Source organism: Rudaeicoccus suwonensis (genome assembly GCF_007829035.1).
GTDB lineage: Bacteria > Actinomycetota > Actinomycetes > Actinomycetales > Dermatophilaceae > Rudaeicoccus > Rudaeicoccus suwonensis.
On record NZ_VIVQ01000001.1, the window covers coordinates 395,961 to 453,631 of the forward strand.

The 57,671-nt window shown below is 66.6% G+C and carries 52 protein-coding genes, 1 tRNA gene and 1 riboswitch (2 of these 54 cut by a window edge); of the genes, 31 read left to right on the plus strand and 22 right to left on the minus strand.

The window, feature by feature from the left end; genetic code table 11:
* The 3 genes from rplA to BKA23_RS01940 form a co-directional block, all read left to right on the plus strand.
* Positions 1 to 561 carry the 3' portion of a 50S ribosomal protein L1 gene (gene rplA / locus BKA23_RS01930; protein ID WP_145224985.1) on the plus strand. 162 nt of this gene lie to the left of the window's left edge, so only the last 561 of its 723 coding nucleotides appear in the window; the start codon falls outside the window, past its left edge; the stop codon is at positions 559 to 561.
* Between the two features lie 255 nt (positions 562 to 816).
* A complete protein-coding gene (locus BKA23_RS01935; protein WP_211841567.1) occupies positions 817 to 1,629 on the plus strand; it encodes a hypothetical protein in 813 nt (270 codons plus the stop codon).
* Positions 1,630 to 2,225: 596 nt separating this feature from the next.
* Positions 2,226 to 3,077: a hypothetical protein gene (locus tag BKA23_RS01940; protein ID WP_145224989.1), complete on the plus strand. Its 852-nt coding sequence runs from the start codon at positions 2,226 to 2,228 to the stop codon at positions 3,075 to 3,077.
* On the opposite strand, the gene meaB is transcribed toward BKA23_RS01940, so the two are convergent.
* The 5 genes from meaB to BKA23_RS01965 form a co-directional block, all read right to left on the minus strand.
* Entirely contained in the window at positions 3,078 to 4,088 is a 1,011-nt protein-coding gene (gene meaB / locus BKA23_RS01945; protein ID WP_145224991.1) for a methylmalonyl Co-A mutase-associated GTPase MeaB, read from the minus strand.
* Entirely contained in the window at positions 4,088 to 6,250 is a 2,163-nt protein-coding gene (scpA, locus tag BKA23_RS01950; RefSeq protein ID WP_145224993.1) for a methylmalonyl-CoA mutase, read from the minus strand. Before scpA ends, meaB begins: the two co-directional genes overlap by 1 nt.
* On the minus strand, positions 6,247 to 7,977 hold the full coding sequence (locus BKA23_RS01955) for a methylmalonyl-CoA mutase family protein (RefSeq protein ID WP_145224995.1): 1,731 nt from the start codon (positions 7,975 to 7,977) through the stop codon (positions 6,247 to 6,249). Before BKA23_RS01955 ends, scpA begins: the two co-directional genes overlap by 4 nt.
* A gap of 142 nt (positions 7,978 to 8,119) precedes the next feature.
* Positions 8,120 to 9,547 (minus strand): aldehyde dehydrogenase family protein, encoded by a 1,428-nt coding sequence (locus BKA23_RS01960; protein ID WP_145224997.1) that lies wholly within the window; start codon positions 9,545 to 9,547, stop codon positions 8,120 to 8,122.
* A 131-nt stretch (positions 9,548 to 9,678) separates the two neighbouring features.
* Positions 9,679 to 10,467, minus strand: coding sequence for a class I SAM-dependent methyltransferase (locus tag BKA23_RS01965; RefSeq protein ID WP_425473728.1), 789 nt, complete (start codon positions 10,465 to 10,467; stop codon positions 9,679 to 9,681).
* Between the two features lie 355 nt (positions 10,468 to 10,822).
* Here BKA23_RS01965 and BKA23_RS01970 point away from each other — a divergent pair, with 355 nt between their 5' ends.
* Together BKA23_RS01970 and BKA23_RS01975 are read left to right on the plus strand one after the other, a co-directional pair.
* Entirely contained in the window at positions 10,823 to 11,506 is a 684-nt protein-coding gene (locus BKA23_RS01970; protein WP_145225001.1) for a hypothetical protein, read from the plus strand.
* A 29-nt stretch (positions 11,507 to 11,535) separates the two neighbouring features.
* Complete coding sequence (locus tag BKA23_RS01975; RefSeq protein ID WP_211841568.1) at positions 11,536 to 12,033, plus strand: SMI1/KNR4 family protein; 498 nt, start codon at positions 11,536 to 11,538, stop codon at positions 12,031 to 12,033.
* 81 nt (positions 12,034 to 12,114) lie between these two features.
* Here the strand turns inward: BKA23_RS01975 and BKA23_RS17570 are convergent, their stop codons facing one another.
* The gene (locus BKA23_RS17570) at positions 12,115 to 12,291 is read right to left on the minus strand and encodes a hypothetical protein (protein ID WP_170226329.1); all 177 of its coding nucleotides are present in this window, start codon (positions 12,289 to 12,291) and stop codon (positions 12,115 to 12,117) included.
* Positions 12,292 to 12,746: 455 nt separating this feature from the next.
* Between BKA23_RS17570 and mshA the strand changes: the two genes are divergently transcribed.
* From mshA to BKA23_RS01990, 3 genes are all read left to right on the plus strand, one after another.
* Positions 12,747 to 14,021, plus strand: a complete 1,275-nt coding sequence (mshA, locus tag BKA23_RS01980) for a D-inositol-3-phosphate glycosyltransferase (protein WP_145228098.1) — start codon at positions 12,747 to 12,749, stop codon at positions 14,019 to 14,021.
* A 66-nt stretch (positions 14,022 to 14,087) separates the two neighbouring features.
* Positions 14,088 to 14,606, plus strand: a complete 519-nt coding sequence (locus tag BKA23_RS01985) for a YbjN domain-containing protein (protein WP_145225005.1) — start codon at positions 14,088 to 14,090, stop codon at positions 14,604 to 14,606.
* 10 nt (positions 14,607 to 14,616) lie between these two features.
* Positions 14,617 to 15,360, plus strand: a complete 744-nt coding sequence (locus BKA23_RS01990; protein ID WP_145225006.1) for a phosphoglyceromutase — start codon at positions 14,617 to 14,619, stop codon at positions 15,358 to 15,360.
* A gap of 107 nt (positions 15,361 to 15,467) precedes the next feature.
* Here the strand turns inward: BKA23_RS01990 and phoU are convergent, their stop codons facing one another.
* Positions 15,468 to 16,133, minus strand: a complete 666-nt coding sequence (gene phoU, locus BKA23_RS01995) for a phosphate signaling complex protein PhoU (protein ID WP_145225008.1) — start codon at positions 16,131 to 16,133, stop codon at positions 15,468 to 15,470.
* Between the two features lie 196 nt (positions 16,134 to 16,329).
* On the opposite strand from phoU, the gene BKA23_RS02000 reads away from it, so the two are divergent.
* Both BKA23_RS02000 and BKA23_RS02005 read left to right on the plus strand, forming a co-directional pair.
* Positions 16,330 to 17,535: a sensor histidine kinase gene (locus BKA23_RS02000; protein ID WP_246104405.1), complete on the plus strand. Its 1,206-nt coding sequence runs from the start codon at positions 16,330 to 16,332 to the stop codon at positions 17,533 to 17,535.
* Positions 17,532 to 18,215 carry a response regulator transcription factor gene (locus BKA23_RS02005; protein ID WP_145225012.1) on the plus strand — a complete coding sequence of 228 codons (684 nt, stop codon included), beginning with the start codon at positions 17,532 to 17,534 and terminating at the stop codon, positions 18,213 to 18,215. Before BKA23_RS02000 ends, BKA23_RS02005 begins: the two co-directional genes overlap by 4 nt.
* Positions 18,216 to 18,893: 678 nt before the next feature.
* Here the strand turns inward: BKA23_RS02005 and BKA23_RS02010 are convergent.
* Positions 18,894 to 19,457, minus strand: a complete 564-nt coding sequence (locus BKA23_RS02010) for a hypothetical protein (RefSeq protein WP_145225014.1) — start codon at positions 19,455 to 19,457, stop codon at positions 18,894 to 18,896.
* Between the two features lie 209 nt (positions 19,458 to 19,666).
* Between BKA23_RS02010 and BKA23_RS02015 the strand changes: the two genes are divergently transcribed.
* The 7 genes from BKA23_RS02015 to rlmB all read left to right on the plus strand — a co-directional run bounded on the left by BKA23_RS02015 (position 19,667) and on the right by rlmB (position 26,228).
* Entirely contained in the window at positions 19,667 to 20,149 is a 483-nt protein-coding gene (locus BKA23_RS02015; protein ID WP_145225015.1) for a CarD family transcriptional regulator, read from the plus strand.
* Between the two features lie 38 nt (positions 20,150 to 20,187).
* Entirely contained in the window at positions 20,188 to 21,333 is a 1,146-nt protein-coding gene (gene ispD / locus BKA23_RS17760; protein ID WP_211841569.1) for a 2-C-methyl-D-erythritol 4-phosphate cytidylyltransferase, read from the plus strand.
* A complete protein-coding gene (ispF, locus tag BKA23_RS02025; protein WP_145225017.1) occupies positions 21,330 to 21,830 on the plus strand; it encodes a 2-C-methyl-D-erythritol 2,4-cyclodiphosphate synthase in 501 nt (166 codons plus the stop codon). The genes ispD and ispF overlap by 4 nt, the downstream gene beginning before the upstream one ends.
* 155 nt (positions 21,831 to 21,985) lie before the next feature.
* Positions 21,986 to 23,071: an S-(hydroxymethyl)mycothiol dehydrogenase gene (locus tag BKA23_RS02030; RefSeq protein ID WP_145225019.1), complete on the plus strand. Its 1,086-nt coding sequence runs from the start codon at positions 21,986 to 21,988 to the stop codon at positions 23,069 to 23,071.
* Positions 23,068 to 23,700, plus strand: coding sequence for an MBL fold metallo-hydrolase (locus BKA23_RS02035; protein WP_145225021.1), 633 nt, complete (start codon positions 23,068 to 23,070; stop codon positions 23,698 to 23,700). Before BKA23_RS02030 ends, BKA23_RS02035 begins: the two co-directional genes overlap by 4 nt.
* Positions 23,701 to 23,815: 115 nt before the next feature.
* A complete protein-coding gene (gene cysS / locus BKA23_RS02040) occupies positions 23,816 to 25,255 on the plus strand; it encodes a cysteine--tRNA ligase (protein ID WP_145225023.1) in 1,440 nt (479 codons plus the stop codon).
* Between the two features lies 1 nt (position 25,256).
* Positions 25,257 to 26,228 carry a 23S rRNA (guanosine(2251)-2'-O)-methyltransferase RlmB gene (rlmB, locus tag BKA23_RS02045; protein ID WP_145225025.1) on the plus strand — a complete coding sequence of 324 codons (972 nt, stop codon included), beginning with the start codon at positions 25,257 to 25,259 and terminating at the stop codon, positions 26,226 to 26,228.
* A gap of 98 nt (positions 26,229 to 26,326) precedes the next feature.
* Here rlmB and BKA23_RS02050 read toward each other — a convergent pair whose 3' ends face one another.
* From BKA23_RS02050 to BKA23_RS02070, 5 genes are all read right to left on the minus strand, one after another.
* On the minus strand, positions 26,327 to 27,097 hold the full coding sequence (locus BKA23_RS02050) for an RDD family protein (RefSeq protein ID WP_145225027.1): 771 nt from the start codon (positions 27,095 to 27,097) through the stop codon (positions 26,327 to 26,329).
* 221 nt (positions 27,098 to 27,318) lie between these two features.
* A complete protein-coding gene (locus tag BKA23_RS02055; protein ID WP_145225029.1) occupies positions 27,319 to 28,560 on the minus strand; it encodes a DUF4032 domain-containing protein in 1,242 nt (413 codons plus the stop codon).
* Positions 28,561 to 28,581: 21 nt separating this feature from the next.
* Complete coding sequence (locus BKA23_RS02060; protein ID WP_145225031.1) at positions 28,582 to 29,667, minus strand: ABC transporter ATP-binding protein; 1,086 nt, start codon at positions 29,665 to 29,667, stop codon at positions 28,582 to 28,584.
* A gap of 116 nt (positions 29,668 to 29,783) precedes the next feature.
* On the minus strand, positions 29,784 to 30,545 hold the full coding sequence (gene otsB, locus BKA23_RS02065) for a trehalose-phosphatase (RefSeq protein ID WP_145225033.1): 762 nt from the start codon (positions 30,543 to 30,545) through the stop codon (positions 29,784 to 29,786).
* Entirely contained in the window at positions 30,542 to 31,954 is a 1,413-nt protein-coding gene (locus tag BKA23_RS02070) for an alpha,alpha-trehalose-phosphate synthase (UDP-forming) (RefSeq protein ID WP_145225035.1), read from the minus strand. The genes otsB and BKA23_RS02070 overlap by 4 nt, the downstream gene beginning before the upstream one ends.
* Positions 31,955 to 32,239: 285 nt before the next feature.
* Between BKA23_RS02070 and BKA23_RS02075 the strand changes: the two genes are divergently transcribed.
* The 7 genes from BKA23_RS02075 to mgrA all read left to right on the plus strand — a co-directional run bounded on the left by BKA23_RS02075 (position 32,240) and on the right by mgrA (position 41,763).
* Entirely contained in the window at positions 32,240 to 34,006 is a 1,767-nt protein-coding gene (locus BKA23_RS02075; RefSeq protein ID WP_170226330.1) for a serine/threonine-protein kinase, read from the plus strand.
* A gap of 263 nt (positions 34,007 to 34,269) precedes the next feature.
* Positions 34,270 to 35,760: a threonine/serine exporter family protein gene (locus BKA23_RS02080; protein ID WP_145225039.1), complete on the plus strand. Its 1,491-nt coding sequence runs from the start codon at positions 34,270 to 34,272 to the stop codon at positions 35,758 to 35,760.
* A 1,478-nt stretch (positions 35,761 to 37,238) separates the two neighbouring features.
* Positions 37,239 to 37,378: riboswitch (cyclic di-AMP (ydaO/yuaA leader) on the plus strand.
* 8 nt (positions 37,379 to 37,386) lie between these two features.
* Positions 37,387 to 38,157 carry a transglycosylase family protein gene (locus BKA23_RS18075; protein ID WP_281287519.1) on the plus strand — a complete coding sequence of 257 codons (771 nt, stop codon included), beginning with the start codon at positions 37,387 to 37,389 and terminating at the stop codon, positions 38,155 to 38,157.
* A gap of 233 nt (positions 38,158 to 38,390) precedes the next feature.
* Positions 38,391 to 38,466: transfer RNA gene (locus BKA23_RS02090), tRNA-Thr, on the plus strand.
* A gap of 66 nt (positions 38,467 to 38,532) precedes the next feature.
* Positions 38,533 to 38,658 carry a hypothetical protein gene (locus BKA23_RS18080; RefSeq protein ID WP_281287520.1) on the plus strand — a complete coding sequence of 42 codons (126 nt, stop codon included), beginning with the start codon at positions 38,533 to 38,535 and terminating at the stop codon, positions 38,656 to 38,658.
* A gap of 69 nt (positions 38,659 to 38,727) precedes the next feature.
* Entirely contained in the window at positions 38,728 to 40,644 is a 1,917-nt protein-coding gene (locus BKA23_RS02095) for a S9 family peptidase (RefSeq protein WP_145225041.1), read from the plus strand.
* Positions 40,645 to 40,725: 81 nt separating this feature from the next.
* Positions 40,726 to 41,763, plus strand: coding sequence for an L-glyceraldehyde 3-phosphate reductase (gene mgrA / locus BKA23_RS02100; RefSeq protein ID WP_145228102.1), 1,038 nt, complete (start codon positions 40,726 to 40,728; stop codon positions 41,761 to 41,763).
* A 142-nt stretch (positions 41,764 to 41,905) separates the two neighbouring features.
* Here the strand turns inward: mgrA and BKA23_RS02105 are convergent, their stop codons facing one another.
* The gene (locus BKA23_RS02105) at positions 41,906 to 42,670 is read right to left on the minus strand and encodes an SDR family NAD(P)-dependent oxidoreductase (RefSeq protein WP_145225043.1); all 765 of its coding nucleotides are present in this window, start codon (positions 42,668 to 42,670) and stop codon (positions 41,906 to 41,908) included.
* Positions 42,667 to 43,845, minus strand: a complete 1,179-nt coding sequence (locus BKA23_RS02110; protein WP_145225045.1) for an acyl-CoA dehydrogenase family protein — start codon at positions 43,843 to 43,845, stop codon at positions 42,667 to 42,669. The genes BKA23_RS02105 and BKA23_RS02110 overlap by 4 nt, the downstream gene beginning before the upstream one ends.
* A gap of 131 nt (positions 43,846 to 43,976) precedes the next feature.
* On the opposite strand from BKA23_RS02110, the gene BKA23_RS02115 reads away from it, so the two are divergent.
* From BKA23_RS02115 to BKA23_RS02130, 4 genes are all read left to right on the plus strand, one after another.
* On the plus strand, positions 43,977 to 46,094 hold the full coding sequence (locus tag BKA23_RS02115) for a DUF6421 family protein (RefSeq protein WP_145225047.1): 2,118 nt from the start codon (positions 43,977 to 43,979) through the stop codon (positions 46,092 to 46,094).
* Positions 46,091 to 46,792, plus strand: coding sequence for an SDR family NAD(P)-dependent oxidoreductase (locus BKA23_RS02120; RefSeq protein ID WP_145225049.1), 702 nt, complete (start codon positions 46,091 to 46,093; stop codon positions 46,790 to 46,792). Before BKA23_RS02115 ends, BKA23_RS02120 begins: the two co-directional genes overlap by 4 nt.
* Positions 46,789 to 47,862, plus strand: coding sequence for a threonine aldolase family protein (locus BKA23_RS02125; protein ID WP_145225051.1), 1,074 nt, complete (start codon positions 46,789 to 46,791; stop codon positions 47,860 to 47,862). The genes BKA23_RS02120 and BKA23_RS02125 overlap by 4 nt, the downstream gene beginning before the upstream one ends.
* A 95-nt stretch (positions 47,863 to 47,957) precedes the next feature.
* Positions 47,958 to 48,146 carry a hypothetical protein gene (locus BKA23_RS02130; protein ID WP_145225053.1) on the plus strand — a complete coding sequence of 63 codons (189 nt, stop codon included), beginning with the start codon at positions 47,958 to 47,960 and terminating at the stop codon, positions 48,144 to 48,146.
* Between the two features lie 42 nt (positions 48,147 to 48,188).
* Here the strand turns inward: BKA23_RS02130 and BKA23_RS02135 are convergent, their stop codons facing one another.
* Both BKA23_RS02135 and BKA23_RS02140 read right to left on the minus strand, forming a co-directional pair.
* The gene (locus BKA23_RS02135; RefSeq protein ID WP_246104406.1) at positions 48,189 to 49,085 is read right to left on the minus strand and encodes an SGNH/GDSL hydrolase family protein; all 897 of its coding nucleotides are present in this window, start codon (positions 49,083 to 49,085) and stop codon (positions 48,189 to 48,191) included.
* Complete coding sequence (locus tag BKA23_RS02140; RefSeq protein WP_145225055.1) at positions 49,082 to 49,759, minus strand: uracil-DNA glycosylase; 678 nt, start codon at positions 49,757 to 49,759, stop codon at positions 49,082 to 49,084. Before BKA23_RS02140 ends, BKA23_RS02135 begins: the two co-directional genes overlap by 4 nt.
* A gap of 68 nt (positions 49,760 to 49,827) precedes the next feature.
* Between BKA23_RS02140 and BKA23_RS02145 the strand changes: the two genes are divergently transcribed.
* A complete protein-coding gene (locus tag BKA23_RS02145; protein WP_145225057.1) occupies positions 49,828 to 51,171 on the plus strand; it encodes a pyridoxal phosphate-dependent decarboxylase family protein in 1,344 nt (447 codons plus the stop codon).
* Between the two features lie 57 nt (positions 51,172 to 51,228).
* On the opposite strand, the gene nicT is transcribed toward BKA23_RS02145, so the two are convergent.
* Positions 51,229 to 52,383 carry a Nickel transporter NicT gene (nicT, locus tag BKA23_RS02150; protein WP_145225059.1) on the minus strand — a complete coding sequence of 385 codons (1,155 nt, stop codon included), beginning with the start codon at positions 52,381 to 52,383 and terminating at the stop codon, positions 51,229 to 51,231.
* A gap of 275 nt (positions 52,384 to 52,658) precedes the next feature.
* On the opposite strand from nicT, the gene BKA23_RS02155 reads away from it, so the two are divergent.
* Positions 52,659 to 52,964, plus strand: coding sequence for a DUF3263 domain-containing protein (locus BKA23_RS02155; RefSeq protein ID WP_246104407.1), 306 nt, complete (start codon positions 52,659 to 52,661; stop codon positions 52,962 to 52,964).
* A 328-nt stretch (positions 52,965 to 53,292) separates the two neighbouring features.
* On the opposite strand, the gene BKA23_RS02160 is transcribed toward BKA23_RS02155, so the two are convergent.
* From BKA23_RS02160 to BKA23_RS02175, 4 genes are read right to left on the minus strand one after another with little or no spacing between them, the layout of a single operon-like run.
* Positions 53,293 to 54,516, minus strand: coding sequence for an acyl-CoA dehydrogenase family protein (locus tag BKA23_RS02160; protein ID WP_145225063.1), 1,224 nt, complete (start codon positions 54,514 to 54,516; stop codon positions 53,293 to 53,295).
* Between the two features lie 16 nt (positions 54,517 to 54,532).
* The gene (locus BKA23_RS02165; protein WP_145225065.1) at positions 54,533 to 55,558 is read right to left on the minus strand and encodes a phosphotransferase family protein; all 1,026 of its coding nucleotides are present in this window, start codon (positions 55,556 to 55,558) and stop codon (positions 54,533 to 54,535) included.
* Positions 55,558 to 56,301 carry an SDR family oxidoreductase gene (locus BKA23_RS02170; RefSeq protein WP_145225067.1) on the minus strand — a complete coding sequence of 248 codons (744 nt, stop codon included), beginning with the start codon at positions 56,299 to 56,301 and terminating at the stop codon, positions 55,558 to 55,560. Before BKA23_RS02170 ends, BKA23_RS02165 begins: the two co-directional genes overlap by 1 nt.
* Positions 56,298 to 56,942 (minus strand): TetR/AcrR family transcriptional regulator, encoded by a 645-nt coding sequence (locus BKA23_RS02175; RefSeq protein ID WP_145225069.1) that lies wholly within the window; start codon positions 56,940 to 56,942, stop codon positions 56,298 to 56,300. The genes BKA23_RS02170 and BKA23_RS02175 overlap by 4 nt, the downstream gene beginning before the upstream one ends.
* Before the next feature lie 94 nt (positions 56,943 to 57,036).
* On the opposite strand from BKA23_RS02175, the gene BKA23_RS02180 reads away from it, so the two are divergent.
* On the plus strand, positions 57,037 to 57,671 hold the 5' portion of the coding sequence (locus BKA23_RS02180; protein ID WP_145225071.1) for an AMP-binding protein. 961 nt of this gene lie beyond the right edge of the window; the window shows 635 of its 1,596 coding nt (coding positions 1-635); its start codon is at positions 57,037 to 57,039; the stop codon falls past the right edge of the window.

Here is a 57,671-nt window from a genome sequence, read left to right on the forward strand (position 1 = left end):
GACCAGATGGTGCGCGGCACCGTCAACCTGCCGCACGGCACCGGTAAGACCGCCCGCGTGCTGGTCTTCGCCAACGGTGACAAGGCTGCCGCAGCAGAGGCTGCTGGCGCCGACTTCGTCGGTTCGGACGAACTGCTGGAGAAGGTCGCCGGCGGTTGGACCGACTTCGACGCTGTCGTCGCGACGCCGGACCTGATGGGCAAGGTCGGTCGGCTCGGAAAGGTGCTGGGCCCCCGTGGTCTGATGCCGAACCCGAAGACCGGCACCGTCACGATGGATGTCGCCAAGGCTGTCACCGACATCAAGGGCGGCAAGATCGAGTTCCGTGTCGACAAGCACGCGAACCTGCATTTCATCATCGGCAAGGCGTCCTTCGACGAGAAGGCGCTGGTCGAGAACTACAGCGCCGCACTGGACGAGATCCTGCGTCTGAAGCCGGCCGCTTCCAAGGGTCGTTACATCGCCAAGGCGACGATGTCGACCACGATGGGCCCGGGCATCCCGCTCGACGGCACCGTCACGCGCAACCTGCTCGAGGAAGACGCTTCGGCCGACGCCTGAGCGATCCGCCTTCTGGCCGACGGCCGTCCGCCCCTTCACGGGGTGGGCGGCCGTCGGTGTATTCGCTTCTGACGCGGGCGTTTTCGGCTGCGTCGGGTGCACGGCAGGTATGCCGCAGGACGGGCCCGCACTGAGCGAACGCGGAGCACTGGAGGTCTTCAGGGAACGGCCAGCCTGTGCACTTACTGTCAGCGCAATCTACGGGGGAAGGCGCCATCCATGGTTTCCAAATCAGTTCTCATCACCGCTGCCGCAATGACGGCGGGCGTCGCGCTGGCTGGCTGTGGCGGATCGTCCACGCCGGCCGCGGAGGGTAGCCAGAGTGGGCCTGCGTCGCACGTGTCATCCAGTACATCGGCGTCCAGCGCATCGGCGTCGCCCAGTGCCTCGGCCTCGTCGACGCCCAAGGTCCACGTCGGGCAAAAGGTTTCGGGTGCGCAACTGACCGCGTGGATTCACGCTGCCGACGTGACTGCAGGCAACGCTGACATAGCCGAGCGGAGCCGCAGTGGCAGTCGTGTCGTCAGTGCTTCGGGGGTGATCGGCTACGTAGATGGAACGGTGAGGACGTCGCTGACAGAGTCACTCGGTGGTATGCAGCTGCACATGGTCATGATCGACAACGTGATCTATGTCCAGGTCCCCGGCCAGACGCCACCTTGGGTGGAGGTCAAAGCCGGCGGTACGGACGCACTGTCGCAGATGCTGGCTCCACTGATCCAACAGATGTCGCAAGCGGAGGCCGGCATCTCGTCGGATCCTCGACAGATGTGGTCTGTCGATTCGGCCACGGCCCAGCGCACGACATATGTGACGCAGCGGTCGGCTGCCCAGGTGCACGCTGATTTGGTCAAGCTCTTCGGGGCAGCGCTCGCTGCGGAGATGCCGCCCGCTGCCCCCGTCCAGGTCACCGAGACTCTTGACGCGCGTAACCGCGTAGAGAAGATTGTGACGACGCGATCAGGGCAAGCCGTCTCTACGATCGCGTATTCGAACTGGGGCACCAAAGCGGCCGTCACCGCGCCACCCGCCAATGAGATCGGCACGTTCGGCAACTCCTCCGTCTAAAGTCGCCGGCTCGGTCGACCTTTCCGCCTCACCGGCACCACGAAACGCACTAGCGCCACTGATCACACATAAGTCGCCGATCCGGCGACGACGAGGACCCCTCGCGTGGTGCGGTGACTCCCACCCGCCACATACGCCACGGCAGTAACGCTGGTGTGGCCAGAATGACGATTACTTCCGGTCGCGGTCGCGATACTGGGCAGTAATCGTCATCTCGACCATGCACTCGCTGTGCCGGGGCAGCCCGGGCACCCGTACGTCGCCGATTCGGCGACGTACGGAGGGCGATGGCGGGCACGGTGGGCGCCACGCCGAGCACCTACCCGCGCAATCTCTAAGTCAGACACGGGTCGACGGAGCACAGTGGTCGTGCTCACGCGCAGGAGTCCCGAACGTTCGGGACTGGCTCAGATGCGCATGCGGCGGCGATCGTGTCGGCTATGAGTGGCGGATACTGCGCAGCGTGCGGAGCAGAGCGATCCGCGCTGGACGTGCTGTGCGGCGGGTGTGGAATTGGTGCACCGCCGCCGAAAAGGCTTGATCCTGAGGCGTTTTCGACAGGAACGCCATCGGCGACCGGCGGGCTGGTGTCGCTGGTGAAACCAGACGTGCCGTATGTCGGGCCGTCAAGGGACCGCGAAGGTCCTGCTGCCACGTCGGGTTCGACGACGCCACTGCGGTTGGGCGGCGTGGTTGCCGCACTCACCGCCCTGCTGCTGTTGCAGGCAAGTGTGGCGATCGTCGCCGGAGCCAGCTCGTTTTCAGTTATGTCGGCGCCGACCTTGCATCACTGGTTGCTGCTGCAGCCAGCGGCCTACGGAACGGCGTACGGGACAGCGCTGCTCGTGGAGGCGATCCTGATGCTCGCGACCGGCGTGCTGTGCGCCGCAGGAGTCCGCTGGGCAGCACTCGCACCGGCTGTCTTCTGCGGTGTGCTCGGCACGAGCTATCTGTTCACCGAGGCATCCGGTGGCATCTGGATCACCGGCATCTGGCATCACGTCCTGGGTGGTGTGGAGGTCGGTGCGGCTGTGCTGATCCTGCTGCCCACTGGCTGGGGTCCAATTCGCGCACGACAGCGAACTGCATTGGCGTCACTGCTGATCGGGCTCGTCGTGTGGTTTGTGATCCGGGTGCCGTTCTGTTGGGCGATGCATCAGACGGGAGCGGGGATCCGGCGAAATGTCATCCTGCTCGTACTCGCCGGGCTGCTCGCTGCGACTGCCGGCGTGCCATTGTTCGCGGGGCCGGGGACCCGATTCGTGACACAGATCGGTGCACTCGGCTACGCGGCTGCTTTCGTGTTCCTCAGTCTGACCGACCACGCGTGGAGCTGGTGGTCGGGTATCGCTCCGCTGGTGGTCGTGACCGCTGCGTTGTGGGTGCTTGCGGCCGGGGCTGGGTCATCGGACGAGACGACCGCACGTTCAGCGCGAGCGGACGCCTGATCAATCGGACGGTCGTGAATCCGTCGCAGCGTCGTATGCCGCGAGCAACCGGTCGGCGGCGGCTGTCGCCGGCAGATCACCCGCCAGCACCTCGCTGCGGACGGAGGCCCGAATCGCTGCGACGCCGGGGGAGTGGCGCAGCCGCTGCTCCAGTTCGTCGCGCACCAGCGCCCAGGCGAAGTCGAGCTGCTGTTGTGCACGCTTCTCGGCCACACCGGCATCGCCCAGTGAATCCTGATGCCGCAGAACACGATTCCAGACATCGTCGATGCCGTCACCGGTGAGCGCGGAGCAGCTGAGCACCGGAGGGATCCACGCCTCACCGTGTCGCACCAGGCGCAGCGCCGCCGACAGATCCTTCGCCGCGGCCGATGCCTCGACCACCCGATCGCCATCTGCCTTGTTGACTGCGACCACATCGGCGATCTCCAGGATGCCTTTCTTGATGCCTTGCAGCTGATCGCCGGTGCGCGCGAGCGTCAGGAAGCAGAAGGTGTCGACCATCCCTGCCACCGTGATCTCGGACTGACCGACGCCGACCGTCTCGACCAGCACCACGTCATACCCCGCGGCCTCGAGCACGGTGATCGCCTGCACGGTGGCACGCGCGACGCCGCCGAGAGTTCCAGCAGTCGGCGACGGGCGGATGTATGCCGCGGGGTCCGCCGCCAGCGTCGCCATACGTGTCTTGTCACCCAGCACGGAGCCGCCGGTGCGCACGCTCGACGGATCGACGGCAAGCACTCCCACTCGATGGCCGGACGCAGTCAGTTGGCGGCCGAGCGCTTCGATGAAGGTCGACTTGCCGACACCGGGAACCCCCGAAATTCCAACGCGCACAGTGGCTTTCGAGGAGGCGGCGGCGGTGAGGGCCAGCAGCAGATCACGCGCCTGGGCACGATGCCGCGGGTGGGAGGACTCGACGAGCGTGATCGCCCGCGAGACCGCTGACCGCTCGCCCCGGCACACACCGGCCGCGAGGTCGTCGACGTCGAGCTGGGCCGGGGCCATCACTCGTGGTGCAGCGACGCGGCCAGGCCGTCCAGCAGGCCCAGCGCGGCATCGGCGATCACAGTGCCCGGCAGGAAGACCGCGGCCGCGCCGAGTTCCTTCAGCACAGGCACGTCGTCGGGCGGGATGACGCCGCCGACGACGATCATGATGTCCGAACGCCCCTGTGCCGCAAGGGCATCCCGCAGCGCCGGCACGAGCGTCAGGTGGCCCGCCGCCAGCGAGTTGACGCCGACAAGGTGCACGTCGGCATCGATCGCCTGCTGCGCGACCTCCTCCGGCGTGGCGAACAACGGGCCCACGTCGACGTCGAATCCCATGTCGGCGAAGGCGGTCACGATGACCTTCTGCCCACGGTCATGGCCGTCCTGGCCCATCTTGGCGACCAGGATGCGCGGTCGGCGGCCCTCCTGCTCCTCGAACCGCGCCGTCGCGTCGATCACCCGCTGCACGTTGCCGGCTCCGGCGGATGCATCCCGATACACACCCGAGATGGTACGTATGACGGCGCGGTGGCGCCCCCACACCTTCTCCAGCGCGTCGGAGATCTCGCCGACGGTGGCCTTGGCGCGCGCGGCGTCGACAGCCAGAGCCAGCAGGTTGCCCTGCAGATCCTGACCGCTGGGTCGTTCGGCAGCGTGCGTCAGCGCGGCCAGCGCCGCGTCGACCTGCGCCTGGTCACGCTCGGCGCGCAGCCGCTCCAGCTTCGCCAGCTGCGCACGAAGGACAGCGGCGTTGTCTACGCGCAGCACGTCGAGCGGTTCCTCGTCGGAGACACGAAAAGTGTTGACACCGATGACGTTCTGCACGCCGGAGTCGATCCGCGCCTGGGTGCGCGCAGCGGCTTCCTCGATGCGCAGCTTCGGTATGCCGGCCTCGATGGCCTTCGCCATACCGCCCGCCTCCTCGGCCTCCTGGATATGCGCCCAGGCGCGCTCCGCGAGGTCGTAGGTGAGGCGCTCGACGTAGTACGAGCCGCCCCACGGATCGATGATGTCGGTCGTGCCGGACTCCTGCTGCAGCAGCAACTGGGTGTTGCGGGCGATGCGGGCCGAGAAGTCGGTCGGCAGGGCGATCGCCTCGTCGAGGGCGTTCGTGTGCAGCGACTGGGTGTGGCCCTGGGTGGCGGCCATCGCCTCGATGCAGGTGCGGGTGACGTTGTTGAAGACGTCCTGCGCGGTCAGCGACCAGCCCGAGGTCTGGCAGTGGGTGCGCAGCGACAGCGACTTGGGGTTCTGTGGCTCGAACTGGCGCACCAGGCGCGACCACAGCATCCGGCCCGCGCGCAGCTTGGCGACCTCCATGAAGAAGTTCATGCCGATGGCCCAGAAGAAGCTCAATCGCGGTGCGAAGGCATCGATCTCGAGGCCCGCAGCCTGGCCGGCGCGCAGGTATTCGACGCCGTCGGCGAGGGTGTAGGCAAGCTCCAGATCGGCGGTCGCCCCGGCCTCCTGGATGTGATATCCGGAGATCGAGATCGAGTTGAACCGCGGCATCCGCGCCGCCGTGAACGCGAAGATGTCGCTGATGATCCGCATCGACGGTTCGGGCGGGTAGATGTAGGTGTTGCGGACCATGAACTCCTTGAGGATGTCGTTCTGGATCGTCCCCGCGAGTTGCTCCGGCTTCACCCCCTGCTCTTCGGCCGCGACGATGTAGAGAGCGAGAACCGGCAGCACGGCACCGTTCATCGTCATCGACACGGACATCTGGTCAAGCGGGATGCCGTCGAAAAGCGTTCTGGCATCGAGGATCGAGTCGATCGCGACGCCCGCCATACCGACGTCGCCACGCACCCGTGGATGGTCGGAGTCGTAGCCGCGGTGGGTCGCCAGGTCGAACGCGACGGACAGGCCCTTCTGCCCGGCGGCGAGATTGCGGCGATAGAACGCGTTCGACTCCTCCGCCGTCGAGAAGCCTGCGTACTGGCGGATCGTCCATGGCTGGTTGGTGTACATCGTGGGATACGGTCCACGGATGTATGGCGGCAAACCTGGCATCGTGTCGACGGGCAGTCCGTCGATGTCCGAGGCGCCGTAACGCGTCTTGATCTCGATGCCCTCCGGCGCCAGCCAGGGGTCTGTCGCAGTGGTCAGCGAGACCTGACTGCGGAAGGCGGCATCGCGGAACGGCACGCCACCAAAAGACCTCGGAACGCTCATGATTCGAGCCTTTCACGCACGCGGTGAAGGAAGGCAACGGCATCGCCGCCGACCGCGCAACTGTCGTCGACGGCCAGCTCGCCGGGCTTCCCGGCGATGATCACGTATGCCGCGCCGGCCTCGCGCAGTCCGGCGATCGTCGCCGCTGCGCTCTGCTCGTATGCCGCGTCGGTGCCGGCGAGACACACGACCTGCTGCCCGTCGTATGCCGCGATCACGTCGTCCACGCCGCCAGTGGCTCCAGCCGTCTCGACGGCGATGCCTCCGGCGGCGAACAGGTTGGTGGCGAAGGTGGCGCGTGCGGTGTGCGCTGCGACCGGCCCCAGTGTGGCGATGAACACCGTTGCGGCGGGCGGTTTTTCGCGCAGCTGCTCGAAGGCTTCGTCATACGGCTCGACCTGCCACTCGCCGTCAGGGTGCGGTGAGCGTTGCGGCAGTGTTTCGCCGAGGTTGGGGAACTCGCTCACGCCGGTGATCGGCATCCGGCGGTGGGCAACTCGCTCGGTGCGTGCGGCACGCACCTGCTCGATGCGGGCATCCAGCGATCCGTCGGCGAGGGCCGCGACGATGCCGGTCTCGTCGAGTCTGGTGAATTCCACCCAGCCGGCCTCTGCGAGGTCCTCGGTGAGCTGCTCGATCGCGAACGCCCCGGCTGACGGGTCGGCGACGCGTGCGAGGTGTGACTCGCTGATGAGCAGCGACGACACATTGCGTGCGATGCGGAGGCTGAACGCGTCGGGCAGACCGAGGGCCGCATCGAACGGGAGCACGGTGATCGCGTCCGCACCCGCGACGCCTGCGGCGAAGGCAGCCACGGTCGTGCGCAGCATATTCACCCAGGGGTCACGCCGGGTCATCATCGGGCGCGAGGTCACCGCGTGCACACGGGATCGCGGAATCGCGCCCGGGATCGCAGCTTTGACACCGGACAGCTGCAGCACCCGCGACCACAGCTGCTCCGTGGCGCGCAGCTTGGCGATCGTGGGGAACTGCTGATCTGTTGCCGCGTAACGGAACTCGATCAGGTCGGCGGCCTCGTCGACAGAGATCCCGAGATCGACGAGCCGCCGCAGGTATGACGTCGCCACCGCCGTCGCATAACCAAGCTCCTGCGCATCCGAAGCGCCGCGATCGTGCACCCTGGTGCCATCGGCGGTGAAGCCGACGACATCCAGGCGCGACGCCAATTCGGCGATCTGCGGGACGACGCGATCGCAGTCGGCGCCGGCGCCGATCGGGTCGGCGCCCAGGCTGGTGCCTTCCGCCGGATCGACATCGGCAGCCGTCAGCAGTCGGGCGAAGGCCATCGCCGCCCCGACTGGATCGTCCGGAGCGTCGAGCAGCACCGGCGCGACATCCAGCAGCACGCCGTCGAGCACCGCGCCGAGGCGCTCAACCGGTATGCCTGTCCGCCCCAGGCGCAACCACAACGACGTCGCGCCACCCTCGAGTTCGCCGAGTGCGTTCGACGCTGATGTCTGCGGATCGGTGAGCAGCGAACGGATGTCCCAGTCACGGGCGCCACGACCCTCGACACGCGGCACGAACCGTGACGGTGTGCTGAGTCCCAGCGGCGGGACCGTCACCGGATCGAGCGTCGTCCGCGCGAGTGTGCGCCATACGTCGGTGTCGGGGTCGTCCGGGCCGAGTCGGCCACCCTTGCGCAGCACCCGGGCAGCGGCGTTCTCCCAGTCACGCTGGGTGTGTGTCAGACGCTCGATGCTCACGTCGCCACCCTAGTGCGGGAGGTGGCGGCGACTGCTCGACCGGCAGAGGGCGTCGCCGGTTGTACGGATCGAGCCGAGATGCGAACGGGGCACCGCGGATGAGAAGTCCGCGGCGCCCCGCGCCGGTCATGCGTGCAGACGGTCAGCTGCCGGCGTACCCGATGACAGCCTTGGTCTCCAAGAAGTCGGCGAACGCCTTGTCGCCCCACTCGCGGCCGTTGCCCGACTGCTTGTAGCCGCCGAAGGGAGCGCTGAAGTCGAGGGCGGCGCTGTTGATGTTGACCTGGCCGGCGCGCAGCCGGGAGGCCACCTTGCGCACCTCGTCGAGGTCCGCGCCGCTGACGTATGCCGCGAGGCCGTAGTCGGTGTCATTGCCGATCTCGACGGCCTGGTCGACATCGTCATACCCGATGATGACCAGGACCGGCCCGAAGATCTCCTGACGGGCGATGTCCATGTCGTTGGTGACATTGCCGAAAATCGTCGGCTTCACATAGAACCCGGTGTCCAGGCCTTCAGGGCGGCCGGTGCCGCCGGCGACCAGAGTGGCGCCTTCGTCGATGCCGGTCTGGATCAGCGACTGGATCTTGGAGAACTGCGCTTCGGAGACGACAGGCCCGATCTTGACGTCGGAGGACGGGTCGCCGACGGTGGTCTTCTCCGCGGCGCCCTTGGCGATCTCGAGCGCCTCGTCCATCCGCGATTTCGGCACGAGCATGCGCGTCGGGGCATTGCAGGACTGTCCGGAGTTCTGCATCACCGAGGCGACGCCGATCTTGACCGCCTTGGGCAGGGTGTCGTCGTCAAGCAGGATGTTCGGGCTCTTGCCGCCGAGCTCCTGGTGCACGCGCTTGACCGTGGGCGCGGCAGCGCGGGCGACCTCGATGCCGGCCCGGGTCGAGCCGGTGAAGCTGACCATGTCGACGCCGGGGTGGGCGGACAGGGCTGCACCGACACCGGCTCCGTCGCCGTTGACCAGGTTGAAGACACCGGCCGGAACGCCAGCCTTGTCGAGGATCTCGGCGAAGATGTATGCCGAAAACGGTGCAACCTCAGAGGGTTTGAGCACCATCGTGCATCCAGTGGCCAGTGCCGGCGCGACCTTGCAGGTGATCTGGTTCAAGGGCCAGTTCCACGGGGTGATGAACGCGCACACGCCGATCGGCTCGTGCGCGATGAGCGTCGTGCCGCGCTGCTCGGAGAACGCATACGTCTTCATCGCCTCACGGGCGGTCGCCAGGTGAGCGTGCCCGAGGGCGACCTGGGCGGTCTGCGCGAGCTTGGTCGGAGCGCCCATCTCCTCGGTCACCGCGGTCGCGAGTTCGTCCGAACGGCGGGCGTATTCGGCGATGATCGCGTCCATCACCTCGCCGCGTTCCTCGACCGTCGTCTGCGACCACGAGTCGAAGGCGCGGCGTGCGGCTGCGACCGCACGGTCGACGTCCTCGCTCGAGCCCAGCGAGATGGTGCCGGCGACCTGCTCGTTGGCCGGGTTGATGACATCGCAGGTGTCGGCCTTGGCCGGTGCGACCCAGCTGCCGTCGATGTAGAACTTGTCGTAATCGCGCATCGGTCTTCCTTCGCCGCGGGGTCGGCAGAGGTGAAGTCTGCCGGGCATCTCGTCAGTGAAATGCCTCACAATCGACCATAACGACCGGGGCTGCGTTCTCGTCGCGCAGGTCGCCGCCGCCGGCTGATGGGTCAGCGGGTCTGGCTCAGGTCCGCGGGAGCGACCGCGCCCCAGGCAACCGTGAGTTCGCCGAGGCGCCATCGTTTCGGGCCGTCCAGCAACGGCCACCCGGCCTCGCGCAACTGAGCGGCCACCTGGATGAATCTCTGCCGCGAGCCGTATGACGCATGCGGGCTCGCCTGCGCCCACGCCTGATCCAGTGCCGCCAGAAACTCGTGCACCCGCTCGCCGGGCACATTGCGATGGATCAGCGCCTTCGGCAGGCGCTCGGCGATGGTCGACGGCGTCTGCAGTCCCGCCAGCCGGAACGAGACCGTCAGTGACAGGGGACCCGAGCGGTCCAGCGCCACCCAGGTCGCGAGTCGCCCGAGTTCGTCGCACGTGCCGTCGACGAAGAGTCCGTCCGCAGACAGGCGCTCGCACACACGCGACCAAGCGACGGGAACGTCGGCCTCGTCATACTGACGCAGGACGTTGAACGCGCGGACGATGTCCACCTGACCAGGCACCGGGACTTCGAAACCGCCTCGGACGAAAGACAATCCGGGCGCCGCGAGCGGCAGGGCAGCCGCTACGCGTTCCGGTGAGATCTCGATGCCGACCACCTGCACGTCCGATCGCACCCGCCGAAGTCGCGCCAGCAGTTCGACAGCGGTGACCGGGGATGCGCCATACCCGAGGTCGACGACGACAGGTGGGTGAGCCGCGGCGCGCAGCCGCCACGCCTGTGGTCCGGCCAGCCACCGGTCACATCGGCGCAGCCGATTCGGGTTGGTCGTGCCCCGGGTGACGGTCCCCACTGGTCGCTCCGGTCGCACCACGACAGCTTAGAAGTGCCAGATTCCGCCTGATGCCATGGACAGAACCGGAACGGTCGGGAGCTTGGTCATGCTTCTGCCCTCGTCGCTGTACGCGTGCACGCAACCCCTTGAGGCACGATCGCGATGCATACGGGTCCCCGAAGTGGTTATGACTGATTGTGAGGGCATGAGCCCCGGTCGGTCTGCGGTCTGCTGGGCTGACACGACAGAGGTGGGTTCTGGCGTAGCGCGACTTATCGTCGTACGCCGATCAGCCGAGGTCGGTAAGAAAATCGGTACACTCATCTTGAATGGGGAGGTTGTGTCGACGATACCGGATGTGAGGTTTCAAATCATGGACCCATATTTTCAACTGGTTCTCCGGCCGACGGTCCATGCCGAAGAATTGGATCCATGGATTAATGTGCTTGGCGTCTTGGGCGGCACGCAAATATCAGATGATCCATTGTGGACGGAATTCGATATGGGGCGCGGTCGAATCGCTCTGTCTCGACCGATTCGCGGGGCTGTCAGTGGTGAGATAATGCCTGGTTTTGAAGTCGCTGATTTGGCAAAGTTTGAGCGGTTCGCTCGTGCTGCCGGTGTCGATCTGGATTGGTATCGGACTGATTCCTACACGTCCCTGAAGGTTCGTTTTGGTGATCGGTCCTTGTTGGTAGACCAACTGATGGAAAGCTCACGAGTTGATAACCTCGCAGATGTATCTGTGTGGTGCGACGTGCGCATTGGTGAGACCGCCGCGCGAACGTTGGAGGCGATGGGAATGAGAAATTCCACTCGCGTTTTTTATGGTGGTTCCGCAGCTTATCTCGCGGGTGTAGGTGGCGTCGTGGTGCTGCCTGTGGGTGAACCTCTGTCTCGTCACATCGTTCTGGACGTCGACGATGTGAAAGCTGAGACGGACCGCTTGATTGCGGCCGGCTTTGGCATCGAACGGTCGGTCGTCGGCGCCTTGCCTGTGGTTCGCGGGTCCAGGCATGAGCCTCTGCCGCTGGCGTTGGTCCAGAGTCGTGAGTGATGTCTGCGGTTAATTGGAAGCAGTTGATCGTGCAACTCGTCTTGGTTAAGCAGGCGTTGTCTGAAGTCGATACCAAGAAGTTGTGGTACTTTCGATTGCCTAGGATCGCTGCAAGTGAAGAGACGCTCCGGCGGGTTGAAGCTCATCTGGGTGAGTCGCTGGATCCTCAGTACCGAGAGTTCCTGCTTCACGCCGACGGCTGGCCGACTTTCTATCAGGTCGTCGATCTGTTCGGTTCGGGAGATTTGCTCGGTGGAGGTGCGGCGCTTCGCGGGGCTGAAATGCTCAGCTACGTCGAAGATGTTGCCTTGGCTGCGAGCGGCCTGCGCCGCGAGGACTTACTGCCAATCGCGGTCTCAGCAAGCGACCTCGACTTGTTCGTGATGCTCACGAAGTCATCAACGATCCCAGGAACGGTCATTTGGTTTGCGGGATCGGAGGTCGATCGTTTTCCCAACTTCAGTGAGTACTTCTTGGCGATGACGGATTACAACCGCGAAGAGGTCAACTACTTTCTCCAAAGCTGAGATCGGCTGACTTGAGCGAAGCGCCAGCAGTACGTTCCGCTATGAGTAGGGGACAGCTGCAGACCGACGGCAGAGCCGCTGTCAGACGGCTTCGTCGAGCGAGGACGGTTTCTCGCCGGGTATGTGGAGTCTGGCGAGGTGTCGCACGGCGGGATCGACGTGTTCGTTGCGACGCTCCAGATCGCGTACCAGGGCGCGAGCCATCCGTACTTCGCTGGCGTGCACGACGAAGGGCGTGTGGTCTGCTGTTGCGGTCATTGCCGAACCTCCGAATCACTGCAGTTGTCAGTATCGCCGCTGGTTTCGTTAGCGTCTACCGCAATGGGTTCGTCAGCGGGAAAAGCGGCAGCGACACCTCTGACGCGGTGAGCCACGATACGTCGTGCGAGGGCTCGATCGTCTTGGCTGCCGAGGTCGGATTCCATGAGATCAGCAAGGAGGTCTTCGCCGATCCTGCGTTGAACGGTGATCGGCACTTTGGAGAAGGCCAATGGCAACGGTGAGTCGTTCGCGCCATTCGCTGCGTGTTATAGCGCGCCGAGCGAGCCGCGTTCAGGAAAAGTGCCCGCGCCTGTGGATCATGGCTGCACGCGCTGGCGCCGTGGGCGGCGGCGCCCGCGGGTCGCTCCGGTCGCACCACGACAGCTGAGAAGTGCCAGACTGGCTGGGTGACTTCCCCGATCGAGACGCAGCCCCACGTGCGGCGCGTCGCGATGATCAGCGTGCACACCTCACCCCTCGAACAACCCGGCACCGGTGACGCCGGCGGTCTCAATGTGTACGTCGTCGAAACCGCAAAACGCCTTGCCGGCAAGGGAATCGACGTCGAGATCTTCACCCGTCGCACCTCGGCCGCCCTCGCCGAAACGGTGCAACTTGCCCCTGGTGTGCTGGTGCGGCACATCGACGCCGGTCCCTACGAGGGCCTCTTCAAAGATGACCTCCCCGGTCAGCTCTGCGCCTTTGCCGCCGGCGTCATGCGCCACGTAGCGATCAGCCCCGAGGGCCACTACGACCTGGTCCATTCGCATTACTGGCTCTCCGGGCAGGTCGGCTGGCTCGCCGCCGACCGCTGGCAGGTTCCGCTGGTCCACACGATGCACACCATGGCCAAGGTCAAGAACGCTGCGCTCGCCAGCGGCGACCGCCCCGAGCCGAACGGTCGCGAGATCGGCGAGGAGCAGGTGGTCCGTGCCGCGAGCCTGCTGGTCGCCAACACCGAGCGCGAGGCTCGCGAGCTGATCGACCTGTATGGCGCAAGCTGTGCCCGCGTCGAGGTCGTGTCTCCGGGCGTGGATCTCGACACCTTCGTTCCTGGCGACAAGACCCTCGCACGTGAGGCCGTCGGACTGCCTCGCGATGCGGAGGTGGTGCTCTTCGTCGGTCGCATCCAGCCACTCAAGGCTCCTGATGTGCTCGTGCGGGCGATCGCCCAGCTGATCGAGGCGGACCCCGCGAGGCGTTCCCGGCTGGTGCTGGCGATCCTCGGCGGACCCAGCGGATCAGGACTCGACCGGCCCCGGTCGTTGCAACAACTCGCGCGGGATCTCGGCATCGCCGATGTGGTCCAGTTCGCGCCTCCGGTCACTCGCGCCGAGCTGGCCCGGTGGTATCAAGCAGCGGATCTGCTTGCGGTTCCTTCGCGTTCGGAGTCCTTCGGGCTGGTCGCACTTGAGGCGCAGGCCTGCGGTACCCCGGTCGTCGCTGCAGCTGTGGGTGGTCTGCCGATGGCGGTGGCTGACGCCGGTGTGCTTGTCGACGGCCACGACCCGCAGGCCTGGGCCGCTGCGATCGGCGACCTGCTCGACGACGACGTGACCCGAAAGCAGTTGAGTGACAACGCCGTTCGGCATGCCGCTACCTTCGGCTGGGATGCCACCACCGACCGACTCTTGGAGATCTACGCGCACGCGTGCGACCACGCCCTGCAGACCGAGCGTGCCGCGAATCAGCCGATCCTCGGCGTGCACGCCGCCCCCATCCCATGACCGCCCGACGTCAATGACAGCCGAACGTCAACGACCCCACTTCTGTGACCGCCGAGAGGATGCCTGATGAGCACCGCCGAGCACGTCCAGCAGGAGGTCGAGCGCTATCTCGCGGAAGCCGAAGTCGAGTGGGAGCCCGGGGCCCGCGACGGCGAGTATGTCGTGACCCTTCCGGGCGAGCGCAAGCTCAAGACCGTCTGCTCGTTGCTCATCGGCGAAAAGGCAATAGTTACAACGGCTTTCGTCATACGTCACGCGGACGAGAACGAAGCCGAATTCTTCCGGTTCCTGCTGCGCCGCAATCTGCGTAGGCCCGGTGTCGGGTACGCCGTCGACGAGCACGGGGACGTGTATGTCGTGACTCGCGCAGCCCTGCGTGCCGTTGACGGCGAGTATCTCGACACGCTGTTCGGCACGATTCTCGAAGCCGCCGACGGTGCCTTCAACGAGCTGCTGGTGATCGGCTTCCGCAGCTCGATGCAGAAAGAATGGAACTGGCGGATCAGCCGCGGCGAGTCGACCCGCAATCTCGAGGCATTCCGCCACCTGTTGGATGCCGACTCCGCGTCGGCCGATGCGAAATAGGATTACTGACATGACCAGAACCCTCGTGCTGTTGCGCCACGGCGAGTCCGAATGGAACGCCAAGAACCTCTTCACCGGCTGGGTCGACGTGCCGCTCAGCGCCAAGGGCCAGGCAGAGGCGGTGCACGGCGGCGAACTCATCAAGCAGGCCGGGGTGCTGCCGAACGTCGTGCACACCAGCTTGCTGCGTCGTGCGATCACGACCGCGGGCCTGGCTCTCGACGCGGCCGACCGACACTGGATTCCCGTTCGCCGCAGCTGGCGGCTGAACGAGCGCCACTACGGAGCGCTGCAGGGCAAGGACAAGAAGGCCACCCTCGAGCAGTTCGGCGAAGAGCAGTTCATGACCTGGCGTCGCTCGTACGACGTTCCGCCGCCGCCGATCGAGACGGGCAGCGAGTTCAGCCAGGACGGCGACCCGCGCTATGCAGACCTCGGTCCTGAGATGCCGGCGACCGAGTGCCTCAAGGACGTCATCGCCCGCTTCCTGCCTTACTGGGAGGACTCGATCAAGCCCGATCTTGCGGCAGGCAAGACCGTGCTGGTCGCCGCACACGGCAACTCGCTGCGTGCGCTGGTCAAGCACCTCGACGGCATCGGCGACGACGAGATCGTCGGCCTCAACATCCCGACCGGCCAGCCGCTGGTCTACCAGCTCGACGACGACTTCGCACCCACCGTCAAGGGCGGGGAGTACCTCGACCGGGAGGCCGCCCTCGCTGCCGCCGAGGCGGTCGCCAACCAGGGGCGCTGACAGCCCGGGGCCGCGCCGGCGGCATACCCGGACCTCACGCACAGGAAACGCCGGGCCTGCTCAGTCGAGCAGGCCCGGCGTTCATGCGTATGTGAATGGTGGCGCGATCAGCGCTCCAGGCCCTCGTCCTCGGTGCCGTACCGCCCGGTGACCAGGTAGACGATCCGGTTGGCGACGGCCACGGCGTGGTCGCCGAAGCGCTCGTAGTAGCGGCCGATGAGGGTCGTGTCGACGGCGGCCTCCATGCCGTGCGACCAGTCCTGGCCCAGCAGGGCGGCGAAGACCTTGCGGTGCAGCTCGTCCATCTCGTCGTCGACGCGGCCGATCTCGATGGCACTGTGGACGTCCTTGTCGGCGATCGCAGCGCCGGTCATCTGCACCAGGCGCCCGGCGACCTGCGCCATCTCGACAATGGTCTGCCGCAACGGTTCGGGCACCGCGCTCTCCGGGTAACGCATCCGCGCAACCTTGGCGATGTGCCGCGCGAGGTCGCCCATGCGCTCGATGTCGCTGTTCATGTGCATCGCGGTGACCACCATGCGCAGGTCCGTCGCAACCGGCTGCTGCCGGGCCAGCAGATCCACCGCGCGGTCGTCGATCTGCCGGCGCAGCGCATCGATGTCGTCATCCGAGGCGATGACGCTCTCGGCGTCGGCCAGTCGCGCTTCGAGCAGTGCGGTCGTCGCCCGGGACATGGCGGTGCCGACCATCGTGGTCATCTCGACCAGGTCGTCGGAGATCTTGTCCAGATCCTCGTGGAAAGCATCACGCATGTGTTTCGGTCCCTCTTGTGGTGGCTGACGGCGACCTGCCGCACAGCGGTGGAGCACGCACATCACACGGTGCGTCGCTCGACAGTCGCAGTATGTCGTAAACGTTTTGCGGCGCCGAGGTGAACAACAGGCGATCCAGGGCGATACAGCGTTCTGCTGGCCGAAGTCGCTCTCAGCGGGCCGTAGATTGGTCGTCGTGTTGCTCGCTTCGATCGCCCTCATCGTGGGTCTGGCGGTCGGTGGCGTGGGTGCCTTCCTCGTTCGGTGGGGTCGCCCCGCGCCGACCGACCTGACAGGTGTGACGCCTGACAGCACCGCGGCACGCTCCCCCCTGACGCCAGGCGTGGTCGAGGTGCTCGACGTGCTGCGATCGGTGACGGTGGTCGTCGATGCATCGGACAAGGTGGTGCGTCACAGCGCCAGCGCGCAGGCCCTCGGGCTGGTGCGCGACAGCGAGTTGGCGCACGCGCAACTGCTGTCGCTGGTGCGTCAGGTGCGTCGTGACGACGACGTGCGCGAGGTCGAGCTGGATGTCGCGCGCGGACCTCTCGGTCAGGGCCGGTTGACGATCGGTGTGCGGGTTGCCGCACTCAGCGGACAGCACGTGCTCTTGCTCATCGACGACCGCACGCACTCCCGTCGCGTCGAGGAGACCCGCCGTGATTTCGTCGTCAACGTCTCGCACGAACTCAAGACGCCGGTCAGCGGTCTGACTCTGCTTGCCGAGGCGATGGACGACGCCCGCGACGACCCGGAGGCCGTGCATCGCTTCGCCGGCCGGATGCGCACCGAAACCTCGCGCCTGGCCCGGCTGGTGCAGGAGATCGTCGAGTTGTCGCGCCTGCAGGTCGCCGACACCCTCGACGAACCGGTGCTGGTCGACGTGCGCGCCTGCGTCAAAGATGCCGTCGACCACCTCAAGGTCGTCGCCGACGGCAAACGCATCGACCTCACCACAGCGCTTGGCGACCTGGCCGTGCCGGCCCAGGTGTATGGCGACAGCAACCTCATCACCACGGCGATCCGCAACCTGGCCGAGAACGCCGTGGCCTACTCGGACCCCGGCACCCGCGTCGGCATCACTGTGCTGCCGGATGAAGACCTGGTCACGATCGTGGTCAAGGACCAGGGCCGCGGCATCCCGGCAGCGGATCTGGAGCGTGTATTCGAGCGGTTCTACCGGGTCGATGCGGCGCGCTCGCGCAGCACCGGTGGCACCGGCCTCGGACTGGCGATCGTCAAACATGTGTGTGCCAATCACGGTGGCGAGGTCAGCGTGTGGTCCGAGGAAGGACAAGGCTCGACGTTCACGATCCGGTTGCCGGCCGCACGCCCCGCCATACATCAGCTTGCCCACCCGCAGGACACATCCGACGAATCCAGGAAGGTCACCAGTTCATGACCCGCATCCTCGTGGTCGAGGACGAAGAATCCATCTCCGACCCGCTCAGTTACCTGCTCGGCAAAGAGGGGTATGACGTCGCTCTGGCCGAGACCGGCCCCGACGCACTGCTGGAGTTCGACCGGGGCGGGGCCGACCTGGTGCTGCTCGATCTGATGCTCCCGGGCATGTCCGGGGTGGACGTGTGCCGAGTGCTGCGGCAGAAATCGAACGTGCCGGTGATCATGCTGACCGCCAAGGACAGCGAGGTCGACAAGGTCGTCGGTCTCGAACTCGGCGCCGACGACTACATCACCAAGCCGTACAGCTCGCGCGAACTGCTGGCCCGCATCAAGGCGGTGCTGCGCCGCGGTCTCGACCAGGACGAGCTCATGCCGGCGACACTGCAGGGCGGCCCGGTGCGGATGGACGTCGAACGGCACACGGTCGTCGTCGACGGGGCGGTCACGGCCTTGCCACTCAAGGAGTTCGAGCTGTTGGAGCTGCTGCTGCGCAACACCGGGCGCGTGCTCACCCGGGGCCAGCTGATCGACCGGGTGTGGGGCAGCGACTACGTCGGGGACACCAAGACGCTGGATGTGCACGTCAAGCGACTGCGCGCCAAGATCGAACCCGAGCCGGCCAACCCGCGGTACATCGTCACCGTGCGCGGTCTGGGTTACAAGTTCGAGGTGTCCTGAGCGCGTTCCGTGGTGTGAGCCGCTCTCGTCGGCTCTCCGCCCTTCCGGGGAGCATCCGCCCTTCGGATGGCGCCCGCTTGCCGCGTGGATCCAGTCCTGGTGACGGTGCCACGTGCCTTATCGGCTCGGGAGCCAATGCCCACTTGCCTCATCGAACCCAGTCCTGGTGACGGCGCCACTTGCTTTATCGGCTCGGGAGCCAATGCCCACTTGCCTCATCGAACCCATACCTGGTGACGGTGCCCGCTCCCGGATCATGCGAACGGCAGGGGCAGTCAGTCATGCCGGGCCTGGCGACCAGAAGCCCCGTTCAGGGCTCACCAAAAAAGTGACGGGGGTAGTCGAGTCGGTGGCGCGGCAAATCGTCATCATGCGTCACAACCGAGTGGTCGAGATGTCGAAAATTTCCGCCACGAAGCTCGCTACCGGGAAGTAAGCGACATCTGGGCCAACTCTCTGTGATCAAAGTGCTGCAAGTGATGCGTGCGAACCGACGAGGGTTGGTGCGACCGGGCAGGCGAGCGAGGGTGTGCGACCGGGCAGGCGAGCGAAGGGGCGCGACCGGGCAGGCGAGCGAGGGTGCGCGGCCGGGCAGGCGAGCGAGCGAGCGGGGCACGACCGGGCAGAGCGTGCGCTCGTCTAACGGACGACGGGAGGGCGATGCCCGATTCCCCGTGATCAGGCGGGTGGTTCGGAGACCGCCGAGGTCGATGGCGGGGTGTATGTCGGGTGGCTCGGGCTGGCACTGCCGTAGGGCGGCTGGTCGAGCAGTACCGGCACCTGCACGGTGTTCTGGCCGCCGTCGGCGGTCTGGAAGGTCACTGCCATGAAGCTACCTGGGATGGCGGTGACGTTGGCGACCTCGACCGGGCTGACCGTCTGCGTGCTGTCGCCGCTGGTCTGACCGTCGAGGCGGACGGCTGTTGAACCGGGGATCGTCACGGTCTCGGCCGAGCCGCCGCTGGGGGTGACCGTCAACTGCACAGCAGAGGTGCTGTTGTTGGTCGCCATGCCGATCATGGAGCCGCTGGCGCCCTTCGCGCTGCTGACGATCGCGACATCCTGGAGTTGGACAGAGCCGATCGTCGCGCTCGTGCCGTCTGCGGCGTCATAGCTGACGGTGGTCTGCGCGGGGGACAGATACATGCACCCGCTCAGCACGCTTGCCGTGCCGACGAGGGTGAGCGCACCCATGGCGGGGCGGGCCAGCTTTGCGGCGGTGCGGGGCAGTCGAGGCGTCACGCGCGCCAGCCTAGCGGTCCCGCGCCGGGATAGGTCACCGGGCGGCCCTCGTCGCTCCGCGTCGGCCCGTGATGCATGTTGGTCGAGTGCTTGTCAAGAGCTTCCACCCCATCGGGTGGACGGTCGGAGAGGCCTCTGACCTGCACAAACGTTTATGTGACCTGGATAACTCGTGATATCCTGAGAGTCGCGAAAGGGGCAAACACCACATGGTTTTCAAGGTCGGCGAGACAGTCGTTTACCCGCATCACGGCGCGGCTCTCATCGAAGAAATCAAAGTCCGCAAGATCAAGGGCGAGGACAAGCAGTATCTGGTCCTCAAGGTTGCCCAGGGTGATCTGACCATCGAAGTCCCGGCAGAGAACTGTGACCTGGTCGGGGTCCGCGATGTCGTCGGCAAGGAGGGCCTCGACCGTGTGTTCGAGGTGCTGCGCGCCGACCACACCGAGGAGCCGACCAACTGGTCCCGCCGGTACAAAGCCAATCTCGAGAAGCTCGCCTCTGGTGACGTCATCAAGGTCGCCGAGGTCGTGCGCGACCTCTGGCGCCGCGACCAGGACCGCGGCCTGTCCGCCGGTGAGAAGCGCATGCTGGCCAAGGCCCGCCAGATCCTGGTGTCCGAGCTCGCGCTGGCCGAGCACACCAACGAGGACAAGGCGGAGGCCACGCTCGACGAGGTGCTCGCCTCCTGAGCGTCAAGTCTGACGACAACGCCCACGACGATCTCGTCGTGGGCGTTGTCGTCGTGGCAGCCGGACTCGGCACCCGCCTCGGGGCCGGTATGCCGAAAGCCCTCGTCGCGCTGCGTGGCCGCACACTCGTCGAGCACGCCGTCACCGCCGCCCGTGACGTCGCCGATCACCTGGTGGTGGTGGCGCCTGCGACGCACGTCACGCGCTTCGAGGAACTGCTGCCTGCTGTCACCGTCGTCGCCGGGGGCGCCGAACGCACCGACTCGGTGGCCGCCGGGCTCGCCGCGGTACCGGCCGCTGCGCAGGTCGTGCTCGTGCACGATGCCGCCCGCGCGCTCGCCCCCGTCGCGCTCTTTCGCCGGGTGATCGCCGCGGTCGCGGGCGGCGCCGACGCCGTTGTGCCCGGGCTGCCTGTCACCGACACCATCAAGGCCGTCGACAGCGACCGTGTCGTGACGGCGACGCCGGACCGGGCGACGCTGCGCGCCATACAGACCCCGCAGGGATTCCGGCGCGCGGCGCTCGAGGCGGCGCACTCGGGTGGCCACCTCGCCACCGATGACGCCGCACTGGTCGAACGCGCTGGCGGTCGGGTTGTCGTGGTCGACGGTGATCCCTCGGCGATCAAGATCACCGTCCAAGCGGACCTCACGACGGCCGAACGCCTGTTGGACACTCCGCAGCCGTCGCCGAGCCTCGTCGTGCTCGGGGGACTGCCGGGCAGCGGCAAAACCACCGTGGCGCAGGCACTGTGCGCAGCACGTGGATTCGCGCATGTGCGAGTGGACACGCTGCATCAGGCGCTCGCCGACGCGGGCACGCTCGACGCGGCCGAGATCGCGCCATACGCGGGCTGTATGGCGATCGCCCGTGACCTGCTCGCCGGTGGCTGCTCGGTGGTCGCGGATTCGGTGAATCCGGTGGTCGAGTCGCGCGACGGCTGGCGACAGGTGGCAACTGCCACCGGGGCGCGGCTGCTCGAGGTCGAGGTGGTCTGCTCCGATCGCGATGTGCACCGACGGCGGGCAACCACTCGTGTGACGGATGTCCCCGGGCTCACCAAACCCACCTGGGACCAGATCCAGGCTCGGCACTACCAGCCCTGGCGCGCCGATCTCGTGCTCGACACCAGCACCGCCGAGGTCGCCGACCTCGTCGACGTGATCCGAAGGGAACTGCAGTGACCGCTGTGCCACGTGTCGGAATCGGCACCGACGTCCACGCGTATGCCGACGACGACCGACCGCTCCACCTTGCCGGTCTGGAGTGGCCGGGTGAGCGCGGCATCGAGGGTCATTCCGACGGGGACGTCGCCTCCCACGCGATCTGTGACGCGCTCTTCTCCGCCGCCGGCCTTGGCGACCTCGGCCAGCATTTCGGCACCGGGCGGCCGGAGCTCGCGGGTGCCCGCGGGCCGAAGCTTCTTTCTGAAGCTCGAAAAATATTGGCGGACAACGGTTTTGAGATCGGCAACGTCGCGGTGCAGATCATCGGGAATCGTCCCAAGGTCGGCGCGAGGCGCGAGGAGGCGCAGCGGGTGTTGTCCGCGGCCCTCGGCGGTGCGCCGGTGGCCGTGTCAGCGACCACGGCCGACGGGCTCGGGCTGACCGGCCGTGGCGAAGGCGTCGCCGCCATCGCCACGGCGATCGTCACAGCGCTCGAGGATCCGTCGACACGGTGAAATCCGGGTCGAGGCCGACGATGTCGGCCGGCCCGCTCGCCGACACTGTCAGCGGTGATGCCTCGATCAGCCGGACGCACCTCTGCCGGTGATCACCCCTGCGTCGTAGGGTCGGTTGGGCAAGTCGCGTCCGACCGACCGTAGGGAGTACACGTATGCCGTCCACAGTCAAAGGTGTCATCGCCCGTGCGAAGGGCGAGCCGGTCGAGGTCGTCGACATCGTGGTGCCCGACCCGGGCCCCGGGGAGGCTGTCGTCGCGATCGAGGCGTGCGGGGTCTGCCACACCGACCTGCACTACCGCGAGGGCGGCATCAACGACGAATTCCCCTTCCTGCTCGGTCACGAAGCCGCCGGCACGGTCGAGGCGGTCGGCGACGGAGTGACCGACGTGGCGCCGGGCGACTTCGTGATTCTGAACTGGCGGGCGGTGTGCGGCCAGTGCCGCGCGTGCAGCAAGGGCAAGCCGTGGTACTGCTTCAGCACCCACAACGCCCGGCAGAAGATGACACTGACCGACGGCACCGAGCTCAGCCCGGCCCTCGGCATCGGTGCGTTCGCCGAAAAGACGCTTGTCGCGGCCGGTCAGTGCACCAAGGTCGACCGCGACGCATCTGCCGTTGCAGCCGGATTGCTCGGCTGCGGTGTCATGGCGGGCTTCGGTGCGGCGGTCAACACAGGTGGTGTCACGCGCGGTGACAGCGTGGCGGTGATCGGCTGCGGCGGCGTCGGTGACGCGGCCGTCGCGGGCGCCGCGATCGCCGGGGCGACGACGATCATCGCGGTCGATGTCGATGACCGGAAGCTGGCGAAGGCCAAGCATTTCGGAGCGACTCACACCGTCAACTCCCGCGACGAAGACGCCGTCGAACGCATCCGCGAGCTCACCGGCGGCAACGGCGCCGACGTCGTGATCGACGCCGTCGGGCGTCCTGAAACGTACGAACAGGCCTTCTTTGCAAGGGATCTCGCCGGAACGGTCGTCCTTGTCGGTGTGCCGACACCGGAGCTGAAGGTCGAGTTGCCGCTGATCGAGATCTTCGGCCGGGGCGGCGCGCTCAAGTCCAGCTGGTATGGCGACTGCCTGCCCTCGCGCGACTTCCCGATGCTCATCGACCTCTACCGTCAGGGGCGCTTCGACCTCGACGCCTTTGTCAGTGAGCGCATCGCCCTCGACCAGGTCGAGGCGGCTTTCGACAAGATGCACGAGGGCACCGTGTTGCGCTCGGTGGTCGAGCTGTGAGTGGGCTCCGCGTCGAAAAGGTCGTCACCTCAGGCACGTTCAGCATCGACGGTGGCACCTGGGAGGTCGAGAACAACGTCTGGATCGTCGGTGACGACAGCCAGTGCGATGTCATCGACGCGGCCCACGACGCGGAGGCGATCCTCGCTGCGGTGGGCGACCGCACGCTCACCCACGTGCTGTGCACGCACGGGCACGACGACCACATCGACGCGGTGGCCGACATACGTGCCGCTCGACCGGACGTGCAGGTGCTGATCAACGACGCGGACCGGATGCTGTGGGATCGAGTGGTCGGGACTCCGCCCGAGGGCGGCCTTGACGACGGCCAGGTCATCCCCGTCGCCGGGTCCGAGCTGCGGGTGCTGCACACACCCGGGCATTCGCCGGGCGCGTGCTGCCTGCTGCTGGCCGACGAGGGCGTGGTCTTCAGCGGAGACACCCTGTTCCAGGGCGGTCCGGGCGCGACCGGTCGGTCCTTCAGCGACTTCCCCACGATCGTCGACTCGATCCGGCAGAGGTTGCTGACGTTGCCGCCCGAGACCGTCGTCCACACCGGCCACGGCGACGACACCACCATCGGGGCCGAGGCACCCCACGTGCAGGAGTGGCTCGACCGCGGCCACTGATCGCGACCGTTGACTGCGGCACGCCGCTCGACCCGGGCGCGACCGCCGTCGTGTGGGGCGGCCGCCGCGATCGTCGGTGAACTCGGCCACCGCACAGGGCCGATAAACTTCACCGGTGACCTTGCAGATCCATGACACCGCCACCGGCACGCAGCGCCCGTTCGAGCCGCTGCACGAAGGTCGCGTCGGCATCTACATCTGCGGTCTCACCACCCAGGGAGCACCGCACATCGGACACGTCCGTTTCGCGGTGGCCTTCGACATACTGCGCCGCTGGCTGACGATCGGCCATGGGTATGACGTGACATTGATCCGCAATGTCACCGACGTCGACGACAAGATTCTGGCCAAGTCGGCGGCGGCTGGTGCCGACTGGATCGCCTGGTCGTATGCCTTCGAGCGCGAGACCAACGACGCGCTCGACCTGCTGGGTGTGCAGCGCCCGACGTACGAGCCGCGCGCGACCGGTCACATCACCGACATGGTGCAACTGATCGAGATCCTCATCGACAAGGGCCACGCGTATGCCGCAACCGACGGCAGCGGCGATGTCTACTTCGACGTGCGCTCCTGGCCGACGTATGGGGAGCTCACCCGGCAGAGCGTCGACGACATGGAGTCCGCGACCGACGCCGACCCGCGCGGCAAGCGCGACCCGCGCGACTTCGCGCTCTGGAAGGGTCGCAAGGCCGACGAGCCCGCGTCGGCGAACTGGCCGACCCCATGGGGTGAAGGGCGCCCCGGCTGGCACCTCGAGTGCTCTGCCATGGCACGACGCTGGCTGGGGGACCGCTTCGACATACACGGCGGGGGCATCGATCTGCGGTTCCCGCATCACGAGAATGAGCAAGCCCAATCACGAGCTGCCGGAATGGGTTTCGCGCAGTATTGGATGCACAACGGCTGGGTCACCATGGGTGGCGAAAAGATGAGCAAGTCGCTCGGCAACACCCTCAACGTGCTCGAGCTGACGCGCACGGTGCGTCCGTTGGTGCTGCGCTACTACCTGGGTGCGGTCCACTACCGCTCGACGATCGAATACCACCCGGCCGCGCTGTCCGAGGCCGCTGCGGCGCTGGAGCGGATCGAGAGCTTCCTTGCGCGTGCACTGCCCGACGGCGTGCCGGCCGACGGTGGCAGCATCCCGGAGGCCTTCGCGGCGGCGATGGATGACGACATCAACGTCTCCGGTGCGCTCGCGGTCGTCTTCGACACGGTCCGGCAGGGCAACAGCGCGCTGGACGACGGTGATCCCGGCGCTGCGCAGCAGGCTGCTCGCAGCGTCGTCGCGATGACCGAGGTGCTTGGGGTGAACCCACTTGACCCACAATGGAATTCGGCGGTTGATTCGGCATCGGAGGATGCTTTGTCGGTGCTGGTGGACGCGCTCATCGAGCAACGCAGGGTTGCGCGTGCGGCGCGCGACTTCGCCACTGCCGACCAGATCAGAGCCCAGCTGACCGCAGCGGGCATCACCGTCGAGGATTCCCTCGATGGTGCCCGCTGGTCGGTGACGGGCAGACCCGTCGCCGTTCAAGACGACGAAAAGGCCTGACATGCCTGGTAATTCAAGCCGACGCGGAGCGATCCGCAAGGGTAATTCTCGCAAGGGAGCAACCGTCGGCAGCGGCGGTCAGCGCCGCCGCGGACTCGAGGGCAAGGGGCCTACACCCAAGGCTGCCGAACGCCCGAATCACAAGGCATTCAAGGCTGCTCGTCGCACGGAGGCCTCCGCTTCGGGGCGTCAGCGACCGGCCGGCGGCACGTCCGGCGGGCGGTCGGCCAAGGCGTCGACCGAGGTCATCGCCGGTCGCAACTCGGTCGTCGAGGCACTGCGCGCCGGGATTCCCGCCACCGCGCTGTATGTCGCGGGTCGCATCGACTCCGACGATCGCGTGAAGGAAGCCCTCAAGATCGCTGCTGACCGGGTGATTCCGATCATGGAGGCACAGCGCCCCGAGCTGGACAGGCTGACCGACGGCGCGACCCATCAGGGTCTGGCGCTGCAGGTGCCACCGTACGACTATGCACATCCGGACGACCTGATGAATCCCGAGGCCCCGGGCGCTCCGCTGGTGGTGGCACTCGACGGGATCACCGACCCTCGCAACCTCGGCGCGATCGTGCGATCGGTCGCGGCCTTCGGCGGACACGGGGTGATCGTGCCCGAGCGACGCTCGGCGGGCATGACCGCGGCCGCCTGGAAGACCTCGGCCGGTGCGGCAGCCCGGGTGCCGGTGGCGCTCGCGGGCAATCTGACCCGCACGCTGGTCGACTTCCGCAAGGCGGGTTTCTTCGTGATCGGTCTCGACATGGATGGTGACGTCGAGCTGCCGGGCCTCGAACTCGCTGACCAGCCGCTGGTGATCGTGGTCGGCTCGGAGGGCAAGGGCCTGTCACGGCTGGTCGGCGAGACGTGCGACCAGATCGTGTCGGTGCCGATGAGCTCGACGGTGGAGTCGCTGAACGCCGGCATCGCGGCATCCGTGACGCTCTACGAAGTCGCCCGACAGCGCTCCGGCCGCTGAATCTGGTTTATCCGCAACCACATACGAGAGGGCTGTGTGCCGACCATCTGGCCGGCATACAGCCCTCTCGCTTGTTCAGTTGTGGTGATGAGTTGTGGTCACTGGTTGTCGATGACGATCGTGCCCATGATCTTGTCGGCGAAGGTCTGGCGCTTGCTGTCCCACAGCGGCCACAGGTAACCGATGAGACACAGGATGCTGTCGACGATGTGCGCGATCTGGCGAACGAAGTTCATCCCGATGGACTGCGGCTGCCCGGTCTGCTCACTGACCACGCGGATGTGCATCGTCGACTTGCCAACACTCTGGCCGGTCTTGCCCTGCCTGATGATGATGTTCCAGATCGCGACGGCTGCAATGTAAAGAAGACCGATCAGGATGAGGATGACGCCGCCGGAATTGAAGGTGCCAGTGGTCATCGTGTTGCCGTAGGCATCCGTGGTGGTGTGCATTCCGCTCTCACCGACGGCGAAACCGATGGCGTACACGATCCAGCCGGGGATGAACAGCAAGCCGTCGACGATAGAGGCGAGAACCCGCTTACCCCACGAGGCATAGGACCCGCCTTGCCCGCCGTACTGCTGACCCACCTGCGGATAGCCGCTCTGCTGGCCACCCTGCTGCGGGTATGACGGCTGCTGGCCGTAGCCCTGGCCACCCTGTTGCGGGTACGACGGCTGTTGGCCGTAGCCCTGGCCACCCTGTTGCGGGTACGACGGCTGTTGGCCGTAGCCCTGGCCACCCTGCTGTGGGTAACCGCCGCCCTGCTGACCATAACCCTGGCCACCCTGCTGTCCGTAGCCTTGCCCGTCCTGGCCTGGGTAACCCGAGGGGTTACCGTTGCCGGACTGGTCTCCGTAGTTCGACATTGTGTGTCCAATCCCCTTTGTCAGGCCACTGTGGTGTGGTCGCTGCTGGAACAGTAGTAGAGCGGTGCTGTCGAAGCTATGCCCTCAACTGCTGCGCATTGTCCAGGCTGTGACGGAATCGCAGCCGCTCCGGTTCCCACTCACGTGGCCGCGGCAGGAGTCGCGGTCCGAGGCGGACTGAGCACGGCCGGCGGCCATGCTGCGATCGTGATCGACAGGGGTCAGCGGTGGGCTCGCACCGGTATGGCGTCGGTGTCGACGCCGACGACCGCGCTGTCGTCGGGCTTGCCGGGCAACACAGTGGCAACGTAGTCACGCATGGCGTCCTCGATGCTGAAGTCGCGGTGCGCCTTCTCCGACATGTACCACCGGTGCTCGAGCACCTCGTGGAACAACTCCGCCGGCTCCATCTTGCGACGCATCTCCGGCGGCGCACTGCGTGTGATCGGCTCGTAGATCTGCATCAGCCAGTCGTGTGCGACGAGCTCCTCGTCGTCGTTCTGCCGGTCGTTGGCCGCTCGATAGGAGTCGAGGTCGTTGAGCAGACGACGCGCCTGATTGTCTTCGACATCCAGTCCGGTCAGCCGCAGCAGACGCCGCGAATGATGGCCAGCATCAACGACTTTCGGCTGGATCTGGATCGTCGTGCCGTCGAAGTCGGTGGTGATGTCGAGCTCGCCGACATCGAAGCCGAGAGAGTTGAGCACTCGGATGCGCTCGTCGACGCGCCACCGCTCGTCGGCATCGAAGCGTTCGACCGCGGTCAACTCCTGCCACAGCACGCGGTAGCGATCCATGATCCGCTCCGCCACGGCGACTGCGTCGACCTCGTCATTGAGCAGTCCGCCGGCCTGCAGGTCCATGAGCTCGCCGGCGATGTTGACCAGCGCGATCTCGAGGTCGTGCTCGCGCTGCCCGTCGGACAAGGTGTTGTGCAACTCACCGGTCTCGGCGTCCACCAGGTATGCCGCGAATTCGCCTGCGCTTCGCTTGAACAAGGTGTTGGACAGTGACACATCGCCCCAGAAGAACCCGGTCAGGTGCAGGCGGACCAGCAGGACAGCGAGCGCGTCGATGAGGCGCTGCGCTGTGTCCGGCCGCAGCGTCTGGCTCAGCATCGCGCGATAGGGCAACGAGAACTGCAGGTGCCGGGTCAGCAGGCAGCCGTCGAGCGGTTCGCCGTCGCGGGTCAACCGGCCGGCGATGACACCGATCGGCTCGACGGCGGGCTGATCGAGGCGCCGCAGGTTGCGCAGCATGTTGTACTCACGCCGCGCGATGTCGTCCTTGATCTCTTTGACGGCGACGACGCGCCCCTCGACTCGCACGAACCGCACGACGTGGCGCGAGATGCCTCGTGGCAGGGCCGCGAGAATGTCCTCGGGCCATTCCTCGAGTGGCAGTCGCCACGGCAGGTCGAGCAGAGCGGGCCAGGGGCGCGCCGCCAGAATGTCGAGTGCCACCCGTCAATGGTGGCACGGACCTCACTCCTCGATGCGTTCCCCGCTGGCCACGTCGAACAGGTGCAGGTGGGCGGCATCGCCCTTGGGTGCGAAGTGCACGGTCGTGCCCTTCTCGGGCACGTTTCGGCCGTCGACGCGGGTCACGATCTGCTGGTCCTTTTCCTCGCCGACCGAGGTGCGGCCATAGACATAGGCGTCGGCGCCGAGTTCTTCGACGACGTCGACCTCCACCGGGATGCCGCCCTCTGTCGTCGGGACCAGATCCTCCGGTCGGATGCCGACAGTGATCTTCTGGCCGACCTGTGCGGCGGCGCCACGCTGGATCGGGTGCACCAGGGTGCCCAGCTTGATACCGCCGTCGACGACCGGCACCTGCATGAGGTTCATCGCGGGCGAGCCGATGAAGCCCGCCACGAAGACATTGTTGGGGTGGTCGTACATCCGTCGCGGGGTGTCACACTGCTGAAGGATGCCGTCTTTGAGCACCGCAACCCGGTCACCCATTGTCATTGCCTCGACCTGGTCGTGGGTGACGTAGACCGTCGTGACGCCGAGTCGCCGCTGCAGAGAAGCGATCTGGGTGCGCGTCTGCACGCGCAGTTTTGCGTCGAGATTCGACAGCGGCTCGTCCATCAGGAAGACCTGGGGTGAGCGCACGATCGCCCGGCCCATCGCGACGCGCTGCCGCTGACCACCGGACAGCGCCTTCGGCTTGCGGTCCAGGTAGGGCTCGAGGTCGAGGATCTTGGCGGCTTCGAGAACGCGAGAACGGATTTCGTCTTTGGCGACACCGGCGATCTTGAGTGCGAAGCCCATGTTGTCGGCGACGCTCATGTGGGGGTACAGCGCGTAGTTCTGGAAGACCATGGCCACATCGCGGTCCTTGGGGGACAGGTTGGTGACGTCGCGGTCACCGATCAGGATCCGGCCCTCGTTGACCTCCTCGAGGCCGGCCAGCATGCGCAACGCGGTGGATTTGCCCGATCCGGACGGCCCGACCAGCACGAGGAACTCGCCGTCCTCGATCGCGATATCGAGCTTGTCGACCGAAGCGGTGTCGGCCCCGGGGTAGACACGGGTTGCCTGGTCATAGGTGACAGTAGCCACGTCAATCTCCTTCACCGGCAGGAACGTGCCGGACGATCCGTTGTGAATGGATGACTGGATGTGATCCCAGCCACATACATTCTGCCGTATGACGGGCGGAGGTGGTGCCGATGGTCTCAGAAGCGTCGGCGCCTGATCGCGTCGAAGACCGCCACCACGTCGTCCGGTCCGTCGATCCGGTATGCCGCAAGGGTGTCGCCCGGGCCGACCTTGATCGTGAGGTGCCCGGCGTCGGCCGGCAGCACGGCGAAGGCCTTCTCGTCGGTGACGTCGTCGCCGAGATAGCACGTAGCTGTCGTCGCATGTAGCTGCGAAAGTGCTTGCAGGGCAGCGCCTTTGGTGACATCGAGCACTGATGCCTCGACTACTTGCTTGCCGGCCATCAGATGCACATCGGGAATGTCAACGGCCAAGGCGGCACGGCTCGCGGCCGTCGCCACGTGTTCGGGCACGCCGCGGGTGTGCAGCACCACCCCTGCGGGTTTGTGCTCCAGCCGGGTGCCCGGATGCCGGTCGACGACCTGCTCGAAGGCTGTGATCGCCCGGCTCAGGCGCTCGCGCGCCGCCTCGTCCACCTCCACGTCGATCGGCAGAGCGAGCTCTGGTTCGGCCCCGTGCGAGCCGATCAACGTGATCGCCTCCTGGGGCGCGACCCCACTCAGCTGCCGCAAGGTCGCCAGGTCACGTCCGGAGACAATCGTGACGAACACACCTGGCAATGCTGCGATGTCGCGCAACACTTCGATCGACCCGGGCACCGGGCGCGATGTCGACGGGTCATGCACGAGCGGTGCCAGCACGCCGTCGAAATCGGTGGCCACCAGAATCGAGGGCCGAGCGGCATACGTCCCGATCGCCCGATCAAGGTCCGGTGTCACTGCGCGGGCCGTTCGGGGGCTGCAGCCAGCGCGGCGAGGAAGAGTTCGGCCCACCGCTGCACGTCGTTGGTCATCACCTGCCGGCGCATCGTGCGCATCCGTCGCTCGCGATCGGCGATGGGGGACTCGATGGCCCGGATGATCGTGTCCTTCAGCCGTGCGATGTCGTGGGGATTGCACAGGTGAGCCTGCTCGAGTTCGAGCGCAGCGCCGGTGAATTCGCTGAGTACCATCGCGCCGTCGTCGCCGTGGCAGGCGACGTACTCCTTGGCCACGAGATTCATTCCGTCGCGCAGCGGCGTCACCAGCATCACGTCGGCCGCCACGAACATCGCGGCCATCTCCTCGCGGGGGAACGACCGGTGCAGATAGGTCACTGCCGTCGCGCCGATGGGGGAGTAGTCACCGTTGATCTGACCGACGGTGCGCTCGACCTCACCCCGGATCTGTTGGTATGCCGCAAGCCGCTCGCGGCTCGGTGTCGCGACCTGGATCAGTTTCACCGTGCGTGGGTCGAGGGCGCCTTCGGCATACAGCTCGCCCATCGCCTTGAGGCGGTGCCGGATGCCCTTGGTGTAGTCGAGCCGGTCGACGCCGAGCAGGAGGTGCTCCGGGTCACCGAGCTGGCGGCGGATCTCGGCGGCTCGTTCCTGCACCTGCGGGGTTGTGGCGAGTTCGGCCAATGCGCTCGTGTCGATCGAGATCGGCACCGCTGCGGCACGTGCGATGCGACCGTCCGGCAGGCGCACCTCGTCGCCTTCCACCGAGACGTCGAGCAACTGGCGGCAGGCGCGCAGGAAGTTGTCGGCGTCGGGCTTGCGCTGAAAGCCCAGGAAGTCTGCACCCAGCAGCCCGAGCAGCAGATCTTCCCGACGCGGCAGCTGCATAAACAACTCGACCGGCGGGAACGGGATGTGGTTGAACCAGCCGATGCGCACATCCGGTCGCAGCTCGCGCAGCATCGCGGGCATCTCCTGCAACTGGTAGTCCTGCACCCAGACGGTGCCGCCGGTTGCGGTGATCGTGGCCGCCGCTTCGGCGAATCTGCGGTTGACGGTCTCGTATGCCGCTCGCCAGCGCCGTTTGAAGGTCGCCGGCACGATGACGTCGTGGTAGAGCGGCCACAGCGAGCCGTTGCTGAAGCCCTCGTAGTAGTCGCCGACCTCCCGCTCGGTGAGCGGGACAGGATGTAAGTACATGTCGTCCTGGTGGAACGGCTCCGGCGCGTCGCCCGGGTTGCCGGACCAGCCGATCCAGGCGCCCTCCCGGCCGCGCATCACCGACTCCATCGCGGTGACCAGGCCGCCGGGGCTGCGCCGCCAGGTGACGCTGCCGTCGTCGTGTGTCTCACGGTCGACCGGCAGCCGGTTGGCGGCGATGACCAGATCGAAGGTGCGGTCCTCTGACACCGATGCACTCCCTTGTCGCGGCTGACCCCTGCCTGGTGCGGCGGGTGCGACGCTGCCGAACGGCTGCTTCGCCGCCTAGCCGGCAATGTCGCGCACGCGCGCGCCAACCAGACTTCTGACGCGCTGCACAAACACCACACTAGGTGCCGGCTCGGCGGGATGGTCCCCGCCCCGGTGGCCGGGGCCGGCGCTCGGCGTGCAATGGGGACCGCAGTGGCGCAGGAAGTTCCCGTCGCCCGAGCGTCATTGCACGGTGCCGTCAGGGACGTGTCTTACCGTGGGTGCATGACTGCCGATCGCCGCTCCGACCTGTCGGGGCGTGGTGCGATGACGGGTGGTCACCGACTGCCACCGGCACGATCGTCATACGTCTCTCAGCAGACTGCGGCGCTGCCTGTGGCGCACGAGATGCTCGGGTCCTACCGGCTGCTCGGCAAGCTCGGCGAGGGCGGCATGGGTGTCGTCTACAAGGGCATGGACCCTGCCGGTGAGATCGTCGCCGTCAAGGTCCTGCGCCCGCACATCGCCCACGACCCCAGCGCCCGCGAGCGGTTGCGCCGCGAGGTCAGCACGCTGGTGCGGGTGCGCTCGCCCTACGTCGCTGCCTTCCTGGATGCCGACGTCGATGGCGAACGTCCTTATATCGTCACCAGTTTCGTGCCTGGCGCCGCGCTCGACGACGTCGTCGAGGACGCCGGCCGCTTCGGCGCACCGCGCTTGGTTCGCCTGGGTCACGGCCTGGCCGAGGCGCTTTCGGCCATTCACGCCGCAGGCATCGTGCACCGTGACCTCAAGCCGGGCAACGTGCTGATGGTCGGCGACGACCCCGTACTCATCGACTTCGGCATCGCCCATGTCGCCGACGATGCCCGGCTCACCTCGACCGGCCTGGTGATGGGGACGCCCGGGTATCTCTCGCCGGAGATCGTCGAAGGTGAGGAGGTCACCCAGGCCACCGACTGGTGGGGATGGGCGGCCACGCTGGCGTATGCCGCGTCCGGCGAACCGCCGTTCGGTCGGGGGCCGATGCCGGTGATCCTCGACCGGGTCACCCGCGGGCAATCCGATCTGCGCGGCGTGGACGAGCGCATCCGGCCGCTGTTGCGGGCCGCCCTCACCCCGGACCCGGCCGCGCGTCCGACCGCGGCCGAGGTGCTGGCCGAACTCAAGGTGTATGCCGGAGGCGGTCACACCGGGCACATCCCGGTGCGGAGCAGCCGACCGGCGACCCAGGTCATCGGTGCCGCTCTGCCGTCGGCCCCGCCGGTCCACGCACAACCGTCTTCGGCCTATCCGACCGAGCAACTGGCCGTCGATCATGGCCGCAACACCGGCTACGGGCCGTCCGGCCGACCGAACCCGCTCGGCGATGACGACCGTCCCGTCCCCTCGATGCCTCCCGGTCGCTACGCCCCACCTGCGGATCCACGCATCGGTCAGCCGACACGCACGGGAACGCTGGGAGCGCTGCTGGCCGTCGCGGTGGGACTGTCCGCGTTGTGGCCGATCGTCGGTTGTATCGCGGTGATCGGCTGGGCCGTCATCGCCCGTTGGTGCGACAGGACTGTCACGTCGATGGTGGTGCGGCGTTTCCATCAGGGCCCGCGCAGGTCCGACACTTTTGTGGCGACAGTCGTGTCGCCCTGGCACGGTGTCGTGGCCTTCCTCGCGACGGTGCTCACCGTGCTCATCCCCGCTTTTGTCGGTGCGTGTGCCGCCGCGGCGGTCGCCTTGGCGGTGTCGATGTCCCGAGGTGGTCAGACGTCGATCGACCGGCCTGCACCCGTCGCCGCCGGGATGGTGATCGCCATCCTGGTGATGTGGTGGGGGCCCGGAGCGACCTCGTTGCGACGGGGTTCGCGCAGCGTGGTGCGCGGGGTGGTCCGTGGCCAGCCGCTCACGCAGATCATGGTCGGGGTGATGATCGCGATCGCCGCCCTGTGCGGGGTGTGGGCGCTGACACATCTCACGTCATCGGTCAACTGGTGGCCGATCGACATCCATTCCGGTATGTCGATCAACTCGTTCCTGCCCAGTCTTCCGGGCCGCTGACCGGCAGGTCGGTAGCGGACCGCGAAGGTCGCGGGGCCGCGAAGGTCGCGGGGCCGCGAAGGTCGCGCGGCGCGGGCGAGGCGCTGACCGAACCGGAACAACTGTTCACTCAGCGTGCGGCCTCTCGGCACACAGCGTCGCGTGGGGCGCGGCGTCTCGGCATACAGCGTCGCGTGAGGCGCGGCGTCTCGGCATACAGAACGGTTGGTCTGCGCTCAGGTCGGCCACACGGCACACCGAGGTGTGGGTTTTACGCTTGGTTCATGGCGCAGCATGGTGAGTACACCGACCCCGGTGGCATCCCGCTGCCCGGCCGATTGCGATTCCTGCAAGGGGAGCCGGTCACCGAACCGCTGCCGATCGCTGAGTCGCTGCGTAACACCCCGTATCGCGATCCGCGGGCGATGGCCGCACCCGAGCAGGATGCCGCCACTCGCAAGGCCCTCGAACTTGCCGTCCGCGTCGGCGAACTCATGCTGCGCTGCGGTGCCGGCACCCGCGACGTCGAATCGGCAGTCGTCGCCGTCGCCGCAGCGGCCGGTCTGCGGCGGCTCGAGGTCGACATCACCAACCAGTCGCTGCTCGTGCAAGCACCCGCACCCTCGGGCACCCCGGTCACGATGCTGCGGGTCGTGCGATCCAACACGCGTGACTTCGCGCGCCTGACCTCCGTGCACGGGCTCGTCGAAGAGCTCGTCAGAGGTGGCATCGACGACGTCGACGCCGCGATGAGACGGTTGCGCCGGATCCAGCGCACCTCCCGGCTCTACCCGCGGTGGCTGATCAGTCTTGGCTACGCCGGTCTTGCCGGCTCGGTGTGTGCGCTGCTGGGCGGACACACCATGGCGATCGTCGTGGCGGTGGTGTCGGCACTGCTGGTGGACCGGATCGGCAGAGAGCTGAGCAAGCGCGCGATTCCCTCGTTCTATGCGGCTGCTGCTGGGGGAGCCATCTCGGTGGTTCTTGCGTGGGCGGGATATCTCGTTGCCGCGCACGGGTGGCTGGGGTTGCACATGACGGCGGCCGACTTCGCATATGCAGTCTCCTCAGGCATCGTCGTGCTGCTGCCCGGCCGGGCGATGGCCTCCGCCGTGGAGGATGCGATCACCGGATATCCGGTCACTGGCGCGGGTCGTCTGCTGACGGTCTTTCTGTCGACCAGCGGGATCATCGTCGGCGTCGCCGCTGGACTGTCGATCACCCTGCGGCTTGATGGTGCCCTCGACTTGCACCTCACCGCGCCCAAGGCATTGCAGTTCGGCTCGGCGGCCGCAAGCGTCTGGTTGCAGACGGTGTGCGGTGTCATCGGTGGTGTCAGCAGCGCGGTCACCTTGCGGGTCATGCCAAAGCACCTGCTGCTCGCCGGTGTGCTCGGTGGGCTCGGGCTTTTCCTGGCGGCCGCGCTGCCGCAGTACCTCGGCACCGGCGCGACGACGGCCGTCGCAGTGGCGGCGATCTGTGCCGGAGTGCTCGGACGGATCCTCGGGCTGCGGCTGGGTGCACCCGCGCTCGTGGTGGTCGTGCCGGCGGTGTCGCCCTTGCTGCCGGGTCTGAGCATCTTCCGTGGCATGTACGAAGCCGTGGCCGGCAGCATCGTCAGCACCTCGGTCACGACGCAAGGGCAGGCGATCGCAACCATGATGGGTGCGGCCGCGACGGCGCTGGCGATCAGCACCGGAGTGGTGCTGGGGGATGTCGTGTCGGCGCCCTTCGACCAGCGTGTGCTGCGCCGAGGTCGCACCCGCCGACGCTGACACGCGATTGCCGCCGGGGCTGGCCGCTCGGGTCCCTTGGTCGGGTCGCTCGCTACGCCGCTTACCCTGTTCGCCGCTCGCCGCTCGGCGCTTGCACACGTCGCCGAATCGGCGACTTTCGTCCGCCGCGTCTGGCGTCACGTGCACACGTCGCCGAATCGGCGACTTGTGTGTGACTGGTGGTGCTGGTGGGTGTGTGGTGTCTGGTGGGGCGTTGAGATCGACCGGATCGGCGACTTTCGTGCCGCATCTGGTGTCGACGGGCGAAAGCTCGAGATTTGCCGGATCCTGCACGCAGCCGATCCCGGCGAGATGTCAGCATTTGTCGCGTTCTGTGTGCCGCCGACCTCGAGATGTCAGTTTTGCCGGTCCCAGGACATCGTGTCCCCACGAGATATCAGCATGTGCCGGTTTACCCGATCGGGTACCGGCCAAGATCGACATCTCGCAGTTTGTGGCGGGCGCTCCCAACGCCACCTGCGCGATACGCCACCGAATCGGCGTTTCGTGTGTGACAGATGGTGCTGATGGCTGGGGTGGGTCGTGTGGAGTGCCATGTTCGACCGCATCGGCGAGTCATGTGTGGGCGTCGACCGCGAGATGTCAGCATGTGCCGGTTCACCCGATCTGGTACCGGCCAAGATCGACATCTCGCAGTTCGTGGCGGGCGCTCCCAACGCCACCTGCGCGATACGTCACCGAATCGGCGTTTCGTGTGTGACAGATGATGCTGATGGCTGGGGTGGGTCGTGTGGAGTGCCATGTTCGACCGCATCGGCGAGTTGAGTCTGGCGCCCGTCGGCCAGCGGCGGGACAGCGTTTGAACCGGTGCCGCACGCGCGCAGGCCGACGGTTCGTAGGCAGCACGGGCGGGCCGATGGTTTGTGTGCCACGCGCGGGCTGAGGTTTGTGTGCCGCACGCTCGACACGTATGACGACACAGCACTCCACCGCCCACCTGCCGACGTTGACGACGAGCGACTCCACCGCCCACCTGCTCGACGTTGACGACGAGCGGCTCCACCGCCCACCTGCTCGGCCTTCCGCGGGCGCGGCGGTGTGTCTCTCGTATCGGCCCCTTGTGGGTGGCCACACGTCTCGGATCGGCGGTTCGGAGCATCTGCTGCGGCATACGTGCGACATGTCTGCGACTTTTTCTGGGAGCTTCCGGGCGCGTTGTCCACGCTGGCTCGCACGGACGCATGCCTGGCTTCTCACCCGGAATGGCGGGGGTTTCGGCGGGTAAGAGGTGAATTACATGAGTGTGATTTAACTGCGAAATGCAAGCCGACACGCCGACGATGAACCGATTTAGTCGAGTTTCACCTTGTGTCACACCAGTCCATCCCGTAACGTGATTTTGCCTTCGAGCGTCGTTGACTCCGGAATCGGGAAGCCGCGGCGGTTCGGCATACAACTGCATATCGCTTCCCAAATTCACGCGCCCGAACGTCGAACCTCGAGGGCGCACAGCGCGCCACCACAGGGCGTTGAGGAGGGCGGGGGAACCACTTTCGGCGCCGCATTCGGCGCCTTGGGGTCAAGCCGGCATCCACCGGCCGAGCACCTGACAGCTCGAACCCGACAGCTCACCCCGCAGACGTTCGTCAGGAAAGGACACATCTCTTGCGTTACGCACCAAGGCACAAGGTCGATCGCCCGTCCGCCATAGGTCGTCGCACCGTCGGTGTGATGATGGCATCCGCGGCAACTGTCGGTGCCGGCCTGTCGACCGCCTCCCACGCCAAGGCGGACACGCCGTGGAACGTCTGGGATCGCGTCGCCACCTGTGAATCGGGCAACAACTGGTCGATCAACACCGGCAACGGCTTCTACGGTGGTCTGCAGTTCACGCAGCAGACTTGGCTCGCCTTCGGCGGTGGCCAGTACGCCTCCAGCGCGCAGTACGCCACGCGGGACCAGCAGATCCTCGTCGCGCAGGCGACGTTGCGGGCGCAGGGTCCCGGTGCCTGGCCAGTGTGCTCGGTGCGCGCCGGCCTCACCCGCGCCAACGGTCTGGCCGTCGTCGTCGGTGGTGGTACCTCCACACCCACTCCGACCCCGACACCGGCGCCCACGCCGAAGCCGACTCCCACCCCGACCAAGCCGGTCACGAGCAGCGGTGCGCTCGTCATCGACGGCATCCCCGGTCCGCTCACCACGCGTGCGGCACAGCAGTGGCTCGGTGTTCGTCAGGACGGCGCAAGTTGGCTGCCGGCCGACTACAACACGGTCGTCGCCCTGCAGGCAAAGGTCGGTGTCACCCGCGACGGCATCATCGGACCGGTAACCACGGCGGCGTTGCAGCGCTACCTCGGTATGCCGCGCAACGGTGCGTCCTCGATTCAGGGCACCACGGCGATGGCGCTGCAGCGTTTCCTGAACAGCCGCATGTGATCGACGGCTTCTTGCACGACTACCCGCCTCGGCGCCGACTCGGCCCTGGGCGGGTTCGTCGTTCGTCTGCGCCGGTATGACGCGGACAGGCCCGCGCGCGTATGTCGGTAGCTGGTCGCCCTGTGCCGGGATCATCCGCTGTGGCCGCTCGCTCACCCGCGAATTCGCGACGACGTCCATCGCCGGTAACATCTGCAGGCGGCACGCACGTGGACTTGATCCGAGGCGGCCACGCCGGTGTAGCTCAGTTGGTAGAGCGCTTCACTTGTAATGAAGATGTCGCGGGTTCGACTCCTGTCACCGGCTCCACGGCGCTAACAGCGCCAGCACTGCGATCTACGGCAAAATCCCTGCGATTCCGCCACTGTAGGCCCCATGAGCGTCACGGCACTCTTCGTGTCGGTCGGGTTCGGGGCGGTCGCGCCACCAGGAGCGGTGCAGGTGGAAACGGCGCCCGTTGGTCGTCTCGCTGATCTCCGCACGATCTACTACGTGTCGTAGTAATTCTACTACGGGTGCGTGCCCGGTGATGGGCGTTCGCCGATTGTCGATGGCTGCTAGAAATGGCGGATGACGACTGCGGCATACGGCTCATGGACCTCCCCGCTGACGACGGCGGAACTGACATCTTCCGGCGTCGGCCTGAGTGAGGTGCAGGTCGACGGTCATGATGCCTACTGGCTCGAATCCCGCCCGAGCGAGGGTGGCCGGACGACGCTGATGCGGTTGCGGGGCGGCGAGGCCGTCGAGATGACCCCGGCGCCGGCGCATGTGCGTTCGATGGTGCACGAGTACGGCGGTCGGCCGTATGCCGTCGGTGGTGGTGTCGTGGTCTTCTCCGACGTGCGCGACGGCCGGCTGTGGCTCATTGAGGAAGACGCCGCACCTCGCGCGATCACCGTCGATCTGGGAGGTCCGGTGTTGCGCTACGCAGACCTTGAGGTCGACGCTGCGCGCCGCCGGGTGCTGGCGGTGCGCGAAGACCACCGCGGTGATGGCGAGGCCGTCAACACGATCGTGTCCGTCGATCTGGACGGAGCCCCGGGTGAGGGATCTGTGCTGGTCGACGGCTCGGATTTCGTTGCAGCGCCGCGTCTTTCACCCGACGGCGCACGTATGGCGTGGCTGACCTGGCAGCACCCGTCGATGCCATGGGACGCGACCGTGCTGTGGGTAGGGGATCACGACGCCGGTGGCGCCTCCGCGCTGGTGGGTCAGGATGCACCGCAGTCGGTCGCTGAGATCGGCTGGCTGGCTGATGGCTCCCTGGCGTATTCCACTGATATCAGCGGCTATTGGAACCTGCACGTCGACGGCCAGTCGATCCATCCGGTCGACAACGACTGCGCGGATCCGGCGTGGGTGTTTGGAATCCGCGGCTGGTGCGAACTGCCCGACGGGCGCATCGCTCTGCGTGTGTGGCGCGATGGACGAGCGCACGTGGCCCTCGTCCATCGTGACGGGCAAGCGGCGGTCGAGCTGGGTGCAGCACTCGCCACTGTTGATTCGATGGCGGTATGGCGCCAAAGCCTCTTGCTGAAAGCAGGTTTCGACGATCGAAGCGCAGCACTGATCACACTCGATCCCAATCGGCCTGGCGATTCGGAGCGTCACATCATCCGTGACTCCAGCACGCGACAGGCCGATCCGGCATACGTGCCCACGCCTGAACCGGTCACCTGGACCAATGCTGCCGGTCACGAGGTGCACGGGTTCTATTACGCGCCGCGCAACCCGCTGTTCGACGGTCCGGCCGACGAGCGACCTCCGCTGTTGGTTGCATCCCATGGCGGCCCGACATCGATGTCGCCGCCCGAATACTCCTCGCTGTTTGCCTTCTGGACCAGTCGTGGCATCGCGATCCTGGACGTCAACTACGGTGGCAGCACCGGCCGTGGGCGCGCGTATCGTGAACGTTTACAAAGTAATTGGGGCGTCGTCGACGTCGACGATTGCTGTTCTGGAGCACAGTCGCTCGCCGATCGGGGTCTGGTCGACGGTCACAGGATGGCCATCTTCGGCGGCAGCGCCGGTGGCTTCACCACGCTTGCCTGCTTGGCGTTCCGCGACACCTTCGCGATGGGCATCAGCCTCTACGGCATCGGCGATCTGGAGACGCTGGTGCGTGACACTCACAAGTTCGAGTCGCGTTACTGCGACGGGCTGATCGGGCCGTACCCGCAGCAGCGCGAGCTGTATGTCGAGCGCTCTCCGATCAACCACGTCGATGATCTGGACTGCGCGATGTTGCTGTTGCAGGGCGCCGACGACAAAGTGGTGCCGCCCAATCAGGCGACCGCGATGGCGGATGCCGTTCGTGCCAAGGGCAAACCGGTCGCTCTGCAGATCTACGACGGCGAAGGCCACGGGTTTCGTGACGCCACGAACATCCGGGCGTCATACGAGGCGATGTTGTCGTTCATGGGGCAGGTCTTCGGATTCACCCCTGCCGACGACCTCGCGCCGCTGCACGTCGACAACCTCTGAGGTGAAGCGGGCGCTGCGACATACCGAATGGACGGAAGTCGTCCTCAGCGCTCGCCAGCAGGCACAATGATCGCCGTGACGATGCACTTCGACGACTATCAGGCCGCCCCCAAGCGCTACGACTCGATGACCTACCGCCGTTGCGGCACAAGCGGATTGGACCTTCCGGCCATCTCCCTCGGCCTCTGGCACAACTTCGGCGACGACGTGCCGTTGGAGCGCCAGCGGGCGATCCTGCGCCGGGCGTTCGACCTCGGGGTCACGCACTTCGACCTGGCGAACAACTACGGCCCGCCATACGGTTCGGCCGAGCGCAACTTCGGCACGATCTTCGCCCAGGATTTCAAGCGCTATCGCGACGAACTGATCATCTCGACCAAGGCGGGCTACGACATGTGGCCAGGGCCGTACGGCCAGGGTGGTGGGTCGCGCAAGTATCTGCTCGCCTCGCTCGACCAGTCGCTGCAGCGGATGGGCGTCGACTACGTCGACATCTTCTACAGTCACCGATTCGACGAGTCGACTCCGCTGCTGGAGACGCTCGGCGCGCTCGACACCGCGGTGCGACAGGGCAAGGCGCTGTATGTCGAAATCTCGTCCTACAGCGGTGACCGCACGCGTGAGGCCGTCAAGATCCTGCGCGAGATGGGCACGCCACTGCTGATCCACCAACCGTCATACTCGATGCTCAACCGGTGGGTCGAGGAGGATCTGCTAGACGTCCTGGGCGTGAATGGCGTTGGCTGCATTGCTTTTTCGCCGCTCGCGCAGGGGATGCTGACGGCGAAGTACCTCAAGGGTGTGCCGGAGGGTTCGCGCGCGTCGCAGGGCAAGTCGCTGGACCGCAAGCTGCTGACCGAAGAGTCGCTCAAGCACATCCGCGCGTTGAACCGCATCGCAAAGACGCGGGGTCAGAGTCTGGCGCAGATGGCGCTGGCCTGGACGCTGCGCGACAAGCGGGTCACGTCGGCGCTGGTCGGTGCATCGAGTGTGGCGCAGCTGGAGGACAACCTCGGTGCGCTCAAGAACCTGGACTTCACCGACGATGAGCTCACCAAGATCGACAAGCACGCCGTCGAGGCCGGAATCAACCTGTGGAAGAAGTCCTCGGACAAGTAGGTCCGCTGGGAGAGGCCGCTATTCCGCGGCAACCCCGATATTCGATGTTCGACACCAGGGCTTCAATAACGGCCCTGGTGTCGAATATCGAGCAAGAGCGAGCGCGAGCAGACGCGCGTGGACGGGTCTTGGTCGCTGTGGGTCAGCGCGGGGGCATGCGCAGCGCGCCGTCGAGGCGGATGACCTCGCCGTTCAGCATCGCGTTGTCGACGATGTGCGCGACCAGCGAGGCGTATTCGTCCGGCTTGCCGAGACGCGACGGGTGCGGCACCTGCTGCTCCAGCACCGTGCGGAACTTCTCGTCGAGACCGGCCAGCATCGGCGTCTCGAAGGTGCCGGGCGCGATGGTCATGACGCGGATCGCCTTGTCAGCCAGGTCGCGCGCGGCGGGCAGGGTCAAACCCGCGACACCCGCCTTCGACGAGGCGTATGCCGCCTGCCCCACCTGGCCGTCGATCGCCGCAACCGATGCGGTCATCACCACGACGCCACGGTCGCCGTCGGCAGGCTCGTTCTCGGCCATCGCCGTCGCAGCAAGCCGCAGCACGTTGAAGGTGCCGATCAGGTTGATCTCGATCACGCGCGCGTAGTCCGCCAGCGGCAGCGTGCCGCGCTTGCTCACGATGCGGCCGGGCGTCGCGACGCCCGCGCAGTTGACGACGACCCGCAGCTGCCCGAGCCCGGTTGCCGCGTCGACCGCCGCCTGAACCTGCAGCTCGTCACGCACATCGGTCGCGACGAAGACGACCCGGTCGCCGAGTTCGTCGGCGATGGCCTGACCGCGAGAGGACTCCAGGTCGGCGATCACGATCGCGGCGCCGTCGGCGTGCAGCCGTCGGGCCGTGGCCTCGCCGAGGCCGGATCCGGCGCCCGTCACCAGCGCGACAGTCGAATCGGTGATATTCATTGCTGCGAACCCTTCTGGTTGCTGATCTCGGCCAGCAGCTGGCGGGAGATCACCAGTCGCTGGATCTGGTTGGTGCCTTCGAAGATCTGGGTGACCTTCGCCTCGCGCATGAATCGCTCGGCGGGGAAGTCGCGGGTGTAACCGGCGCCGCCGAGCACCTGCACTGCGTCGGTGGTGACCTTCATGGCGGCATCGGTCGCCACGAGCTTCGCGACGGCCGCCTGTTTGCTGAACGGACGACCGGCATCCTTCAACCGCGCCGCATGCAGATAGGTCGCGCGCGCCGCGGTGGTCGAGGCCTCCATGTCGGCGAGCAGGAACGCCAGCCCCTGGAACTGCGCGATCGCCGTGCCGAACTGCTGGCGTTGCGCCGCGTATGCCGCAGCGAGATCGAGCGCGGACTGGGCCAGACCTGTTGCGGCTGCTGCGATTCCGAGTCGTCCGGCGTCGAGCGCCGCGAGCGCGATGTGCATGCCCTCGCCGCGTGCGCCGACCATCTCGTGCGCGCCGACCTCGACATCGTCATACGACACCTCGGCGACCGGATCCCCGGCGAGGCCCATCTTGCGTTCCGGCGCGCCGAAGCTGAGCCCGGCGCGGTCGGCAGGCACCACGAAGCACGACAGTCCCTTGCCGTCTGTGTCGTCGGTGCGCACGAACGACGTGTAGTAGTCGGCGTGCGCCGCGTGCGAGATCCAGCTCTTCGTGCCTCTGATTCGGTATGACGCGCCGTCCGGCGAGGCCGTCGCGCGGGTGCGCATGCTGCCGATGTCGGAGCCGGCCTCGCGTTCGGACAGGCAGTAAGCGCCGAGTGATTCGCCGCTCAGCATGGACGCCAGCATCGTCTCGCGCTGCTCGTCGGTGCCGTACATCGCGACGGGGAAGGCCGTCAGCGAGTGCACCGAGACCCCGACCGCCACGCTCATCCATGCGCTCGCGAGCTCCTCGACCACCTGCAGATAGACCTCGTACGGCTGACCGCCACCGCCGTAGGCCTCGTCGTACGGCAGGGAGAGAAGGCCGGCTCGGCCCAGGGTGCAGAACAACTCGCGCGGCGGAGTGGCGCTTGCCTCAGCGGCATCGACGGCTGGGGACAGCTCCCGTCGGGCGAGTTCGCGGGTGAGGTCGATCAGGTCGGCCGCATCGGCAGTGGGCAGTACGCGTTCGACCGGCATGACATCCGAGAGTAATCCGCATCACATTCGCGCCGGCCAGCGGGGCGCGAAAGGTTGCAAACCGAAAGATTTCCCGTCTACGATGCCGGTAGCCGTAAAAATTACGTCAATATCGAGTAGAGGTGAGCTAAATGGGCGTCTTTCCCCGAGTGCTGGTCGAGCAGGCACACAGCAGTGCATGGTCGCTGAGCCATGAGACCGCGGCGCGGATGAACCCCGCCAACCCCGAGGACAGCTCGCTGGTGCTGGCTGCCGAGGCGCTCACCTCGCGTGGTTTCGAGGTGGCCGGCCACTACGACGGCCAGATCGACTCCGAGGCCCTGCGTGGCACCGACGTCTTCGTCATCGACCACCCCTCCAGTCGTCACGCTGAGCGTGTCACCGGTGACCTGCCCGCCGTCTTCGCCGACGCCGAGCTCGACGCGATCACCGAATTCGTCCATGCCGGAGGCGGACTCGTCGTTCTCGCCGAGTGCGAGCAGGACACCTACGGCAACAACCTCAACGAGTTGCTCGCCCGCTTCGGCGTGCAGGTCGTCAGCACGACAGTGCACGAATCCGCTGCCAGCGGCCGCCGTCACCACGGCAATGCCACCTGGGTGCGCGCCGAGATAGCGGGCGGCCTGGGACAGGGCCTGCTGGCCGGTGTCGGCGAGGTCTGCTTCTACCGCGCCGGTGTGTTGGCGGTCGAGCCGGGCACCGACGCGCAGGTGCTGGCACGCACCAGCGCGACGGCATACCCCTCGCACGAGCCGCTGGCTGTCGCCGTGACGTATGGCGCAGGTCGTGTGGTCGTGCTTTCCGACTCCGACCTCATCGGCGACGACTCCATCGACGAACTGGACCACCGCAGGTTCTGGACCAACCTGGTGACCTGGGCCTCGGTCGGTTCGCGCCAGGCGCAGGACGTCACCTCCCTCGGCAGCGGCGTCGAGCGCTCCGCCGAATGGCGCAGCCTCAAGGCCGCAGTCGAGGAGCTACGGCTCATGCAGCGTAAGGACGGCTCGATCGACGCCGAGCAGCACGACCTCGCGCGTGCGGGTGCGCTCGTCGACACGATTGTCGCCGAAATCGCAGCACTGGCGCCGCGATTCCCCCACGATGCGGCATACCTCGCTGCGCTGCCCGGTGACTTCGCGACGTGGGTCGATGGCGGTTTCGGTGTGCCCGACTTCCTGGACTCCCTCGTGCTCTTCCGCCCCGACCAGTCGCGCGCCGACGGCATCGAGCACCTCGTCGTCTTCCCGATGTACACCCAGAACGGCAACCCGGACCGCGTCTTCGAGGCGCTGCTGTTGTCGGTCTCGTGGCCGGAATGGCTGGCCAAGGTCGAGGCGTCCTACGACAACCCGATGTTCCTGGCGGTCAACTTCATCGATTTCACCCCCGGTTATGACACCAACTCGGCGGTGCTCTTCCCCGAGACCGTCGCGGTGCGCGAGGTGCCGAAGTTCTACTGGGGTGCGATCTTCTGTGACCGCGAGGGTGCCCGTTTCCGTCGCGTCGTGACCGCCGCCTCGGAGCTGCTGTCACTGCAACTGCCGCCGGACGCCGAGCGCCTCGTGGGTTCGCAGGAGCTGGCGCAGTCGACCTTCGCCATGTGGGATCTCATCCACGACCGCACGCACAGCCACGGCGACCTGCCGTTCGACCCGTTCATGATCAAGCAGCGGATGCCGTTCTGGATGTACGCGCTCGAGGAGTTGCGCTGTGACCTCAACACCTTCCGCCAGGCGGTGAAACTCGAGGCCGAGGGTCAGCCGTACGCCCGATCTGTCCAGCTGGCAATCCTGTTCGACCGGTTGTTCCGTTTCCCGATCACCGGTGACCGGGTGCGCAACTACGACGGTCTCGGCGGCCAGCTGATGTTCGCCTACCTGCACAAGCACGACGCCCTGCACTGGACCGACAACAAGCTGTCCTTCGACTGGCGTCGGGTGCCCGAAGTCGTCGTCGCCCTGTGCGACGAGGTCGAGACGCTGTACCGCAGCGGCATCGACCGCTCCCGTGTCGGGCACTGGCTCGCGTCATACGAATTCGTGAGTTCGTATGTCGCACCCCACCCAGCCTCCACCTGGGCTCGTGGCGCTGATGCCCTCCCGCTGGACGGCCCGGTCAAGGAGCTCACCAACCTCGTGCAGCCGGACGAGTTCCCGCTCAACGTGTTCTACGAGGCCCTGCGCAAGAAGATGGCGACCGTCATCGCCTCGACCGCCGGTATCACCGCGGCGGACGAGGCCGCCGCGTGAGCGCGGATCTGACCGGTTCTGTGGTCGTGGTCGCCGGTGCTGCCGGCGACCTCGGCCGTCCCACGGCGGCAGCCTGCGCGGCGGCCGGTGCGACGGTGATCGCGGCCGGCCGATCGGAGGACCGTCTCGACGAGGTCGTCGCCCTCGACCCGCAGCGGATCGTTGCTGCGGAGGTCGACCTGCTCGACGAGACCGCGACCGTCGCGTGGGGCCGCAGCGTGCTCGCCGAGCACGGCCGGGTAGACGGCCTGCTGCACCTGGTCGGAGGCTGGCGTGGTGGTCAACCGATCGTCGAATCCGACTCTGCCGACTGGGCTTTCCTGCACGGCAACATCATCCGCACCTTGCAGAACACCACCCGCGCATTCCGTGACGCGCTTGAGGTCGGTCCCCACGGCCGTATGGCGATCGTCTCCACGACCGGGCTGGCCAAGCCGAAGCAGACCAATGCGGCATACCTGACGGCGAAGGCCGGCGCCGAGATGTGGCTGCAGTGTGTGGCCGAGTCCTTCCGCGACACCAATGCCGCCGCCAGCATCGTGCGGGTCATGGCGCTGGTGACCCCGCAGATGCAGGCCGCCAAACCTGAGGGATACAAGTCGTATTCGCCGGTGGGTCAGGTCGCGGACTGGATGGTCGACCTCTTCGGCCGCCCGGTCGCAGAGGTCAACGGTCTCACTGAGAGCATGAAACGGTGACTCAGGCACTCGACACCGACTTCGCCCCGCTGCACGATCCAACCGTCCGTGGTTTCGCCAGCGACAACTACTCCGGCATCCACCCCGAGGTGCTGGCCGCGATCGTGCGCGCCAACGGTGGTCATCAGACGGCCTACGGCGACGACGTCTACACCGAGCATCTCCAGGACGTCTTCCGGTCGCACTTCGGGCCTTGCGTCGAGGCGTTCCCGGTGTTCAACGGCACCGGCGCCAACGTCGTTGCGTTGCAAGCGGTGACCCAGCGCTGGGAGTCGGTCATCTGCACCTCGTCGGCGCACATCCACGTCGACGAGTGCGCGGCCCCCGAGCGCATGGGCGGGTTCAAGCTGATGTTGGTGGCCACACCCGACGGCAAGCTCACGCCCGAGTTGATCGACACCATCGCGGTGCGCGAGGGCGACGAGCACCACGCTCAACCCAAGGTGGTCTCGATCACCCAGACGACAGAACTCGGCACGGCATACTCGGTGGAGCAGATCCGAGCCATCGCCGAGCACGTGCACGAGCGCGGCTGGGTGCTGCACGTCGACGGCTCACGGCTGTCGAATGCCGCTGCCACGCTTGGTGTTTCGTTCAAGGCGATGATCACCGACACCGGCGTCGACATCGTGTCCTTCGGCGGCACCAAGAATGGCCTCATGGTCGGGGAGGCTGTGCTGGTGCTCAACCCGGACGCCGTGTCTGGCATGAAATACCTGCGCAAACAGTCGATGCAGCTGGCATCCAAGATGCGCTTCGTCTCCGCGCAACTGGAGGCGCTGCTCACCGACGAGCTCTACCTGCGTAATGCGTCGCATTCCAACGCGATGGCGCAACGGCTGGCGGCTGCGGTGCGTGACCTGCCCGGTCTGACGATTCCGCGTCCGGTGCAGGCCAATGCGGTCTTCGCGGTGCTCCCGCAGGATGTCTCGCTGCGTCTGATGGAGCAATTCAAGTTCTACTTCTGGGACGAGGCCACGGGCGAGGTTCGCTGGATGTGTTCCTTCGACACGACCGAGGCTGATGTCGATGCCTTTGCAGCCGCGATTCGTGCCGAACTGACAGTCTGAGTGGACACACCCACCACCCCCGCGGACGCGGAAATCGCAGCGAACTGACAGGCTACGTCTATAGACCTAACCGATCGTTCAGTTAGCTTCGCCACATGGTGGGTGTGCTGGTGGCAGTGGGGCTGCTGTATCTCGTCTCGTGCGTGACCGTCGTGTCGATCTTCGTGCGCACCTTCCGTCGGGAGGAGCCGTTGGTGCAGCCGACGGCTGACCACGAGCCGCCGGGTCTGCGACTGATTCGCGAGGACCCGCAGCAGCAGCGCTCTTTCGACAGCGTCGCCTGACTCGCGAGGGCGAGCGCCGTTCGGCTCATGCTGGCTGCGAGATCATTCGGGAACGGCGTCCGCGATCGACTCGACGACCGGCGCAAGCTGTGGTCGCTTTGCCGTGCGCGCATCGCCGGAGCTGCGTCCTTGCAGTCGTCGGCGCACCCACGGCGCGAGATGACCGGCCACCCATGCGGCGTGACCTCCGATAGCCTCTGCGACCGAAAGCTGTTGCGGCTCAAGCGATTCACTCCAAGGGCGTTCGCCGTGACCGCCGTTGAGGGCCCACAACGCCTGTGCCGCGACGCGGGTGTGTCCCTCGCTGGACAGGTGGATTCGATCGGCGCCCCACATCCGCGGGTCACGCAACGCACGCATCGAAAACATGTCGATGACGAAGCATCCGTGCCGCTGCGCGATCGCCCAGACGTTCGTGGCATGTATGGCGCAGCGAGGTCGCACCACCTTCAGCACCGGAGCGCTCCCGGGGTCGGCCGTTGTCGCCAGAATCACGTCGCAGCCGGCTTCGCGCAACCGGATCACGGCCGCCTCCAGTCGATCCGCGATGGCGTCGAGGTCGGCATGCGGGCGCAGGATGTCGTTGCCGCCGCCCACGATGCTGACCAGATCCGGTCGCATGGACAGCGCTGTGTCCAACTGGGGCCCGACGACGTCGTCGAGCAGCCGGCCGCGCACGGCCAGGTTGGCGTAGTCGAAGCGTTCCCCGTCGCGGTCAGCGGCGAGGCGCTGCGCCAAGCGGTCCGCCCAGCCGATGAACTCGTCCGGCCGCTGCGGGTCGGGGTCGACCATGCCTTCGGTGAACGAGTCGCCGACAGCGACGTAGCGCCGCCACGGTTTCGTCGTCGGCGTGGTTGGTGACGGCACGGTTGTGGTCGGTCGATGCACGGTGGATGCCGTTGCAACAGCTGATGCTGCGGCGTCCGTCACCCCGGTCACGGCAGACTCCAGTCGATCGGGTCGGCGCCCTGCGCGACGAGCAGCTCGTTGACGCGGCTGAACGGGCGTGAACCGAAGAACCCCGACCGCGCCGAAAGCGGTGACGGATGGGCGCTTTCGACATACGGCACGGCCCCCAGTTGCGGCGCGAGATTGCGCGCGTCGCGACCCCACAGGATTGCCGCGAGCGGCCCGCCTCGCCCGACGAGGCCGCTGATCGCCGCGGCTGTCACATGCTCCCAGCCGATGCCGCGGTGGCTGGCGGGTGCGCCCGGGCGCACGGTGAGCACCCTGTTGAGCAGCAGCACACCGCGATCGGCCCATGGGCCGAGGTCACCGGTCGTGGGCCGGGTGCAACCGAGGTCCTCGCACATCTCCTGGTAGATGTTTGCCAGGCTGCGCGGAATCGGGCTCACGTGCGGGGCGACCGAGAACGACAGACCCACCGCGTGACCCGGTGTGGGGTAAGGGTCCTGACCGACGATGAGCACCCGGACGCGGTCCAACGGGGTGGTGAATGCGCGCAGCACATGGTCGCCGGCCGGCAGGTAGCCACGACCTGCCGCGACCTCCGCCCGCAGGAAGTCACCGCAGCCGGCGATCCTGTCGGCGACCGGTTCGAGCACAGGCAGCCACGACTCGTCGATGAGGTCGGGCAGGGGGCGCACCGTCATACGAACCAACCTAGACGGGCGTCCGGAGTGCGTCGGATCACCCCTGCGGATCCCACTAGACTCGCCGGGTGCATGGCTTCAACGACGAAACCAAAGAGCTTGGCGAGGCGATCCTCAAATACGCCGCGGACCGGTTGGCGCTGGATCCGGTGCCGCTGGACTCACCACGGACGGTCGCCGAACTCGACGCCGTCGCCAGTGGTGCGATCAGCCCCGAGGGGCTGGGCGGAGCGGCGGCCCTCGACCTCTTCGAAAACCAGCTCGCGCTCGCGTGCCTGTCGATCGACCACCCCCGATACCTGTCGTTCATTCCTTGCGCGCCGACACGCGAGGCCGCGATGTTCGACCTGGTCGTCGGTGCTTCGTCGATCTACGGTGGCTCCTGGTTGGAGGGCGCCGGCGCCGTGTATGCCGAAAATCAGGCGTTGCGCTGGATCGCCGATCTGGTCGGCCTCCCGGCGACCGCGGGTGGCTCGTTTGTGCAGGGCGGAACCATCGGCAACCTGTCCGCTCTGGTCGCTGCCCGCGCAGCCGCTCGTGCCCGCAACGCCAGCCGGCCCTTCCGGGTCGCCGCGACGGTCGGCTCCCACTCATCGATCTCATCCGCCTGCGACGTCATGGACGCCGAACTCGTGCAGGTGCCGGTCGACGAGGACATGCGGCTGACCGGTGCGGCGTTGCGCAAGGTGCTGCAGGACGAAGGGCCCGAGTCCTTCTTCGCGGTCGTTGCGACCTGTGGCACCACGAACTTCGGCATCATCGACGACCTGCAGTCGGTCGCTGACGTGTGCGAGGAGTTCGGCATCTGGTTCCACGTCGACGGCGCGTATGGCGGTGCCGGTCTCGCCGCGCCGAGCGTGCGCGAGAAGTATGCCGGCATCGAGCGCTGCAACTCCTTCATCGTCGACCCGCACAAGTGGCTCTTCGCACCGTTCGACTGCTGTGCGCTGCTCTATCGCGAGCCTGCGCTCGCGCGTGCGGCGCACACCCAGCACGCGTCATACCTGGACGTTCTGACCGATGCGCCCGACTGGAATCCGAGTGACTACTCCATCGGGCTGACCCGCCGCGCTCGCGGTCTGCCGTTCTGGTTCTCGTTGGTGGTCAACGGAACTGCGGCATACACCGAGGCGATCGAGCACACCCTCGAGGTGACCAGGTTCGCCGAGTCCGAGGTCGAGGCGCGTGACTATCTCGAGGTCGTGCGGCACGCTGACCTGTCGGTGCTGGTGTTCCGTCGGCTCGGTTGGTCGCCGGAGCAGTATCACGCGTGGTCGGACAAGCTGCTCGCCGATCAGGAGGCATTCGTGGTGCCGACGTCACACGACGGTGAGACGCTGGCACGCTTCGCCATCGTGAACCCCAACACGACCGTCGACGACATACGGGCCATTCTCGACACGATGGCCTGAGGCGGTCGCGGCCTCGCGTGCGGCGGCCTGGTCCTCGGTCCGGCCGTGCGTGCGGAGTCAGTCGATGCTGGATGGCTCAGGGGAGGGCGCGGTCGACGGCTGGGCCTTCGCCATACCGGCCTCCCATTTCTGCTCGACCCGCGCGGCCTTCCAGACACCGACGGCGAGCAGCCACGTCGCGATGAACATGCCGACGATCACGAAGCCGGCCTTGTTGATGTCGAAGTTCTCCATGAACCTCCAGAACGGCCCCCGCCAGTGCAGCTCCTGCGGGATCAGACCGAGGATCTCGATGGTGCCGATGAAGTAGCAGATCGCGACCGACAATCCGGTGATCGTGAGGTTGTAGTAGACCTTGCGCACCGGCTTCATGAAGGCCCAGCCGTAGGCGGTGTTCATGAAGCAGCCGTCGAGGGTGTCCATGATGCTCATGCCTGCGGTGAACAGGATCGGCAGCACGAGAATGGCGTACCACGCGATGTGCTGGGTTGCCAGCAGTGCGGTCGTTGCGAGGAGCGCGACCTCGGTGGCCGTGTCGAAGCCCATGCCGAATACGACGCCGACGGGGTACATCTGCCACGGCTTGTTGATCGAGCGCATCCACCGGCCGAAGAAGCGGTTCATGAAACCGCGCTGTTGCAGCTGGGCCTCGAGGGCGGCCTCGTCATACTCGCCACGCCGCATCGATCGCCAGATCTTGACGATGCCGACCAGGATGACGATGTTCATCAACGCGATCAGATAGAGGAAGGCCGCCGACACGATCGTGCCGAAGACGCCGCCGAACTGCTCAAGGGACGAGTTGTTGTTCGAGACTGCCGAGTAGACGGTTTTTTCGGCGACGACGATGCCGATGCCGATGGCCACCACGATCGTGGAGTGGCCGAGCGAGAAGAAATACCCCACGCTGAGCGGGCGCTGTCCGTCGCTCATCAGCTTGCGGGTCGTGTTGTCGATGGCGGAGATGTGGTCCGCGTCGAAGGCGTGCCGCAGCCCCAGGGTGTATGCCGTGACGGCGATTCCGATGCCGAGGCCGCGGTAGTGGTGGGGGATCACCAGGAACGCGAAGACACCGAAGCCGACCACGTGCAGCAGGGCGATCGAACCGAACATCCACCCGGCCCGGCGCCACTCCCGGGGCGTGAGCGAGGCTTTGATAGCGGCCCACCTGCTGTTCGTGGTCGTTGCCACAGCCACCGATTCGCTGGTCATCGTGCTTCCAACGGTCGAACCTCGGCTGCGCGCTCCGGTGAGGCGGACATCACATGCGACATAGTCGCAGAAGATAGGAGCAGAAGCTGATGGGAGGCTGGACGCATCTTCGGTGGTGAGACGCGGTGGTCGGACGACCTCGGCAGGAGCGGCGGTCTGCGCACCACGAGTCACATCCGTCACGACATGCCGACGTGGGTGCTTGCCGGAATGACATGCGTGTGATTCGGCCCTATCATCGAGGCAGACCTTTTCCGCACCCGAGAGGATCCCTTGTGAGCGCCGCACAGCAGCATGCCACGCAGTCCGAAGACGCCGAGGCAACGCGGTTGAGCGAGCGCGACAGCGCCGTGCTGGCCTTCGAGCGCAACTGGTGGAAGCTGCAGGGTGCCAAGGAGCAGGCGATCCGCGAGACCTTCGACATGAGTTCGACTCGCTATTACCAGGTGCTCAACGCCGTCATCGACATGCCGGCCGCGCTTGAGCACGACCCGATGCTGGTCAAGCGCTTGCAACGGCTGCGCGCCGGCCGGATGCGGCAGCGCACCGCACGCCGCCTGGGCTTCGAGATCGACAGCTGACGGTTTCAGCCGGGCTGTATGCCGGAGGCTGACCTCCGCAAAAGATGACCTCAGAGGTTGCGCGGGTACATGTTCGGCGTGGCGCCCACCGCATCCGCCGTCGCCTCCCGAGTCGCCGAATCGGCGACTTATGGGTGCCCGGGATGCCCCGCGCGGCGAGTGCCTGGTCGAGATGACGATTACTTCCCAGTATCGCGACCGCGACCGGAAGTAATCGTCTTTCTAACCACCCCAGCGTTGCTGGCGGGTCGTAGGTGGCGGGTGGAATCACTGGACCACGCAACGTACGGGCGCCAGTAGGCGCCCGTTCGTCGAATATCCCTCGATGTCAGTCGCGAGCTGCCGCCTGACGGCGCAGTTCGGCCCGCGCGAGCGAGGCCTTGTGCACCTCGTCCGGGCCGTCGGCGAAACGCAACGTGCGGATCCCGGCATACGCGCGCGCCAGCGGGAAGTCCTGTGACAGGCCACCTGCACCATGCGTCTGGATCGCCTTGTCGAGGATCCACTGGACCGTCTCGGGAGTCGCGATCTTGATCGCCTGGATCTCGCGATGGGCGCCCGTGTTGCCGACGGTGTCCATCAGCCAGGCCGTCTTGAGCACGAGCAGCCGCAACTGCTCCAGCTTGACCCGCGATTCGGCGATCCAGTTGCGGATGACTCCCTGTTCGGACAACTTTCGACCGAAGGTCTCCCGGCTGTCGGCCCGCGCGCACATCGACTCGATGGCGACCTCGGCAAGTCCGATGGACCGCATGCAGTGGTGGATCCGGCCCGGCCCGAGCCGGGCTTGCGCGATCGCGAAGCCGAGACCCTCACCGGCGATGATGTTGCTCGCCGGCACGCGCACGTCGTGGAACTGCAGTTCGGCGTGCCCGCCGTGATCGTTGTCGTCATACCCGTAAACGGTCATTCCGCGTTTGACCTCGACGCCGGGGGTGTCGCGGGGGACGAGAATCTGCGACTGCTGCCGGTGCCGGTCCGCGGTCGGGTCGGTCTTGCCCATCACGATGAAGATCTTGGCGTTCGGATCCATGGCGCCGGTGATCCACCACTTGCGACCGTTGACGACGTATTCGTCGCCGTCGCGCTCGATCCGGGTCGCGATGTTGGTCGCGTCCGAGGATGCGACCTCGGGCTCCGTCATGGCGAAGGCAGAGCGAATCTCCCCTGACAGCAACGGTTTCAGCCACTGTTCCTGCTGTTCGGGCGTGCCGAATTCGCTGAGCACCTCCATGTTGCCGGTGTCCGGGGCTGCACAGTTGAGCGCCGCCGGCGCCAGGTGCGAGCGGCCGGTGATCTCGGCGAGCGGGGCGTACTGCAGGTTCGTCAGGCCGGCGCCGTGCTCGCCCGGGAGAAACAGATTCCACAATCCCTGCGCCTTGGCTTTGTCGCGCAACTCCTGCAGCACCGGCACGGTGCTCCACGCCCACGGGTCGCTCTGGTGGGCGAGCTGCTCGTGGAACACCGGCTCGGCCGGCCGCACCTGCTCGTCCAGGAAGGTGCGTACAGCGGCCTGCAGCTCCTGTGTCTTTGCATCGAACTCGAAATCCATTGCTACGTCTCTGCTTTCAGTTCGGTGTGTAGTTCTGTATGACGTCCAGCCCGGCTGCGAGCAGCGGCTCCGTCGCGGCGCCGATGTCTTCGAAGCCGGCTCCGACCGTCTGTCCCTGGGTGAAGCGGAAGTAGATCCCTTCGAGGATCGCGGCGAGCTTGTAGTAGGCCAACGCCTCGTGGAATGCCAGATGCGACAGGTCGCGCCCCGACCGTTCCGAATACCGCTGCGCGATGTCGTCGCGGGTGGGGTGCCCGGGCGCCTGCGACACGGTCGAGACCGCGTGCGGAGCGATCGACGCCAACGACTGGTAGACCAGCATCAAGGCGACGTCCGCGAGTGGGTCGCCGAGCGTCGCCATCTCCCAGTCGAGCACGGCGCAAACGTGGTCGCTGTCGTCGACGAGGGTGTTGTCCATCCGGTAGTCGCCGTGCACGATCGTCGCCTCGGCCGATGCCGGGATCGACGCCGCGAGACGCTCGTGCAGCTCCTGCTCGCCGTGCAACTCGCGTGACGCGGAGCCGTCCATCTGTGCCTTCCATCGACGCACCTGCCGTTCCAGATAGCCGTCGGGCCGGCCGAAGTCGGACAGTCCGACGGAGGCCGGATCGACCGAGTGGAGCGCCACGAGCGTGTCGGTGACATCGTCGGCGATGGCGCGAGTTCGATTCGGCCCCAACGGCTTCAGCTCGTCAGAGGTTCTGTATGGCGTTCCACCGACGCGCTCCATGACATAGAACGGTGCGCCGATCACCGACGTGTCGGTGCATTCGGCATACATGTGAGGCACCGGCACCGGCGTGCCCGACAGCGCTGCCATCACTCGGTGTTCGCGGCTCATGTCGTGTGCGGTGGCGAGCACGTGACCCAACGGCGGCCGGCGGACGACCACGTCGCGGCTGCCGTCGGACACGACATACGTGAGGTTCGACTTGCCACCGGCAATCAGTTCCGCGTGCAGCCCGCCAGTAAGCAGGCCAGGGCTTGCTTCGTCCAAAAATGCCTGCAGCGCAACGAGATCCAAGCCCGGTGGCTGTGACATCAGACGCCGCCGCCGAGCAGTACCCCGCCGTCGACGACAATCGTCTGGCCGGTCATCCAGCCCGCGTCGTCGGACAGCAGGAAGGTCACGACGCTGCCGATGTCGTCCGGCTCGCCGAGTCTCTTCAGCGCATACGGCCGGGCCACCTGCTCCTCCTTGCCTTCGTACAGCGCTGTCGCGAACTGGGTCTTGACGACAGCCGGCGCGACGGCGTTGACGCGTGTTCTCGGGCCGAGCTCTACGGCCAGTTCCTCGGTGAGGTGCACGAGGGCGGCCTTGCTCACGCCATACATGCCGATGCCGGGTGCGGGTCGCAGACCGGCGACCGACGCGATGTTGACGATCGCTCCGCCGTGCTCGGCAAGGGCTGCGGCGTTGACCTTCTGAACCCATGACAACGCGGCAATCACGTTGACGTCCATGATCTTTCGGGCCACGTCGGCATCGACGTCCAGTAATGGCCCGTACGCCGGATTGATGCCGGTGTTGTTGACCAGGAAGTCCAGACTGCCGAAGGACAGCGCTGCGGCGACCACCTCGTCCTGGTGCGCCGGGTCGTCCGCCTTGCCCGCCACCCAGTGCGCGTTCTCACCGAGAGCGGCAGCGGCTTGCTCGAGTGGTTCGGCATTGCGCGCGGTGATCACGACATTGGCGCCCTCGTCGACCAGTCGCTGGGCGACGGCGAGCCCGATGCCTCGGCTGGCTCCCGTGACGATGGCGGTGCGGCCGTTGAGACCCTTCATCCTTGGTGTGCTCCTTCTGAGGCGGTGACTGACATGCCCGTTGCCGAGGCGCCCATCATCGACAACGACAACTGCACGTGTCTGCGCGCGATCGCCGACGGATCATCGGCGCCGTGTGGGTCGTACCACCCGGCGATGCCCTGGCACATCGACAATATGGCCCGCGCGCAGTCCGCGACCCATGGTGTGCTGAATTCCCCGCTGCGCAATCCTTGTTCGAGGCAGTCGCGCAACAGGCTCTCGAGTGCATCCCGCCGTGCGACATACCGAGCCCGGTGCTCATCGGTGAGCGATCGCAGTTCGGAATGCAGGAACGCCAGCTTCGCGTGCTGCGCCATGTAGAGCGCGATCGCCTCGACGATCGCCGCGAGTCGGGCGACCGGGTCGGCTCCTGCTTCGTCGGCTGCTGCGCGGGTGTGGGAGTCGACGAGGTCCATGGCCCGCTCGAGCAGCGCGACGAGCAGTGCCTGCTTGTTCTCGTAGTGGTAGTACAGCGCCGGCACGGTGACCCCGAGTCGCCCGGCGATGTTGCGCACGGAGGTGCCGTCGTAGCCGTGCTCGACGAACTCCGCGAGCGAGGCCTGCAGGATCGGGGGCAGGTCCGCGTCGGGGTAGCGGCGCCAGTCGGTGATGGCAGACATCGAAATCCTTTCCCGAATTCGACTGTCAGCTTAGCGAGCGCTATGTCAGTATGTGGGTCTACCGCCCATGACGTGCCGGGAAGATGGAAACCAGATGACCGTGCCTGCTGATGCCGTCCCGATGGATGAAGCCACTCGTGCCGTTCGCCGGATCACCTGGCCCAACCTGCTGCGGCGACACGCCTTCCAACTCGGCGAGCGCACCGCCATACGGTGGCAGGGTCGATCCGTCAGTTGGCGCGAATTCGACCGTTTCGCAGACGATTTCGCCGACGCGCTGTATGCCGCAGGCGTTCGTGCCGGTGACCGCGTCGCGCTGCTGATGCTCAACCGGCCCGAGTTCATCTACGCGACCATCGGGGCGCAGCGCATCGGAGCCGTTGTGGTGCCGGTCAACTTCCGCTTCGCGCCCCCGGAGTTGGCGCATGTGCTGGGCGTCGTCGAGCCGGCCGTGGTCGTCGTCGATGTGCCACTGTTGCCCGGGCTGCAGGCGGCGCTGGCAACCACGCAGCAGCGGCCGGTCGTGGTGGCGACCGGTGCGAGCGAGCCGATCGACGGCATACAGACCTATGCGCAGTTCGCCTCCGGCGACCACCCTGAGCATCCGCTCGTCGACGTGGCCGAAAACGACCCGGCACTCATCATGTTCACCTCTGGCACCACCGGACGCCCCAAGGGCGCCACGCTCAGTCACCTCAACATGCACGGCAACGGCCTTACCTGTGTGCA

Bases quoted from the DNA above. Each gene is read 5' to 3' on its own strand.
- BKA23_RS01935 (WP_211841567.1), top strand. From the start codon at position 817: ATGACGGCGGGCGTCGCGCTGGCTGGCTGTGGCGGATCGTCCACGCCG.
- meaB (WP_145224991.1), bottom strand. From the start codon at position 4,088: ATGGCCCCGGCCCAGCTCGACGTCGACGACCTCGCGGCCGGTGTGTGC.
- scpA (WP_145224993.1), bottom strand. From the start codon at position 6,250: ATGAGCGTTCCGAGGTCTTTTGGTGGCGTGCCGTTCCGCGATGCCGCC.
- BKA23_RS01960 (WP_145224997.1), bottom strand. From the start codon at position 9,547: ATGCGCGATTACGACAAGTTCTACATCGACGGCAGCTGGGTCGCACCG.
- BKA23_RS01970 (WP_145225001.1), top strand. From the start codon at position 10,823: ATGGACCCATATTTTCAACTGGTTCTCCGGCCGACGGTCCATGCCGAA.
- BKA23_RS17570 (WP_170226329.1), bottom strand. From the start codon at position 12,291: ATGACCGCAACAGCAGACCACACGCCCTTCGTCGTGCACGCCAGCGAA.
- mshA (WP_145228098.1), top strand. From the start codon at position 12,747: ATGATCAGCGTGCACACCTCACCCCTCGAACAACCCGGCACCGGTGAC.
- BKA23_RS01985 (WP_145225005.1), top strand. From the start codon at position 14,088: ATGAGCACCGCCGAGCACGTCCAGCAGGAGGTCGAGCGCTATCTCGCG.
- BKA23_RS01990 (WP_145225006.1), top strand. From the start codon at position 14,617: ATGACCAGAACCCTCGTGCTGTTGCGCCACGGCGAGTCCGAATGGAAC.
- phoU (WP_145225008.1), bottom strand. From the start codon at position 16,133: ATGCGTGATGCTTTCCACGAGGATCTGGACAAGATCTCCGACGACCTG.
- BKA23_RS02005 (WP_145225012.1), top strand. From the start codon at position 17,532: ATGACCCGCATCCTCGTGGTCGAGGACGAAGAATCCATCTCCGACCCG.
- BKA23_RS02015 (WP_145225015.1), top strand. From the start codon at position 19,667: ATGGTTTTCAAGGTCGGCGAGACAGTCGTTTACCCGCATCACGGCGCG.
- BKA23_RS02030 (WP_145225019.1), top strand. From the start codon at position 21,986: ATGCCGTCCACAGTCAAAGGTGTCATCGCCCGTGCGAAGGGCGAGCCG.
- rlmB (WP_145225025.1), top strand. From the start codon at position 25,257: ATGCCTGGTAATTCAAGCCGACGCGGAGCGATCCGCAAGGGTAATTCT.
- BKA23_RS02050 (WP_145225027.1), bottom strand. From the start codon at position 27,097: ATGTCGAACTACGGAGACCAGTCCGGCAACGGTAACCCCTCGGGTTAC.
- BKA23_RS02075 (WP_170226330.1), top strand. From the start codon at position 32,240: ATGACTGCCGATCGCCGCTCCGACCTGTCGGGGCGTGGTGCGATGACG.
- BKA23_RS02080 (WP_145225039.1), top strand. From the start codon at position 34,270: ATGGCGCAGCATGGTGAGTACACCGACCCCGGTGGCATCCCGCTGCCC.
- BKA23_RS18080 (WP_281287520.1), top strand. From the start codon at position 38,533: ATGAGCGTCACGGCACTCTTCGTGTCGGTCGGGTTCGGGGCGGTCGCG.
- BKA23_RS02095 (WP_145225041.1), top strand. From the start codon at position 38,728: ATGACGACTGCGGCATACGGCTCATGGACCTCCCCGCTGACGACGGCG.
- mgrA (WP_145228102.1), top strand. From the start codon at position 40,726: ATGCACTTCGACGACTATCAGGCCGCCCCCAAGCGCTACGACTCGATG.
- BKA23_RS02105 (WP_145225043.1), bottom strand. From the start codon at position 42,670: ATGAATATCACCGATTCGACTGTCGCGCTGGTGACGGGCGCCGGATCC.
- BKA23_RS02110 (WP_145225045.1), bottom strand. From the start codon at position 43,845: ATGCCGGTCGAACGCGTACTGCCCACTGCCGATGCGGCCGACCTGATC.
- BKA23_RS02115 (WP_145225047.1), top strand. From the start codon at position 43,977: ATGGGCGTCTTTCCCCGAGTGCTGGTCGAGCAGGCACACAGCAGTGCA.
- BKA23_RS02130 (WP_145225053.1), top strand. From the start codon at position 47,958: ATGGTGGGTGTGCTGGTGGCAGTGGGGCTGCTGTATCTCGTCTCGTGC.
- BKA23_RS02140 (WP_145225055.1), bottom strand. From the start codon at position 49,759: ATGACGGTGCGCCCCCTGCCCGACCTCATCGACGAGTCGTGGCTGCCT.
- nicT (WP_145225059.1), bottom strand. From the start codon at position 52,383: ATGACCAGCGAATCGGTGGCTGTGGCAACGACCACGAACAGCAGGTGG.
- BKA23_RS02160 (WP_145225063.1), bottom strand. From the start codon at position 54,516: ATGGATTTCGAGTTCGATGCAAAGACACAGGAGCTGCAGGCCGCTGTA.
- BKA23_RS02165 (WP_145225065.1), bottom strand. From the start codon at position 55,558: ATGTCACAGCCACCGGGCTTGGATCTCGTTGCGCTGCAGGCATTTTTG.
- BKA23_RS02170 (WP_145225067.1), bottom strand. From the start codon at position 56,301: ATGAAGGGTCTCAACGGCCGCACCGCCATCGTCACGGGAGCCAGCCGA.
- BKA23_RS02175 (WP_145225069.1), bottom strand. From the start codon at position 56,942: ATGTCTGCCATCACCGACTGGCGCCGCTACCCCGACGCGGACCTGCCC.